Source organism: Pseudomonas sp. GW704-F2, from assembly GCF_059423025.1.
Map to the genome: position 1 here is coordinate 133,548 of NZ_JBWKXO010000008.1, position 55,934 is coordinate 189,481.

Genomic DNA, 55,934 nt, shown 5'->3' on the forward strand with positions numbered 1-55,934 from the left:
GGCGCGCAGGTGGCGCAACGCTACGGCGCACGCGGTGCCCGTGAGGAAGCCCAACTGGGTTTCCCCTCGGTGTTGCAACGCGGCCTGCCGCAACTGCACAAAAGCCGCCAGCAACAGGCCGGTGAACAGAACGCGCGCCTGGATGCGTTGCTCGCGATCATGACCGCCCTGGCCGACACCTGCGTGCTCTACCGCGCCGGCACCGCGGGCCTGCACGCCATGCAACACGGCGCCCAAGCGGTGCTCGACGCAGGCGGCAGCGCGACCCTGGCCGGTCGCCGCCATTTGCACGAACTCGACCAACAGCTGTTGGCCCTGAATGCCTCCCCCGGCGGCGCCGCCGACCTGTTGGCCGCCTGCCTGTTTATCGACCGCCTCGATGGAGCGTTTTGATGGAAACCTTATCCTTTGAATTTCCCGCCGGGCAGCCGCCCAAAGGTCGCGCGCTGGTGGGGTGTGTCGGTTCGGGCGACCTCGAAGTGCTGCTGGAACCGGGCACGCCCGGCATCCTGAGCATTCAGGTACAGACCTCGGTGAATGGCGCCGAACAGCGCTGGCAGCACCTGTTCGAGCGGATCTTCCAGGAGCACACGCCGCCCGCGTTGAACATTGATATCCACGACTTCGGTGCCACGCCCGGCGTGGTGCGCCTGCGCCTGGAACAAGGCTTCGAGGAGATCGGCCATGACTGACTTGCTCAGCAAACACAGCTTCGTCGAACTGGGCGCACGGCAGCGGGCCAAGGCCTTGTTGGACGCAGGTTCTTACCGCGAACTGATCGACCCGTTCGAACGGGTCATGTCGCCCTGGCTCAGCCGTCAGGGCGTGGTGCCCCAGGCCGACGACGGCGTGGTGATCGCCAAAGGCAACATCGCCGGCAAGCCGGTGGTGATCGCCGCGATCGAAGGCAACTTCCAGGGCGGCAGCCTCGGTGAGGTCGGCGGCGCAAAAATCGCCGGCGCCCTTGAACTGGCGGCCGAAGACAACCGCAACGGCATCCCGACCCGCGCCGTGCTGCTGCTGGAAACTGGTGGCGTGCGCCTGCAGGAAGCCAACCTGGGCCTGGCGGCGATTGCCGATATCCACGCCGCGATTGTCGATCTGCGCCAGTATCAGCCGGTGATCGGCGTGGTGGCGGGCAGCGTCGGTTGCTTTGGCGGGATGTCCATCGCCGCCGGGCTGTGCAGCTATCTGCTGGTGACCCGCGAAGCGCGCCTGGGCTTGAACGGTCCGCAGGTGATCGAGCAGGAAGCCGGCCTGGATGAATACGATTCCCGCGACCGGCCCTTTATCTGGAGCCTGACCGGTGGCGAACAACGCTTCAACAGCGGCTTGGCCGACCGTTACGTGGCGGACGATGTCGCGCAGATTCAGCAGACCGTCAGTGCATTATTGCAGCTCGGCTTGCCCGCTCAACAACGCAGTCGCCGTGCCGACTTCTATCTGGCGCGCCTGGCTGAACTGGACGCCGAACCGCAAATCGACCCGGCGACGGTTCGCGATCTGTATCAGGGAGAACACTCATGAGAGGCTTGCAGTGGTTCAACGCGTTGAGTGCCGGCGCCCAACCCGTGGAAGGGTTGCCGGACTCGCTGAAAGTCGCCGATGGCGTATTGGGTGAACACAAGGTGCGCTTTATCGCCGTGGTCCCCGACGCGCAAAACCGCTTCCCCCGCGCACGCAATGGCGAAGTCGGCCTGCTCGAAGGCTGGGGGTTGGCCAAAGTCGTGGATGAAGCCATTGCGAGCGGCGACCAGCGCCCGTTGATCGCCATCGTCGATGTGCCGAGCCAGGCCTATGGCCGTCGCGAAGAAGCCCTCGGCATCCATCAAGCCCTGGCCGCCGCGGTCGACAGCTACGCTCGGGCCCGTCTGGCCGGGCACCCGGTGATCGGGTTGTTGGTGGGCAAGGCCATGTCCGGCGCGTTCCTCGCGCACGGCTACCAGGCCAACCGCCTGATCGCCCTGCGCGACCCCGGCGTGATGGTTCACGCCATGGGCAAGGCCTCGGCGGCGCGGGTGACCCTGCGCAGCGTCGAAGAGCTCGAAGCTCTGGCCGCCAGTGTGCCGCCGATGGCCTATGACATCGACAGTTATGCCAGCCTCGGTTTGCTCTGGGAGACCTTGTCGGTCAGCCAGATTGAACAGCCGACGAAGGACGATGTGGCGCGGGTCAGTGACTGCCTGGTCAGTGCGATCAAGGATGTCGATGGCCGCGATTTGAGCGGTCGCCTGGGTGCGCCCCATCGCGCCGCCTCCAGCCATGTGCGCCAACTGCTGCGGGCGCAATGGTGAACGCCCACGACCTGCTCTGGGGCATGACCCCGGCGCATGTGCCTGCCGATGCGCCGGCCTGGGTGCTGGAGGCGCTCGGTGCCGGGCAGCCGGTGGTGGTCCGCCGCGCCATTGCGCAACCGGGGCAGGTGGCGGTCGGCGTGCGTGGGCGTTTGCGCGAGCAGCGTTTCGCCGCGCAGATGCCGCTGGCGCTGGTGCGGCGGCGCGTGACGCCGCAAGCCCTGCGCGAGGTGACATCGCCACGGGATTTGCCGGCATTGCAGGCGCTGGCTCAACTGCGGCCGCTGCTGGCGCAGAAGGATTGGGGCGTCAGCGGCAGTGCGGGTTTTGAATTGGCCACGGGCATCGAAGCGCTGCATGACGCCAGCGATCTGGATTTGATCCTGCACACCCCCGAGCCGCTGGGGCGACGCGACGCCGGGGACTTGCTAGCGATCCTGGACACGGTGGTCTGCGCCGTGGACCTGCAACTGCAAACCCCGTTTGGCGCCGTCGCCTTGCGCGAATGGGCCGGCTCGTCACGTCGCGTATTACTCAAAACCGCCAGCGGCGCGCACCTGGTCATCGATCCCTGGCAGGCGCTGATATGAGCAGCCTGCTGGTGTTTCCGGGGCAGGGCGCGCAACGCCCTGGCATGCTTCGGCATTTGCCCGCGTCGGTGCTGGACGAAGCCAGCGAGGCCTTGGCTGAAGACGTTCGCCCACTCGACTCTGCGCGGGCCTTGGTCAGTACCCGCGCTGTGCAGTTGTGCCTGTTGATTGCGGGTGTGGCCCATGCGCGCCTGTTGGCGCGCACGCCGGATTATGTGGCGGGTTTGTCCATCGGCGCTTACCCGGCGGCGGTGATTGCCGGTGCCCTGGACTTTGCCGACGCCGTCCGGCTGGTCAGCCTGCGTGGCGAACTGATGCAGCAGGCTTATCCACAGGGCTACGGCATGACCGCCCTGATCGGCCCGGATTTATCCACTGTCGAAACCCTGCTGGCCGACATCCATAGTCCCGAAACCCCGGTGTACCTGGCCAATATCAACGCCGACAACCAGACGGTGATCGCCGGCAGCGATGAAGCGATGCAGCGTGTCGCCCAGCGCGTCAAAGGCAACGGCATCGCCAAGCGCCTGGCCGTCAGCGTGCCGTCCCATTGCGCGCTGCTGGAGCGCCCGGCCCAGGTGCTGGCTGAAGCGTTCGTCACGCTCAATGCACCGCGCATCAGCTACTTGAGCAGTACCCGGGCGCGGCCGATCCGCGACCCTGCGCAATTGCGCGACGACCTGGCCTTCAACATGTGCCGCGTCGTCGACTGGCGCGGCACCGTGCAAAGCGCCTATGAGCGCGGCGTGCGCCTGCAGATCGAACTGCCCCCCGGCGCCGTTCTCACCGGCTTGTCACGCCGCGTGTTCGAACACGGCACGGTGATCGCCTGCGAAGGTGCGCGCCTGGACACCTTGCAGGCCCTGCTGGAAGAGGAGGAGCGCCGCCACCGATAAAGCACCACCCAAGGCTTTCGAAGCACAACAACAAAAAATCGATCGAGCACTTTGAGGACAACAACAATGATTATTTACGGTGTGGCATTGCTGGCGATCTGCACGCTCGCGGGCGTGATCATGGGCGACATGCTTGGCGTGTTGCTCGGCGTCAAATCCAACGTGGGCGGGGTGGGCATCGCGATGATCCTGCTGATCTGCGCACGGCTGTGGATGCACAAACGCGGCGGCATGACCAAGGATTGCGAAATGGGCGTCGGCTTCTGGGGCGCGATGTACATCCCTGTGGTGGTGGCGATGGCCGCGCAACAAAATGTGGTCACCGCTCTGCACGGCGGCCCGGTCGCGGTGCTCGCGGCGATTGGTTCGGTGGTGGTGTGTGGTTGCACCATCGCGTTGATCAGCCGCACGCACAAGGGCGAACCGCTGCCCGATGAAGAACCGCTGATCACACCGACACCTGTCGTGGGAGGCCGCTGATATGTGGGCTCTCATTGAAAAGGGTTTGGAGCATAACGGCCTGGTCACTGCCTTTGCGTTCGTGGGCGTGGTGATGTGGATTTCTGTGGTGCTGTCCAAGCGTCTGACGTTCGGGCGCGTTCACGGCTCGGCGATTGCCATCGTGATCGGCCTGGTGCTGGCCTGGGTCGGCGGCACCATGACCGGCGGGCAAAAAGGCCTGGCGGATATATCGCTGTTCTCCGGCATCGGCCTGATGGGCGGCGCGATGCTGCGCGACTTCGCCATCGTCGCCACGGCGTTTGAAGTGCAAGCCACCGAAGCGCGCAAGGCCGGGATGATCGGTGTGATTGCGCTGCTGCTGGGCACGATCCTGCCGTTTATCGTCGGTGCAAGCATGGCCTGGGTATTCGGTTATCGCGATGCGATCAGCATGACCACCATCGGCGCCGGCGCCGTGACCTACATCGTCGGCCCGGTGACCGGTGCGGCGATCGGCGCGACCTCGGATGTGATGGCGCTGTCGATTGCCACTGGCTTGATCAAGGCGATTCTGGTGATGGTCGGCACGCCGGTTGCGGCGCGTTGGATGGGCCTGGATAACCCGCGTTCGGCGATGGTGTTCGGTGGGCTGGCCGGTACGGTGAGTGGCGTGACGGCGGGGCTGGCGGCGACGGATCGGCGCCTGGTGCCGTATGGCGCGCTGACCGCGACGTTCCACACCGGGCTTGGCTGTTTGCTCGGGCCTTCGTTGCTGTACTTCATTGTGCGAGGGTTGGTGGGCTGACTTTGGGGTGTTGCGGTGATTGGGCTGGCGCTATCGGGGGCAAGCCCCCTCCCACATTTGGAGTGCGTTTCAATGTGGGAGGGGGCTTGCCCCCGATAACGGTCTGTCAGGCTGTCACCTGCCGATTGGCATACATCCGACACTCCGCCAACAACGCCAGCAAATTCGGATCACGCTCCTTGGCCTTCAAGAACACCACCCCGATATGCTGCTGCAACCGATACCGGGGTTGCAGCGGTATCAGCTTCACGCGGTTCTCATACACCGCCGCAATCCGCCCCGGCAGCAGCGCATAACCGACCCCCGAACTGACCATGCTCAGCAGGGTGAAGATGTCATTGACCTGCATCGCCACCTTCGGCTCGAACCCCGCTTGCTTGAACACACGGTTGCCGTCCTGGTGGGTGGCGAAGCCTTGGGTGAGGGTGATGAACGTGGCGTCGCGCACGTCGGCCAGGTCGATCTGCTGGTCGCGGTCGAAGGGCGAGTCGGCGGGCGTGGCGAGGAAGATGTCGTCGGAGAACAACGCGATCTGTTCGCAATCGGGGTCGTTGGCGCGTTCGTCGAGGGAGATCAGGATCGCGTCGACTTCCATGTTCTTGAGCTTATACAGCAGGTCGAAGTTGGAGCCGAGGATCAGGTCGATGTTGAGTTCGCTGCGGCGCAGTTTCAGGCCCATGATCAGTTGCGGCACGGTTTTCACCGTCAGCGAATACAGCGAGCCGAGCTTGAAGCGTTCGGCGGAGAAGCCGGCGGCTTCGCGGGTCAGGCGGATGCTGTCGACTGCGTCCTGCACCAGCTTTTGTGCGCGCTCTTCGAGCACGTAGGCGCTTTCCAGCGGGGTGAGGTTGCGGCCTTCATGCTTGAACAGCGGGCAGCGCAGGGCGTTTTCCAGGGAGTGGATGGCGCGGTGTACGCTGACGTTGCTGGTTTGCAGCTCGGCAGCGGCGCGGGCCAGGTTGCCGGTACGCATGAAGGCCAGGAAGATTTCCAGCTTTTTGAGGGTGAACTCTTCGTCGATCAACATGGCCGTGGCTCTTGTTCGAATGCTGCCGATTGTGCGCGCAAAACCGTGCGGCGTCGCCGGAACGTCATAAGGCCCTTGCACTCTTATGCGCAAGGCGGGACGCTTGTCAGCCAGCGGTCAACGGTTACGGGAGGTCAGTGACAGATGTACCACGGGGAACGATTCAACGCCTGGAGCCATTTGCTCGGTGCAGTCGCGGCGTGTGTGGGCGCGGTGTGGATGTTGGTGGTGGCGAGCCTGGACGGCAGCCCCTGGAAGATTGTCAGCGTGGCGATTTATGGGTTTACGTTGATGGTGCTGTACAGCGCGTCGACGGTGTATCACAGCGTGCAGGGGCGGCGAAAAGCGATCATGCAGAAGGTCGATCACTTTTCGATCTACCTGTTGATCGCCGGCAGTTACACGCCGTTTTGCCTGGTCAGTTTAAGAGGGCCGTGGGGCTGGACGTTGTTCGGGATCGTCTGGGGGCTGGCGGTGATCGGCATTCTGCAGGAGATCAAACCGCGTTCTGAAGCACGGGTTCTGTCGATCGTGATCTATGCGGTGATGGGCTGGATCGTGCTGGTGGCGGTCAAGCCGCTGATCGCCGCGCTGGGCACGGCGGGGTTTATCTGGCTGGCGGCGGGCGGGGTGTTGTACACCGTCGGCATTATCTTTTTTGCCCTGGAGGATCGCCTGCGGCATTCCCATGGGATCTGGCATCTGTTTGTGATCGGCGGCAGTTTGCTGCATTTCGTGGCGATCATGCATTACGTGCTCTAACGCACGACGCGGTCTAAAAAATGTGGAAGGGGGCTTGCCCCCGATGGCGATGTGTCAGTTGGCAAATATGCTGGCTGAACCACAGCCATCGGGGGCAAGCCCCCTCCCACATTGGTTCTTCAGAGAGGTTGAGGGCGCTGACTACAGGCGTTCGAGCAGCTCCCGGGCACGTTCACCGAAGATCTGCAGCAGGTTGGCCAACATGTGCGGCGGCGGTTCGTCGGCGCGGGTCAGGGCGTACAGGGTGATCGGCAGCGGCGGTGTGAGCGTGCGGATGCAGGTGGTCGCCGTCGACGCGCCGAGGGCGGTGAAGGGGTCGATGACGGTCAGGCCGGCGCCGGATTCGACCATCGCGCGAGCCAGGGAGTAGGTCTGCACCGAGAGGCTCACCCGTGGTGGCGGGTCGACTTTTTCCAGGTAACTGTCGAGCTTTGCCGCCAACGGGTCGGCGCTGGACAGGCCAATCAACGGCGCTCCCGCCAGCTCCGCCAACGGCAGCGGCTGGCGGGTTTGCGCGTCGCTCCAATAGCCCTTGGACGCCAGCGCGACCAAGGCTCCGTTGGCCAGCACTTGGGTGGTGAGCCCCGGGTGGCCGGCGAAGTTGAGGGTCAGCGCCAGGTCGATTTCGCGCATCAACAGCTTCTGCACCAACTCGCGGCTATGGTCGCTGGACAGTTCGCAGGCGATGTCCGGGTAAGCGCGCTTCCACTGCAGAATCGCCGGTGGCAGCAACGACAGCGCCAGCGCCGGGATCGCACCGATCCGCACACTCTGCGCCGGCGACCGGCGCAGACTCTTGGCCAGGCGCCTTACGCCTTGCAGGCTTTCGCTGACTTTCTCGACTTCGCGTTCCAGTGCCAGGGCTTCCGGCGTGGGCTGCAATTTGCCGCGCACGCGCAGAAACAGCGGGAAGCCCAGTTGCAACTCGGCGTGCTGCAACACTTTGCTCACCGCCGGTTGCGAGACGTGCAGCAATTGCGCGGCGGCGCTGATGGAGCCGGTCTGGCGGATGGCCTGGAAGATTTCGATATGACGCAAGCGCATGGCGAGTCCATAACCTTTGCTTATAGGTGACCCATCTTTATTCATTGTCGCGGGCCTGTCACCTGCCCCTACGCTTGAGCCGTCTTATTCAACGGCGAGGAGCGGGGATGGCCAGGCAGGTTTGTATCATCGGGGGTGGGGTCATCGGCCTGGCAAGCGCCTACGCGCTGGTGCGCGCCGGGCATGACGTGACGCTGATCGACGCGCGCGACACCCTGGGCAGCGAAACCAGTTTCGCCAACGGTGGGCAGTTGTCGTATCGCTACGTTGCGCCGCTGGCCGATGCCGGCGTGCCGCTGCAAGCGCTTGGCTGGCTGCTGCGCGGTGATTCGCCATTGAAGCTGCGCCCGCGCCTCGACCCGCAGCAATGGCGCTGGATGGCGGCGTTCCTCGGCGCCTGCCGTGGCTCGGTGAACCGGCGCAATGCCGCCCACTTGCTGCGCCTGGCGAGCCTGAGCCAGGCCACCTTGCAGCAGTGGCGCGAGGATGATCGCCTGGACGGCTTCGACTGGCGGCGCAACGGCAAGCTGGTGACGTTTCGCAACGCCGACACCTTCGAGCATGCGCGCCGCAAGGTCACGGATATCCTGCAACAGCAGGTGCTGTCGGCGGCCGATTGCACTCGCCTGGAGCCGGCGCTGGCGAGCGGTGGTTTTGTCGGTGGGATCTACACGCCGAACGAGGAAGTGGCCGATTGTCACGCCTTCTGCCAACGCCTGGCGGCGCGCCTGCAAGCGTCGGGGCATTGCCGCTTCTTGCTGGGGCGCAAGGTCACCGGGATCCGTCACAGCGCCGGTGCGGTGCAGGCCATAGAGTTGGGCGAGGAGGTAATGCCGGTCGAGCAACTGGTCCTCGCCGCCGGGCATCGCAGCGCTGAATTGGGGTTGCCGGGGCTGGCGCTGCCGCTGTATCCGCTCAAGGGCTACAGCCTGAGCGTGCCGATTGGCGCGCAGCATCGGGCGCCGAATGTGAGCATCACCGACTACGACCGCAAGATCGTGTACGCCCGGATCGGCGAGCAATTGCGGGTGGCGGCGATGGTCGATATCGTCGGTTTCGACGCCGGCCTCGAGCCCAAGCGGCTCGCGTTGATCAGGCGCCAGGCGGTCGAGACATTCCCCTTGGCCGGCGACTACGCCCAGGCGGTCGAATGGGCCGGCATGCGTCCCGCCACGCCGACCGGGGTGCCGCTGATTGGCGCCAGCGCCTATCGCAACCTGTGGCTGAACCTGGGCCATGGCGCGCTCGGTTTTACCCTGGCCTGCGGCAGCGGCCAACTGCTGGCCGAACTGATCGGCCAGCACCTGCCATCGATTGATATGCAGGGCCTGGCGCCCCGCGCCGCTTGAATCGTCACACACCAACGGAGAATAACAATGAGAAAAATCCTGTTGACCGGTTGCACCCTGGGGCTTTTGTTCGGCGCGCCGGTTCAGGCGAATGAACCGCCGGCAGAGGGCACGTTGAGTAAGATCGCCAGCACCAAGTCCATTACCTTGGGTTATCGCGATGCGTCGGTGCCGTTTTCCTACGTGGGCGACCAGAGCGGTAAGCCCATGGGCTATTCGGTGGACCTGGCCAACAAGATTGTCGAGCGCATCCAGCAGAAAACCGGGGTGGCCAACCTTAGCGTGAAGTACAACCTGGTGACTTCCCAGACCCGTATCCCGCTGGTGCAGAACGGCACCGTCGACCTGGAGTGCGGTTCTACCGGGGTGACCGCCGAGCGGCAGAAGCAGGTGGCGTTTTCCTACGGCTTCATCTACGTGAAGGGGCAACTGCTGACGGCGAAAGACAGCGGCATCCAAGGCTTCGCCGACCTCAAGGGCAAGAACGTGGTGACGACCGCCGGCACCACCAACGAACGTTTTCTCAAAAGTTACAACGCCGAGCACAACGGCAACCTGTCGGTGATCAGCGCCAAGGACCATGGCGAAGCCTTCAAGATGCTCGAGACCGGCCGCGCAGCCGCGTTCTATATGGACGATGCGTTGCTCTACGGCGAGCGCGCCAAGGCCAGGGACCCGCATCGCTGGGTGGTGGTGGGCGAGGAGCAGTCGCGGGAAATCTACAGCTGCATGGTGCGCAAGGACGATCCGCAGTTTCTCGCGGTGGTCAACGACACCTTGGGCGATCTGTACCGCACCGGTGAGATCAACGGGATTTACCGGCGCTGGTTTGAACAGCCGATCCCACCGAAGGGCCTGAACCTGGAGTTTCCGATGACCGCCGAGTTGAAGGCGATCTTCGCCACGCCGGTCAGCGACCCGGTGGAATAAACCCGCTCCTCGGGCCGGTCAGAAGTCGCCCCACAGTTGTTGGGCGACGGCCAGCGCGACGACCGGCGCGGTTTCGGTGCGCAACACGCGCGGGCCGAGGCGGGCGGCGTGGAAGCCGGCGTCTTGGGCGGTGTCGACTTCAGGGTCGGTCAAGCCGCCTTCGGGCCCGATCAGGAACGCCAGGCTCGATGGCTTGGCATGGCTGACCATCGGCTCGGCCACCGGGTGCAGCACCAGCTTCAGGTCCGCCTCGGTCTGCTTCAGCCAATCGGCCAGTAGCAGCGGTGGATGAATCACCGGCACCGTCGAGCGCCCGCATTGCTCGCAGGCGCTGATCGCCACCTGGCGCCAGTGCAGCAGGCGTTTGTCGGCGCGTTCGTCCTTGAGGCGCACTTCGCAGCGTTCGCTGAAAATCGGCGTGATGGCGTTGACGCCCAGTTCGGTGGCTTTCTGAATCGCCCAATCCATCCGCTCGCCGCGGGACAGGCCCTGGCCGAGGTGAATGTGCAGCGGCGATTCGGCCTGCCCGGCGAATTGCTCGGTCAGTTGCACGCTGACGTGTTTTTTACCGACCTCCAGCAACGTGCCGCGAAACTCCTGGCCGGAACCGTCGAACAATTGCACGGCATCGCCTTCGCCCATGCGCAGCACGCGGCTGATGTAGTGCGCCTGGGCTTCAGGCAATTCGTGATCGCCGAGGCTCAGCGGGGTGTCGGTGAAAAAGCGGGACAGTCTCATGTCTGTTCTCTGGAAAAAAATACAAAGCTTGAAGGGCAAATCAACCTGGATCGCGAAAGCCTGGGTGGAAGTCTTTGGGCACGGCAACGCTCACCTTGCTGTTGGTGGCGATATCGATCCCTTCGCTGGCCACTTCCGCCAAAAAGTCGATCTGCTCCGGCGTAATCACATACGGCGGCAGGAAGTACACCACGCTGCCCAACGGCCGCAGCAGCGCGCCGCGCGCCAGGGCGTGCTCGAACACCTTCAGGCCACGGCGTTCCTGCCAGGGGTAGGCGGTCTTGGTGGCTTTGTCCTGGACCATCTCGATGGCCAGCACCATGCCGGTCTGGCGCACTTCTGACACATGGGGGTGGTCCGCCAGGTGCGCGGTGGCCGTGGCCATGCGCTGGGCCAGGGCCTTGTTGTTTTCGATGACGTTGTCTTCTTCGAAAATATCCAGGGTCGCCAGGGCCGCTGCGCACGCCAGCGGGTTGCCGGTGTAGCTGTGGGAATGCAGGAAGGCGCGCAGGGTCGGGTAGTCGTCGTAGAAGGCGCTGTAGACATCTTCGGTGGTGACCACCGCCGCCAGCGGCAGGTAGCCGCCGGTGAGGGCCTTGGACAGGCACAGGAAGTCCGGGCGGATGCCGGCCTGTTCGCAGGCGAACATGCTGCCGGTGCGGCCGAAGCCCACGGCGATTTCGTCGTGGATCAGGTGTACGCCGTAGCGGTCGCAGGCTTCGCGCAGCAGCTTGAGGTATACCGGGTGGTACATACGCATGCCGCCGGCGCCCTGGATCAGCGGTTCGACGATTACGGCGGCGACTGTGTCGTGGTTGTCCGCCAGGGTCTGTTCCATGGCCAGGAACATGTTGCGCGAGTGTTCTTCCCAGCTCATGCCCTCGGGGCGCAGGTAGCAGTCCGGGCTTGGCACCTTGATCGTGTCGAGCAGCAGCGCTTTGTAGGTTTCGGTGAACAGCGGCACGTCGCCCACCGACATCGCGGCGATGGTTTCGCCGTGGTAGCTGTTGGTCAGGGTGACGAAGCGTTTTTTGTTCGGCAGGCCGCGGTTGAGCCAGTAGTGAAAGCTCATCTTCAACGCGACTTCGATGCACGACGAACCGTTATCGGCGTAGAAGCACCGGGTCAGGCCTGCGGGCGTCATCGCCACCAGGCGCTCGGACAGTTCGATCACCGGCTGGTGGCTGAAACCGGCGAGGATCACGTGTTCCAGCTGGTCGACCTGGTCTTTGATGCGTTGGTTGATACGCGGGTTGGCGTGGCCGAACACGTTGACCCACCAGGAGCTGACGGCGTCGAGGTAGCGCTTGCCTTCGAAGTCTTCCAGCCACACGCCTTCACCGCGCTTGATCGGGATCAGCGGCAGTTGCTGGTGGTCTTTCATCTGGGTGCAGGGATGCCACAGCACCGCAAGGTCGCGTTGCATCCACTGGTTGTTCAAGCCCATCGTCTATCTCCTCGAAGCGGTCCTGCGCCCGGCGCAGGCGAAACAATCGCGCAAGCCTATGCAATGGAGGCCCGTGTCACAAGCCATTGTGGGGCAATTCGCAGTAAACACAGGACGGTCTGTCACGTTTCTTAGGAATAGTCTTAATCCCTCGTTAACGTATTGTGCCTAGGCTTATGATCATATTTCTCGATATTTCAAAGCAAAAAATTGCGCTTTAATTCGATAGGTAAATCGTTAGTCTTGAGCACAGTTCTTACGGGATTAAGTACATGCAGCTACGTAACTCACCAGCCCGCTACGGCTGGGTCAGCATGGTATTGCACTGGGGCGTGGCCCTGGTGGTGTTTGGTCTGTTCGCCCTGGGCTTGTGGATGGTCGGTCTCGACTACTACAGCGCATGGCGCAAAGACGCGCCGGATCTGCACAAAAGCATAGGCATCACGCTGTTCGCCATCATGCTGGTGCGTATCGTCTGGCGCCTGATCAGCCCGCCGCCACCGGCGCTGGCCAGCTACAGCCGGCTGACGCGGATCGGTGCTGCATTTGGCCATGGGTTCCTTTATGTCGGCTTGTTTGCCGTGATGATCGCCGGTTACCTGATTTCCACCGCGGACGGTGTGGGTATCCCGGTGTTTGGCCTGTTTGAGATTCCTGCCTTGGTTTCCGGCTTGCCGGACCAGGCAGACACCGCAGGCGTGGTGCATCTGTACCTCGCCTGGGTGCTGGTGGTTTTCGCCGGCCTGCACGGCGTGGCCGCGTTGAAACACCACTTTATCGATCGTGATGCGACCCTCACGCGAATGCTGGGGCGCAAAGCCTGATGTTCAACCTCGACTCACAAGGAATAGAAAGCATGTTGAAAAAGACACTCGCTGCTCTGGCAATCGGTTCTGCTCTGCTGTCCGCAGGCCAGGTGATGGCCGCTGACTATGTTGTCGACAAAGAAGGCCAGCACGCCTTCGTCGACTTCAAGATCAGCCACTTGGGCTACAGCTTCATCACCGGTACGTTCAAGGACCTGGACGGCAAGTTCAGCTTCGATGCCGCCAAGCCTGAAGACAGCAAGATTGAGTTCAACGTCCGCACCGCCAGCGTGTTCACCAACCACGCTGAACGTGACAAGCACATCTCCAGCAAAGACTTCCTGGACGTTGGCAAGTTTGCCGATGCCAAGTTCGTCTCCACCAGTGTTAAAACCACCGGTAAGAATGCTGCGGGCCAAGTCACTGCCGACGTGACCGGCGACCTGACCCTGCACGGCGTGACCAAGCCGATCGTCGTCAAGGCCACCTTCCTGGGTGAAGGCAAGGATCCATGGGGCGGCTACCGTGCCGGTTTTGAAGGCACCACCAGCTTCAATCGCCAAGACTTCGGCAAGCAGATGGACCTGGGCCCAGCGTCCAACAATGTTGAGCTGTACGTGACGTTCGAAGGTGTGAAAGCGAAGTAACGCTTCACTTGTTGGAGCGAGCTTGCTCGCGAAAAACGTAGAGACACCGCGTTTTTTCAGGCTGCCAGCGTTATCGTTGACGACCTTCGCGAGCAAGCTCGCTCCTACAGGCAAAAAAACCCGTATCTCGCGATACGGGTTTTTTTTTTATGCTTCGCGGTTGCGGGTCAGCAGCGCTGGTTTTTCACCACGAGGACGGCCTGGCAACTGATCCAGTTGCTCCGGTGTCGGGAAGCGGTCGGCTTTCGACTCCTTGTGGATGATCTTCGGCGCTGGGCCGCCGCGCGGGTTCTGCACCGCTGGCTCGGACAAGCGTGGCTGGTCGTCACGGGCCGGGCGGCGGTTGTTGCTGCGCGAGTCTTCGCGACGCGCTTGGCCATCACGCGGTGCGCCGTTACGCGGGCCGCTGCGCTTGGCCGGTGGCGTACCGGTGGTGCCGCCGCTGCTGTTGCGCGGGCCGTTCTGACGCGCGCCCTGTGGCTGGCCGCCACGCGGTGCGCCAGTGCCAGCGCCCGGAGCCGGAGCGCCTGGACGACGGCCACGGCCCTGGGCCGGTTTGGCCTGGGGCACGTAGTCGACGCGGTTACCGAAGTTATCCACATCGTCGTCGAGGAACTCGTCCGGCGCGCGGTCGGCGCTGGCGCGTGGCGGCTGGCTTGGCTGGCTCGGCTGACGCTGTTCGCGGGCCGGGGTGCCTTCGCGGGGCTTCTGCTCGCGGGCCGGGCGTTCGCCACGGCCGTTGGTCGGCGCTTTTTCCTTGCCGCCCTTGTCCTTGCCCTTGTCGCGACGACCGCCACCACCACCGCCGCCGTTCGGGCCATCGCCCTTCGGACCGCGTGGGTTGCGTGGGTTACGCACGTCCGGACGCTCGCGCACCTCAGGCTTCTCGGCCTCAACGGTGCTGGCATCGAAGCCCATCAGGTCGCCGTCGGCGATTTTCTGCTTGGTCATGCGCTCGATGCTTTTCAGCAGTTTTTCTTCGTCCGGCGCAACCAGGGAGATGGCTTCGCCCGAACGACCGGCACGGCCGGTACGGCCGATACGGTGTACATAGTCTTCGTCGACGTTAGGCAGCTCGAAGTTGACCACGTGCGGCAGTTGGTCGATATCCAGGCCGCGTGCGGCGATATCGGTGGCCACCAGGATGCGTACTTCACCGGCCTTGAAGTCGGCCAGCGCTTTGGTGCGCGCGTTCTGGCTCTTGTTGCCGTGGATGGCGACGGCGGTGAGGCCGTGCTTGTCCAGGTACTCGGCCAGGCGGTTGGCGCCGTGCTTGGTGCGGGTGAACACCAGCACCTGTTCCCACGCGCCGTGGGTGATCAGGTGCGCCAGCAACGAACGCTTGTGGCTGGCGGCCAGGCGGAACACGCGTTGTTCGATACGCTCGACCGTGGTGTTCGGCGGCGTGACCTCGATGCGCTCCGGGTTGTGCAGCAACTTGCCGGCCAGGGCGGTGATGTCGTTGGAGAACGTTGCCGAGAACAGCAGGTTCTGACGTTTGGCCGGCAGGCGGGCGAGGACCTTTTTCACGTCATGGACAAAGCCCATGTCGAGCATGCGGTCGGCTTCGTCGAGCACGAGGATTTCCACGTGGGACAAATCGACGCTGCCTTGGCCGCACAGGTCGAGCAGGCGACCCGGGCAGGCGACGAGGACGTCAACGCCACGGGACATGGCCTGAACCTGTGGGTTCATGCCGACGCCGCCGAAGATGCAGGCGCTGACGAACTTCAGGTCGCGGGCATACAGCTTGAAGCTGTCATGCACTTGGGCGGCGAGTTCGCGGGTAGGGGTCAGGACCAGTACGCGCGGTTGGCGCGGGCCATGACGCTGGGACTTGTCCGGGTGACCATTGGGGAACAACCGCTCCAGAATCGGGAGGGCGAAGCCGCCGGTTTTACCAGTACCTGTCTGAGCCGCAACCATCAGGTCGCGACCTTGCAACACGGCGGGAATAGCCCGCTGTTGCACCGGAGTAGGCTCGGTATAGCCCGCTGCCTCGATGGCGCGGACTAAAGCCTCGGAGAGACCGAGGGAAGCAAAGGACATGAGTAATCCTGTTTTAGTTAGGGCTTGGCCCAAAGGGATAATCTTGCCGGGCGTGAATGGCGCTTAGGGGAGCGCAACCCCGTCCGGTCCTGCTGCGTCTGGCGGACACTCCAATGGCTCGCGCGGGCCGCAAAGCTGCGCAGTAGCTGGGTTGGGTGTCTTTTTCAAGACCTCAGCGGCCGGGCGTAAGCCTGGCGGGAAGGCCCGAGTATAACAGAGCAATCACCGCGCGCTGCTTTCCTGCTGCTCAACGGTGTGTTCGTGCAGTGTAATCGGCGCCGCTGCGCTTTGAATACCACCATATTTGGCGCTCAAGGCGGCGTAGGCCGGCTCTTGCTTGAAACGCTTGAGTTCGGCGGCAAAGCGCTGCACTAGGAGGTCCATGCCCGCGCCACGGCGCACGGCGAGGAACTGCTGCTGGCGGCGGATCACGGCGGGCGCCTGGCTGACCTGGCCTTCCAGGCCCAAGGCCGCGATCACATGCTGGCCGACCCGGCGGTCAGTCACCAGCAGATCGATGCGGCCAAGCAGCAATTTGCCGAAGTTCGCTTCATGACTCGGCGCCGGCTCGCGTTGGAACACGCTGGACTCACTGAATTCGGCGCCGTACAGGTAACCCGGCGAGGTGCCCACGGTCAGCCCGCGCAACTCGTCGAGGGTCTGGACCGGGTGGGGCCGCTCATTGGCGTAGAACAGCACGAACTCCACTTCCGACAGCGGTTCGCTGGGGTACAGCAGCAGGGCATCGCGCTCATGGCTGTGGAAAATGTCCAGCGCGCCGTCGGCGTGGCCTTGTTCGAGCATCGCCAGGCAGCGTTTCCACGGCAGGAATTGCCACTGCACATCGACGCCCAGGCGCTGGAACACGATCACCGTGGTTTCATAGTCCAGCCCGCGCATCGTGCCGTTGTCGTCATACACGTAAGGCGCCCACGGTTCGGTGACGATGCGCAATTTCTCGCCGTGAGCGGCCAGGCTCAGGCAAGTAAAAAGAGTCGCAGTCAACAGCTTCAGAAGGGCGGACATGGCCTGAGGTTACGATGCTCCTGAATGAAAGAGAAGCTCTGGCACGCGCATCTGCAAGGATCGTTATTTGACGGGCGAGGTTATCAAATGTTCGTAGATCGCGCTGCGCCGCTCGCCCAGAATCAGCCTGACCACCGGGTTGGCGAACCAGTGCTCCAGTTGGTGGGCGTCGAGCGGACGTTGCTGGCGCTCTTCCTGATTCTGCCGCGCCTTGTCCCACCACACCGGGCCACACGCCTGGTCGAACTCGTTCTCGTGCTCGTAGCAACCGTAGAGAACTTCGCGGATGAACTGCTGCTGGTGCTTGGGCAAGAGCAGGGTGATCAGTTTGTACATCAGGCGCTGCAAGCGCGGCGGGCGCGGCAGGTGCGAGGAAACCTGACGCGTGTCGGCCAGGGCCTGCGCGCTGGTGGGGGCGGCCGCATGCTTGGCGATCCACGCCTTGACCTTGGCGCGGAACAGCTGCTTGCGGCTCCAGTAATGGTGGATCAGGTCCGGGCACTCGCGCACATTCACGGTGCGGTAGGCGGCGATCGACAGGCAGAACTCTTCCAGGGTGTAGGCGCCCTGGGCGTGGGGGAACAGTTCATCCATCAACTCGATGGAGTGATCGAGGATGTGCGCGTCCTGTTGCGTCAGGCCGATGACGCCGGAGTTGAGGGTCATCATGTCATCGTCGGCCACGCCCATGTCCAGCAGGCGCTGGTGCAGGGCGCTATAGAGGATGCTTTCGTGATTGTCGCCGTACTTGGTGTAGAAGGCGTTGCACAGCAGAGTGCCGGGTTGCACGCGCTCGAACAGGGCTGTGGGCGAATGGTGGAAGAAGGTGTCGGTGTCGATCAGCAGGGCTGTCGACGACTCTTCCAGCACCTGGCGCAGCACCACGTGTTTGGTGCGGAAGTGATAGCCGTGGGGCTCGCTCCAGCGTTTGCGGGTGGCGTCGTCCAGCGGGCGCACGCGTACCGGCAGCAGGCGATAGGGTTCGGGGTTGTCGCTGAATACCTGGATGTCCACGACGGCGTCCGGGGTGTCCTGCAGAAAAGCCAAGGCGCTGGCGATACTGAAGACGGCTTCCTGATGATAGGTTTCGGCACCGAAAACCAGATACACCAGTTGCGGGCGGGAAGTCGTGGGCACTGTATTCATGGACTGCTGGGTTCCGTGGGCATGTAAAACGACAAAGGCCCTCGTAGAAACGAGGGCCTTGGCACAGCCGGGCAAACTTCAGCGTGGCAGCTTGAGGTTGTTCCAGATGGCAAGGCTAGGTTCAGCCTGGTTCAGGGTATAGAAATGCAGCCCTGGCGCACCACCTTGCAACAATTGTTCACACATCTTACTGATAACCTGTTCGCCAAATGCCTGGATGCTTTTGACGTCGTCGCCATAGGCTTCCAGTTGCTTACGCACCCAGCGTGGGATCTCAGCACCGCAGGCGTCGGAGAAGCGCGCCAGCTTGCTGTAGTTGGTGATCGGCATGATGCCCGGCACGATCGGGATGTTCACACCCATGGCCCGTACACGCTCGACGAAGTAGAAGTAGCTGTCGGCGTTGAAGAAGTACTGGGTGATCGCACTGTCGGCGCCGGCGTTGGCCTTGCGCACGAAATTCTGCAGATCGTCTTCGAAGTTGCGCGCCTGTGGGTGCATCTCCGGGTAAGCCGCCACTTCGATGTGGAAGTGATCGCCGCTTTCTTCGCGGATGAAGCTCACCAGGTCGTTGGCGTAGCGCAGCTCACCGCTGGCCATGCCCATGCCGGATGGCAGGTCACCGCGCAGGGCGACGATGCGCTTGATGCCGGCGCCTTTGTATTGGGTCAGCAGGGCGCGCAGGTCGGCCTTGCTGTCGCCCACGCACGACAAGTGCGGCGCGGCGGGAATTTTGACTTCGCTTTCCAGCTGCAACACGGTGTTGATCGTGCGGTCACGGGTCGAGCCGCCAGCGCCGTAGGTGCAGGAGAAGAAGTCGGGGTGGTAGCTGGCCAACTGCTTGGCAGTCGCCATCAGTTTTTCATGCCCAGCATCGGTCTTGGTCGGAAAGAACTCGAAGCTGTAGCGACGGTCTTGGGACATGGTAATACCCTTGGAAACTCAGAAGCCGACTGTGCAACCCACCTGCACTGTAGGAGCGAGCTTGCTCGCGAAGAACGTCAACGATAACGCGTCAAACAGGCTGTACGCGGTGCCCTTGGGTTTTTCGCGAGCAAGCTCGCTCCTACAGGTTAGAGCAGGTGGAGCTGGTTACTTAGTAGCGGTAAGCGTGCGGCTTGAACGGACCTTCGACGGTCACGCCGATGTAGTCGGCCTGGGTCTTGGTCAGTTGAGTCACCACGCCGCCGAAGCCGCGGACCATTTCCAGGGCCACTTCTTCGTCGAGTTTCTTCGGCAGCACTTCCACGGTCAGACGCTCGGCTTTCTGGGCCGGCGACAGGTCGGCGTACTTCTGGCCGAACAGGAAGATCTGCGCCAGTACCTGGTTGGCGAACGAGCCGTCCATGATGCGGCTTGGGTGGCCAGTGGCGTTACCCAGGTTTACCAGGCGGCCTTCGGCCAGCAGGATCAGGTAGTCGTCGTTCTGCGGGTCGAAATCGCCCGAGCCGGTACGGTGAACCTTGTGTACCTGTGGCTTCACTTCTTCCCATGCCCAGTTCTTGCGCATGAAAGCGGTGTCGATTTCATTGTCGAAGTGACCGATGTTGCACACCACGGCGCGCTTCTTCAGGGCCTTGAGCATGTTGGCATCGCAGACATTCACGTTACCGGTGGTGGTGACGATCAGGTCGATCTTGCCCAGCAGGGCCTTGTCGATGCTCGCTTCGCTGCCATCGTTGATGCCATCGATGAACGGCGAAACCACTTCGAAACCGTCCATGCAGGCTTGCATGGCGCAGATCGGGTCGACTTCGGAGACCTTGACGATCATGCCTTCCTGGCGCAGGGACTGGGACGAACCCTTGCCCACGTCACCGTAGCCGATCACCAGGGCTTGCTTGCCCGACAGCAGGTGGTCGGTGCCGCGCTTGATCGCATCGTTCAGGCTGTGACGGCAGCCGTACTTGTTGTCGTTCTTGCTCTTGGTCACCGAGTCGTTGACGTTGATGGCCGGGATTTTCAGCTCGCCCTTGGCCAGCATGTCCAGCAGGCGGTGTACGCCGGTGGTGGTTTCTTCGGTCACGCCGTGGACGCGGTCGAGGATCTGCGGGTACTTCTTGTGCAGCAGCTCGGTCAGGTCGCCGCCGTCGTCGAGGACCATGTTGGCATCCCAAGGCGCGCCATCTTTCAGGATGGTTTGCTCCAGGCACCATTCGTACTCTGCTTCGGTCTCGCCTTTCCAGGCGAATACCGGGATACCGGCAGCAGCGATGGCGGCGGCGGCCTGGTCTTGTGTCGAGAAGATGTTGCAGGACGACCAACGCACTTCGGCACCCAGGGCAACCAGGGTTTCGATCAGCACGGCAGTCTGGATGGTCATGTGGATGCAGCCGAGAATCTTCGCGCCCTTGAGCGGTTGCTCAGCGGCGTACTTGCGACGCAGGCCCATCAGCGCAGGCATTTCGGATTCGGCGATAAAGGTTTCGCGACGGCCCCAGGCAGCGAGGGACATGTCGGCGACTTTGTAGTCGTTGAAATCTGCAGGCGTAATTACAGCGCTCATGAAGAGCCTCCATTCGTAGTGTGCGAATGGGCGCCGTTGTGCGTTTAGTATCAGGCCAGGACAACCAGGCCGGACAACGCCCCATCCGAGCCTGACAGGTCTAACCTGCTGCAGCGCCCCTCGGACAGGTGGCGGGAGAACGGTATCAACTGAAGATGACCGTTTTGAAGCGGGTGCGATTATAGCTGTGTACGCGGCACTTCCCAAGCCTTTCTGTCGGCGATATGAAGATCCCGCATGGGGGCGATAGGCAATGGCGCATAGAGCTTGCGCCCAGGCTCTGCCATGATATTGCCCATCATTCGGCAAGACGCTTTGGAGTGACCATGAACTTCCACACCCGCAAATGGGTAAAACCTGAAGACCTCAACCCCAACGGCACCCTGTTCGGTGGCAGCCTGCTGCGTTGGATCGACGAGGAAGCAGCCATCTACGCGATTGTCCAATTGGGCAACCAGCGCGTGGTGACCAAGTACATTTCTGAAATCAACTTCGTCAGCGCCTCGCGCCAGGGCGACATCATCGAGCTGGGCATCACCGCCACCGATTTCGGCCGCACCTCCATCACCCTGACCTGTGAAGTGCGCAACAAGATCACCCGCAAAAGCATCCTCACCGTGGAAAAAATGGTCTTCGTCAACCTCGGCGAAGACGGTTTGCCCGCGCCTCACGGCCGGACCGAGATCAAATACGTGAAAGACCAGTTCAAGGAAGACAGCCCTCCTGCGTAACCGCACAGCGGTTTGATTGCTTTACCAAATCATTCCGCGTGGATCTTTCCCAGGCTTTCTCACGACTCAGGACTACGTTCTGTATCGAGAGCCTATGTATGAAAGTGTCGTCCAATCCGGCTGCGCAGATGCAGCCGCTTTCGCTCCAGTCATCGCAAGCCCCCCTCAGCCAAGACGTGAAAACCACGTTGGTTGAGGCCGCAGGACCGCGCAAACTGAGTCTTTCCCGCAATATTGACGGCCAGGTGGAGGTGGTGTTGTCGCCGCCACCGCCCAGCCATCTGGTGCTCAGCGGCGGAGGTGCCAAAGGCATTGCCTATCCGGGAATGGTGCAGGCGCTGGAGGACAGTGGGAAGCTGCAAGGTATCCAGGTTATTTCCGGCTCATCCGCCGGCGCGATTTCTGCCTCGTTGCTCGCCAGCGGCATGAACGCCGAGGTCTTCGGCAAGCTATCGAACCGCATCGACCTGCCGAGCCTGTTGAACAGCGACGACCCGTTGACGGCCTGGCTGCAAGAGGCCAGTGCTCGCCTGGGCAAACTCACCCGGCGCTTGCCAGGCCCGGCGGGCAATATCTCTCAATTGTTGCTGACCATGATGCCGCGCCTGCAAACCGAGGCGCGTCCCTTGGAGCAATTGCTGCGCAATGAGTCGCGCCAATCGGTCCTTGCCCATATCGCCGCTACGCCAAGGGCCACCCGGCCTGGTGAAGTCATGAAAATCGCCGACCGGCTCAGCGCCGGCGAGGCTCCGACGTTTCGCGATCTTGAGGTGTTGAACCGACATATCCCGGCGATCAAACCGCTCAATATCACCGGCACAGGGATGTTCGACGGCCGCCCGCAACTGGTGACGTTCAACGCCAGCCTGACCCCGGACATGGACATCGCCCGCGCCGCGCACATCTCGGCGTCGTTGCCGGTGCTTTTCAAGCGCCCTGGCGAGCAGGGGCATGCCTTCCAGGAAACCGCCGAAGCCACTGCATTCCAGGACGGCGGCCTGCTGCTCAACACGCCGGCCCCCGGGGTGATCGAGCCCTCGTTTGCAGAAAGCCCGTTGAGCCAGCACGAGTCTCTGATCGTCAAGTTTGAAGCCGAAGACGCAGCGATGCCGAAAAAAGGCGGCGGTTTTTTCAGCAGCCTCGTCGACAAGCTGACGGGAACGCCCCATGCGTCCGCCGAGGCCTATCAAAATGAGCGGCTCAAGGCGTTTGCCGAGCAGACCGTGGTCCTGCCGCTGAAGACGGATAAGGGGGACTTTCGCGGCACGCTCAACGGCACCGTGAATTTCACCATGAGCGCGCAAGACAAGCAGCATCTACAGGCACAGGCGCGCAAAACCGTGGCGGCGCACTTGGAACAACGCGACACGGTGCGCGAGCATCACACGTTTGCCTCGTTGGATGACGCGGTGCTGGCAATGGACGATGCGATGCTGGCCAGTGCGCAGGCAACCTTGCAGAAAGACCCGGCCGCCGCCGCGGTGTTGATGTTCAGACAGAACGCACAACAAGCGCTGCAAACCCTGGACAGTGCCATTGCCAAGGTGAACCAGGCCCACGACACCCTGATCTTCACACCTGAGCTGTCTGCCGCGCTGCGTAACCTGGATGCGCTCGCCAGCCGGCCTGAGCACGTCGAGTGGCTGGGGCGTCGATTGAATGCCGCGGGGCAGCGCAATTTTCAGCAGTTGTTGCAGGTGGCGGCCAAGCAGGCTTCGGGCGCCTCGCCGATGTCCAGCGTCATGGCCAGTGCGGTCGTCGAAATGAAACGGCGCGACATCGCGGTAAAGGCCGAAAATTTCACCCGCGAGGTCATCTACCCATCGCTGTACCGGCCGGGCCAGACCGACGCCAATGTCGACCTGCTGCAACGCGCTGCGGCGGATTTGGCCAAGGCGACCACCCCCGCGGCGTTCAACCGGGTGCTCGACGAGATCATTCGGCACTACGGCGCGCGCAACAAGCCCTGGTCAAAACCGTTCAGCTCGACCACGGTGGAGATGGCCAAGGCCTGGCGCATACCGGTTTAGTTGCCAGGCCACTGAACAGCCATCGCTCCAGCCTGTCGTAGCTACAGGCACCCCTTGGACTCTGGAGCATCATGGCCACGCACGACGACGGCAAGACCCCCAACCTGTCGAAGGAAGAGCAGCACGACGTCGACAAGAACCAGCCACCCCGCGCGGCGGTGCTGCATGAAATCATCCGCACCCAGGGCGATCAGGAACTGGAGCGCACGGTGGCGGCATTGTGGTGGTCGGCGCTGGCGGCCGGCCTGACCATGGGCCTGTCATTGATGGGCATGGGCCTGCTCAACTCGCGCCTGCCGGACGGTGAAGGGTTCAAAGTCATCGCCAGTTTCGGTTACTGCGCGGGCTTTTTGGCGGTGATTCTCGCGCGTCAGCAGTTGTTCACCGAAAACACCCTGACCGCAGTGCTGCCGGTGATGAGCAAACCGACCCTGGCCAATGCCGGGCGCTTGCTGCGGCTGTGGACGGTGGTGCTGGTGGGCAACCTGTGCGGCACCTTGCTGGTGGCTTATGTGATGCTGCACCTGCCGATCTTCGATACCAAGACCGACCAGGCCTTCCTTGAGATCGGACGCAAAGTCATGGAAAACGCCCCCGGCCAGATGTTCGCCAAGGGCATCGTTTCCGGCTGGATGATCGCCACCATGGTGTGGATGATTCCGTCGATGGAAAGCGCCAAGCTCTGGATCATCATCCTGATCACCTACTTGATGGCGCTGGGGGATTTCACCCACATCGTGGTCGGCTCGGCGGAAGTGTCTTACCTGGTATTTGCCGGTGAACTGCCGTGGAAGGATTTCTGGCTGATATTCGCCGGGCCGACCCTGGCCGGCAATATCATTGGCGGCAGCTGTATCTTTGCGCTGATCAGTCATGCGCAGATCCGCAGCGAAAGCAGCTTGCCGGGTAAGGTTGCAGCGGACCCGAGGCATCCGCAGCGGATCAATAAGGATCAGTGAGCGGCAGAATCAACGCGCTGCCGACACAACCCATGGCGGTTGGGGGTGTGCGTTTTGATGAGCTACGCTTGAGTGCTTTGGGCCATGCGGTTGGGCGCAGAGCCTGTGGCTGGATGCGGATCTGCATGTTTGTGATAAAGCGTTGATCGCCTTGATAAAACCAAAAAAGGAATGAGTGATGACTGTCGCTTTCTGGTGTGTATTGATTGCAATCTTTCTGCCGTACCTGTGTACCGGTGTGGCCAAATTCAGTGGCGGCAAGTTCGGGCCACGGCAGAACCATGACCCGCGTGCCTTCCTCGATACCCTGGAAGGCTTCGCCAAACGCGCCCATAACGCGCAGCTCAACAGCTTTGAAGTGACCCCGGCGTTTGCTGCCGCAGTGATCATCGCGCACCTGGCCGGCACCGCCGAACTGGTCACGATCAATGTCCTCGCGGTGCTGTTTATCACCAGCCGCCTGCTGTACATCATCTGCTACCTGGCGGACTGGGCCATCCTGCGCTCGCTGGTGTGGGCGGTGGGCATGGCGTTGATTGCGAGTTTCTTCTTCGTCTCGATCTAACGCTTGCCGCAGTGTGGGGGCTGGCTTGCCCCACACTGTCGGTCAGCGTCCGTCAGGTGCCGGCCGGGGCATCCGGTACCTGGGGTAATGCGGCGCCCTTTGGCCACAACATCCAGATCTGCCCCTGCTGCTTCATATTCCCTGCCAGTTCGCCTGCGGCCGCCCCTGTGCCCCAGAACAAGTCTGCGCGCACTTCGCCGGTGATTGCGCCGCCAGTATCCTGCGCGGCGACGGGGCGCACGATCGGCGCACCGTCCGGGCGTGTGGTCGACAGCCACAACAGGCTGCCCAGCGGAATCACCTTGCGATCCACCGCCACGCTGTAGCCGGCGGTCAGCGGCACGTTCAGCGAGCCGCGAGGGCCTTCGTTGCTGTCGGGGCGGGCGCTGAAGAACACGTAGCTGGGGTTGCTCGCCAGCAGTTCCGGAATGCGCTGCGGATGCGCCTTGGCCCAGGCGCCGATAGCACCCATGGTCACGTCTTCTTTCTTCAGCTCGCCTTGCTCCACCAGCCAGCGGCCGATGGGGCGGTAGGGGTAGCCGTTCTGGTCGCCATAGCCGATGCGCAATTGGCGCCCGCCTGCCAGTTGAATCCGCCCCGAACCCTGGATCTGCAGGAACTGCAGGTCCATCGGGTCAGTCAGCCATGCGATCGGCTTGGCGGTGGAGCCTTGGCCGTTGATCGTGCTGGCGTCGTCATACGGCTTGAGCACACGACCTTCCAGGCGGCCGCGCAGGCGCTTGCCCTTGAGTTCCGGGTAGATGCTTTCGAGGTTGACGATGATCAGGTCGTCCGGCACGCCATACACCGGCACGTGGGCGGTGGGGGTTTCGGTCAGGCTGCCGGGGTAGACGGGTTCGTAGTAGCCGGTGATCAGGCCGTTCGGTGTGTTGTCGGCCGAGCGCAGGCCGAATACGTCCAGGCGTTCCTTGAGAAAACCGCGAACCGCCGCGGCATCGCCTGGCACCGCCGTTGCCGCCGCGCAGGTCGTGCCCCACACCGGGTCAGCCTTGAGGCGTTGGCAGGCGCTGCGCCAGGACTCAAACCCGGCCAGCAGTTCGCTGTCGGACACCGCCGGCAGGGCTTCCCACGGTGCGTTCACATAGGTGGCCACCGCATGGGGTTTGATTGTTTCATCTTTGTGCGTGTCCTTGCCCGCATCGCAGCCGGCCAGCACCGCGATCATCGGTAGAGCCCACGCCAGACGGCGGCTCCAGGGTTTCAAAGCGATATTCATACAAGCAATTCCTGAAGCGATTGCCCGTGCGTCGACGCGTTTGGGCAACCCTTATCGTTAATAGGGCTATTGGTCTTTGCGGGTGGGGCGAGGATACTGGCCGCCGTTTCCCGTGACCTCGAAGCCACCATGACTTTTAAAAAACTGACTGTTGTACTGCTGGCCTGCCTGGCGCTGTCCGCCTGTGGCGGCGTTGATCCGAATTCGCCCCTGGGCCAGCGCAAAGCGATCTTCAAGCAAATGCTCAAGACCGGCGAAGACCTGGGTGGCATGTTGCGTGGGCGCATCCCGTTCGACGGCGCGAAGTTCGCCGAAGGCGCGGTCAAGCTCGATGCGTTGTCCCATGAGCCATGGAAGCATTTTCCGAGCGTGCGTGAGGAAGACCACACCAGCGCCAAGGACGACGTCTGGCAAAAACAGGCGCAATTCCAGCAAATGGCCCGTGACCTCGAAGCGGCCACCGGTGAATTGGTGATCGCAAGCCAGGTGCAGCCTTACAAGGCCAGTAACCTTTCGCCTGCAGTGCAGAAAGTCGAAGATGCCTGCAGCGCCTGTCATAAGCAGTTCCGGGACCACTGACCGGTTTACTGGTCGAGTTCTTCCACCGCATCCTGCAGTGCTTTGCGCGACTCGGCCAGTTTGTCCTTGCGTTTGTTGATCTTGTCCGCGTCGCCTTTTTTCATCGCCTTGTCGAGGTCGGCCTGACGGCGGCTGACGTCATGCTTGGCGTCGAGCACTTTGTTTTCGCGTTCCTTTTTCAAGGTCGCGTCGTTGCAGTTGGCCGTGACTTCACTCAGGGCTTTCTCCAGGCCGGCCTGTTGCGCGCTGTCACCATGGGCCTTGGCCTGTTCGATCTGGGTGCTGATGGCCTGGCGCTTGGCGGCGCAGCCGGTCAGCGGGGTTGCTTCTTCGGCTGCCAGCAGCGGCGTCGCCATGAAGCATGCGACGGTCAGCAGGGCAAAAGGGGCTAAAAATTTCATATGGAGCTCCAAAGTCGCAATCTGATGGCCGGGTCGGGTTCAAAACCCGTCTATTCCGGCCACGCGTAGTGTCTCAGCCAAAGCCTGTATCTGCGGGTCGCGAAAAAAAGCGCTGAGTTGCGCCGCGCGGCCCGGGCCGATGCCATCCAGGGCCAGCCAGGCTTGGGTGTCCTTGGCAACCAGCGCCTGCCAGTCGCCTTCCAGGTTATTGCGTGCCGCAGGCGGTACACCCAGGGCTTTGAGCCATTGAGCGAAAGGCCGTTGCCGCGCGCTTTGGATACTGTCGAGCACCCGCGCACGGCTGCGATCGCCGAAGCCCTCAATGTTAGCAAGCTCTGCCGCATCGAGGGTCAACCAATCGAGGAAGCCTGCGATTAGACCGGCCTGGATCAATACGTTCCACGTCTCCCGGCCCATATGCGGCAGGCCCAGGCCCTGGTTGCCGCTCAACCAGGTCAGGCGCGACAGCAACTGTTCTTCGCAGCCAGGGTCCAGTTGCCAGCAACTCAGGGCGTGAAAGTCCCGGGCGTTGGGGACTTGGATGTCCACTCGGGTCTCGTTGCGCAGGACCACCTCGTCCAGTCGCGGGATGACCTGGCCGGCGAGGCTGATGGCGACCTGGTCGCCGGGGCGGATATCCAGGGTTTTCCAGCGTTGCAGGGAGCCGGTGCTGACGCGGCTGATCTGCCGGTCGTCCAGGCGCACCGGTTCGAGTTCCAGGATAGGGGTGATGCGCCCGGTGCGGCCGATGTTGAACTGCACCTTGCGTACCAGCGCGAGGGCTTTGGCGGCGGGGTATTTCCAGGCGACTGCCCAGTAAGGCGCACTGACCTGCCAGCGCTTGGCGGGTGCGCGCGTGGCCTGGTGCAGCACGACGCCATCACTGGCAAATGGCAGTGGATGATTGTACCAGTAGGTGCGCCAGCGGGCGGCGCCGGCGATGTCCTGGATGGGCCGGCTGTAGCGTTGGCTGTCGATGAAGCCCCAGCCTGCCAGGGTGGCCAGGCGCTCGGTGAAGTCCGCCGGGCCATCGGGCCAGGCCCAGACAAACAGACCGATCCCGGCGGCCTCGGCGTCGCTCAACTGTCGACGGTTCATCAAACCGGCCACCTTGCTGCGCGCATTGAGCCCGCCCAGGCTTGATTGCACATGGTCGTCGAGACGCCAATAGAGCTCACCTTGCAGCACCAGGTCGATGGGCTCCGGCAGTTGCTGGACGATACCGGGGATTTTTTTCGCGCAGGCCGACCAGTCCTGGCCGAGCAGGCCGTCGCCCCGGCTGATCACTTGGTGCAGGCGCCCCTGGCGGTACACCAGGCTCACGGCGACACCATCGACCTTGGGCTGGACCCACACATCTTGGCGAACCTGGAGCCATTCGCCGACGGCGTGTTCGTCGAGCAATTTGTCCAGGCCCGTATGGGCCACCGGGTGCGGCGAGGTGCCCCGTGAGCTGGCCAGAGGCTTGTCGGCCAGCGCCGCCGGTTGCGGGAAACACCGCTGCCAGTGAGCCAGGCACTGGCGGGCCTGGTCGTAGAGTTCGTCGCTGATGGGCGAATGGCCGAGCCGGTGGTAACTGTCGTCCCAAAGGCTGATTTGCCGAGCCAGCGGGCCGATTTGTGCCCGTGCGTCATCGGGGCACTCTTCAGCCCTGGCCAACCCGGTTAGAACACTGAGTAAAAGAACGATCAGCAAGCGCATCGGGAGCATCCTTGCTCGGTAAGGGACGTTCAGCCTAAGGGATCTTCGCGCCCACAAAAAAGCCCCGACAGAGCGGGGCTTTTTACCGGGTGTTTCTGCTTACTTGAACAGACCACCCAGGGCTTTCACGGCATCGTTGTTTTCTGCCTTGGCCTGCTGCTTTTGCTGCTTGGCATCGACGTTGGCCTGGGACTCGGCGAGTTTGTTACAGCCTTTGTTGACCTGCTCCAGCGCAGCTTCGAAGGCCTTCACTTTCAACGCGTCGTTCTTGGCATTGGCCGCGTCGATCTTGGTTTGCAGGTCTTTGGCATGCTGCTGGCAGTCGCCGGAGTTGCCGCCACCGAGCTGGGAGCTCAGTGCGCCACTCAGTGCGCTCAGGTCGGCGGCGTTCACCGGCAGGGCAAACAGGCTGAGCAGCAGGGCGGCAGGGGCGAGCGTGGAAATTTGCATGAAAACCTCAATGTCCGATTGCCTGCGCGCTGATGAGTCCCGGGCCGGCGCAGTGCAATATCCAGAATAAGGTGGAGGGCCCGAGAGGGCGCGGATTCTAGTGGGCCACTATTTAGCCTGCAAGGTTTGGATCCAAAAAATGTGAACACCGAGGCGAATCTCCCGACAATAAAAAGCCCCGCCGGGCGAACCCGGCAGGGCTTTGGGTAGCGCAAGCGATTACAAGCCGGCAGCGATACGCAGGTCGTTGGCGCGGTCGGTTTTTTCCCAGGTGAAGGTGGTGAAGGTGTCGTCGCCGACCGTCTTCTGCGCCGGGGTACGGCCGAAGTGGCCGTAGGCCGCGGTTTCCTGGTACATCGGGTGCAGCAGGTCGAGCATGGTGGTGATCGCGTAAGGGCGCAGGTCGAAGATCTCGCGCACCAGTTTGACGATCTTGTCATCGCTGATCTTGCCGGTGCCGAAGGTGTTCAGCGAGATCGACGTAGGCTGGGCCACGCCGATGGCGTAGGACACCTGAATCTCGCAACGCTCGGCCAGGCCAGCGGCGACGATGTTCTTGGCCACGTAGCGGCCGGCGTAGGCCGCCGAACGGTCAACCTTGGATGGGTCTTTGCCGGAGAACGCGCCACCGCCGTGACGGGCCATGCCGCCATAGCTGTCGACGATGATCTTGCGCCCGGTCAGGCCGCAGTCGCCCACCGGGCCACCGATGATGAACTTGCCGGTCGGGTTGATGTGGAACTGGGTGTCCTTGTTCAGCAGTTCAGCTGGCAGCACGTGCTTGACGATCAGCTCCATCACGCCTTCGCGCAAGTCGGCGTAGGAAACGTCCGGGTTGTGCTGGGTCGACAGCACGACAGCATCGATACCGACCACTTTGCCGCCTTCATAACGGCACGTCACCTGGGACTTGGCGTCCGGACGCAGCCACGGCAGCAGGCCGGATTTGCGGGCTTCGGCCTGGCGCTGCACCAGTTGGTGCGAGAAGGTGATCGGCGCTGGCATCAGCACGTCGGTTTCGTTGCTGGCGTAGCCGAACATCAGGCCCTGGTCGCCGGCGCCCTGGTCTTCTGGCTTGGCGCGGTCGACACCCTGGTTGATGTCCGGGGACTGCTTGCCGATGATGTTCATCACGCCGCAGGTCGCGCCGTCGAAGCCGACGTTGGAGCTGTTATAGCCGATGTTGGTGATCACCTCGCGGACGATATGCTCCAGGTCGACCCAGGCCGTGGTGGTGACTTCGCCGGCGATGATCGCCACGCCCGTTTTCACCAGAGTCTCGCACGCCACACGGGCGAACTTGTCTTCAGCAATGATGGCGTCCAGCACCGCATCAGAAATCTGGTCGGCGATTTTGTCCGGATGCCCTTCAGACACGGACTCGGAGGTGAAAAGGGAGTATTCGCTCATCTCGATGTTTTCCTGATATTTACCGATGGTGAGTGTCGCCAGCCGGTCGCTGAAAATGGCGGACCTGGATCTGGAAACCATTACGTAAACCTACATAGAGGCTTTCCCCGGGAACGAGTCCCGCAGCGGTGGCCCAACGGGCCAGATCGTCCTGTTCAAAACCCAACCAGAGATCACCGCAGGCCTCCCTGGCCCAATTCTGGTTGTGGCTGCATAAATCTGTAACCAGCAGGCTACCGCCGGGTTGCAGCAAATTCGCCATCTGCTTGAGGGCGTCGGCGGGGGCGGCGAAATGGTGCAGGACCATGTTCAGCACCACGCAATCGGCCCGCAGGCTGGTGTCATTCAGGGCATCGGCCAACTGCAGGCTGACGTTGCCCAAGGCCTCGCGCTCGCACAGCTGGCGTGCCAGTTCGAGCATCGCCGGGCTGTTCTCCAGCGCCGTGACCTGTTGAAAGCGGCGCGCCAGTTCCGGCAAAAAGCCGCCATCGCCAGGCCCGACTTCCAGGGCCGTCGCTTTATGACTGAAGCTCAGCTTGTCCAACAACGCCAGTACACTTTCGCGATATTGCGGCAAGCCGGCGATCAGGTCTTGCTGAGCGCGAAACTTCTCGGCGACCCGTGAGAAAAAGTCCTGGCTGGCCGCCGCACGCTGCCCGTGAACCTGGCCGATGCGTGATTGCACGTCGCCGGGCAGGCTCAAGTTGTCCACTTCTTCCAGCAGCGCGCTGTGCAGCTTGCCGCCGAGCAACTCGGTGTGGGGCAGGGCGCGGCGGTAAAAAATCGCATTGCCTTCGCGGCGAGTGGCCACCAGGTCGGCCTGGGCCAGGACCTTCAAGTGATGGCTCATGCCCGATTGGCCGATGGCGAAGATCTGCGCCAGTTCCAGCACGCCGAAGGAATCGTTGGCCAGCACCCGCAAGACGTTCAGGCGCAACGGATCGCCAGCGGCCTTGCATAAGGCAGCCAGTTCATCGCCATCGTCGGGACGCAGGGAGGGCACGGGTAGGTTCATAAGGCCAGCAGTCTAGTGACGGGTGGAAATCATCGCAAGGCCAATATCAAAAAGTTTTGATATTGGTCGATAAGTGGCGGTTATAAGCGAGCGCTATTCCCGTTAGACGAAGCGGCGGCAGGGTTCTGCAGGCGATTGCCGCGCAAACCACAGGAAAAACGCCCTCAAGTGACTATCTGTCATTGCCCGCAGGCGGTGGCTGAGGGAAAATGCCGGTCCTTTTTTCCGTTTCTTTTATTCAACCCTCAGGAGAACAGCGATGCCCAGCCGTCGTGAGCGTGCCAACGCCATTCGTGCCCTCAGCATGGATGCCGTGCAAAAAGCCAACAGCGGCCATCCCGGTGCCCCGATGGGCATGGCGGATATCGCCGAGGTACTCTGGCGTGACTACCTGAAACACAACCCGACCAACCCGTCTTTCGCCGACCGTGACCGCTTCGTGCTGTCCAACGGCCACGGCTCGATGCTGATCTACTCGCTGCTGCACCTGACCGGCTACGATCTGACCATCGACGATCTGAAAAACTTCCGCCAGTTGCACAGCCGTACCCCGGGTCACCCGGAATTCGGCTACACCCCAGGCGTCGAGACCACCACCGGTCCCCTGGGCCAAGGCCTGGCCAACGCCGTCGGTTTCGCTCTGGCTGAAAAAGTCCTGGGCGCGCAGTTCAACCGCCCCGGCCACCACATCGTCGACCACCACACCTACGTATTCCTGGGTGATGGCTGCATGATGGAAGGCATTTCCCATGAAGTCGCTTCCCTGGCCGGTACCTTGGGCCTGGGCAAGCTGATTGCCTTCTACGACGACAACGGCATCTCCATCGACGGCGAAGTCGAAGGCTGGTTCACCGACGACACCCCTAAGCGTTTCGAAGCCTATAACTGGCAGGTGATCCGCAACGTCGACGGCCACGACCCGGAAGAAATCAAGACCGCCATCGACACCGCCCGCAAGAGCGAGCAGCCGACCCTGATCTGCTGCAAGACCACCATCGGTTTCGGCTCGCCGAACAAGCAAGGCAAAGAAGACTGCCACGGCGCCCCGCTGGGTGACGCGGAAATCGCCCTGACCCGTGAAGCGCTGAAGTGGAACTACGGCCCGTTCGAAATCCCGGCCGACATCTACGCCGAATGGGATGCCAAGGAACAAGGCCTGGCCACCGAAGCCGAGTGGGACCAGCGTTTCGCCGCCTACTCCGCCGAATTCCCGGAGCTTGCCAATGAGCTGGTACGCCGCCTCGCCGGTGACCTGCCTGCCGACTTCGCGGAAAAAGCCTCGGCCTACATCGCCGAAGTCGCGGCCAAGGGCGAGACCATCGCCAGCCGTAAAGCCAGCCAGAACACCTTGAACGCCTTTGGCCCGCTGCTGCCTGAGTTCCTCGGCGGTTCGGCCGACCTGGCCGGTTCCAACCTGACCCTGTGGAAAGGTTGCAAAGGTGTCTCCGCCGAAGACGCCAGCGGTAACTACATGTACTACGGCGTGCGCGAATTCGGCATGAGCGCGATCATGAACGGCGTGTCCCTGCATGGCGGTCTGGTGCCTTACGGCGCGACCTTCCTGATGTTCATGGAATACGCGCGCAACGCAGTGCGTATGGCCGCGCTGATGAAGAAACGCGTGATCCACGTGTACACCCATGACTCCATCGGCCTGGGCGAAGACGGCCCGACCCACCAGCCGGTCGAGCAATTGACCAGCCTGCGCACCACGCCGAACCTGGATTGCTGGCGCCCAGCCGACGCGGTCGAATCCGCCGTGGCCTGGAAACACGCGATCGAGCGCAAGGACGGCCCTTCGGCGCTGATCTTCTCCCGTCAGAACCTGCAACATCAGGTTCGCACTGACGCGCAGATCGCTGACATCAGCCGTGGTGGCTACGTGCTCAAGGACTGCATCGGCGAGCCGGAGCTGATCCTGATCTCCACCGGTTCCGAAGTCGGCCTGACCGTTCAGGCCTACGACAAGCTGACTGCCCAGGGCCGCAACGTGCGCGTGGTGTCCATGCCTTGCACCAGCGTGTTCGAAGCCCAGGACGCCGACTACAAGCAATCGGTGTTGCCGCTGCAGGTCAGCGCGCGTATCGCCATCGAAGCGGCTCACGCCGACTACTGGTACAAGTACGTGGGCCTGGAAGGCCGCGTGATCGGCATGACCACCTACGGTGAGTCGGCGCCGGCGCCAGCCTTGTTCGAAGAGTTCGGTTTCACCCTGGAAAACATCCTGGGTCAGGCTGAAGAGCTGCTGGAAGACTAAAAGCGCGAACGCGGTGGCCAACTGGCTGCTGCACACAGATGTGCGGTGGCGACTGCCCATCGCACCCACTGTAGGAGCGAGCTTGCTCGCGAAGAACGAGAGAGCGCCGCGTCAAACCAGAGACGCTGCGTTATCGTTGACGATCTTCGCGAGCAAGCTCGCTCCTACATTGGTTAGATGGTTTGTGTCGCCCACACTGCGAGAACCCCATGCCCCAACCGCGTCCCTACAAAGTTGCACTCAACGGCTACGGCCGTATTGGTCGTTGCGTCTTGCGTGCTCTGTTCGAGCGAGGGGCGGCGGCCGGGTTTGAGATTGTCGCGATCAACGATTTGGCCGACATGGCCAGCATCGAATACCTGACACGCTTTGACTCCACCCACGGCCGGTTCCCCGGCGAAGTGCGGGTGGAAGGCGATTGTCTGCATATCAAGGGCGACTGCGTGAAAGTGCTGCGCAGTGCCACCCCCGAGGGCATCGACTGGGCGGCGCTGGGCGTCGACCTGGTGTTGGAATGCTCCGGTGCCTATAACACCCGTGCCGACGGCCAGCGTTTTCTCGATGCCGGCGCGCCGCGTGTGCTGTTTTCCCAGCCGATGGCCAGTGAGGCGGATGTCGACGCCACCATCGTCTACGGCATCAACCAGGATTGCCTGACCGGCGCTGAGCGGCTGGTGTCCAACGCTTCCTGCACCACCAACTGCAGCGTGCCGTTGTTACGCCTGCTGGACCAGGCGATCGGCGTGGACTACGTGTCGATCACCACCATCCACTCGGCGATGAACGACCAGCCGGTGATCGACGCGTATCACCATGAAGACCTGCGCCGCACGCGTTCGGCGTTTCAGTCGGTGATTCCGGTGTCCACCGGTCTGGCGCGTGGCATCGAACGGCTGTTGCCGGAACTTGCCGGGCGAATTCAGGCCAAAGCCGTGCGGGTGCCGACGGTGAACGTTTCATGCCTGGACATCACCATGCAAACCGTCAGCGACACCGATGCGGTGGAGGTCAACCGGATTCTGCGCGACGCCGCCACCAGCGGCCCGCTCAAAGGTTTGCTGGCCTACACTGAGTTGCCCCACGCCAGTTGTGATTTCAACCATGACCCGCATTCGGCGATTGTCGATGCCAGCCAGACCCGCGTTTCCGGCCCGAGGCTGGTGAATATCCTGGCCTGGTTCGACAACGAATGGGGGTTTGCCAACCGAATGCTGGACGTCGCAGAACACTATCTGCAAACAGCCTCTCCAAAACTTTAGCCTCAGGAATTGCCACCCATGACCGTGTTGAAGATGACCGACCTCGATCTGCAAGGTAAACGCGTACTGATTCGCGAAGACCTCAACGTCCCAGTCAAGGACGGTGTTGTCACCAGCGATGCGCGAATCCTGGCCTCGCTGCCGACCATCAAGCTGGCCCTGGAAAAAGGTGCGGCCGTGATGGTCTGCTCCCACCTGGGTCGTCCGACCGAAGGTGAGTTCTCGGCCGAAAACAGCCTCAAGCCTGTGGTCGATTACCTGAGCAAGGCCCTGGGCCGCGACGTGCCGCTGGTGGCTGACTACCTCGGCGGCGTCGACGTGAAAGCCGGCGACGTCGTGCTGTTCGAAAACGTGCGCTTCAACAAGGGCGAGAAAAAGAACAGTGACGAACTGGCCCAGCAATACGCCGCCCTGTGCGACGTGTTCGTGATGGACGCCTTCGGCACCGCCCACCGCGCCGAAGGTTCGACCCACGGCGTGGCCAAGTTCGCCAAGGTCGCTGCCGCCGGCCCGTTGCTGGCTGCCGAGCTGGACGCGCTGGGCAAGGCCCTGAAGGCGCCGGCCCAACCAATGGCGGCCATCGTGGCCGGTTCCAAAGTCTCTACCAAGCTGGACGTGCTCAACAGCCTGAGTCAGGTCTGCAACCAGTTGATCGTCGGCGGCGGCATTGCCAACACCTTCCTGGCCGCAGCCGGTCACCCGGTGGGCAAGTCGCTGTACGAGCCGGACCTGCTGGACACCGCTCGCGCCATCGCGGCCAAGGTCAGCGTGCCGCTGCCGGTGGACGTGGTCGTGGCCAAGGAATTTGCCGAAAGCGCTGAAGCCACCGTCAAACTCATCGATGACGTGGCCGCTGACGACATGATCCTGGACATCGGCCCGCAAACCGCAGCCAACTTCGCGCAATTGCTGAAAGCCTCCCGGACCATCCTGTGGAACGGCCCGGTCGGTGTGTTCGAGTTCGACCAGTTCGGCAACGGCACCAAAGTGCTGGCCAAGGCCATTGCCGAAAGCTCGGCATTCTCCATCGCTGGCGGCGGCGACACTCTGGCGGCCATCGATAAATATGGCGTTGCCGACCAGATCTCCTACATTTCCACCGGTGGCGGCGCGTTCCTCGAGTTCGTCGAAGGCAAGGTCCTGCCGGCGGTTGAAGTCCTGGAAAGCCGAGCCAAAGGCTGAGGCAGATCAGGAAAAGGAGCCTTCCCATGATCAAGTCGTTGGCACTGGTGATCGCAGCGGGCCTGTTGGCCGGCTGCGGCAGCACGCCGAGCGCGGCGCCGGCACCTGGAAAGGCGCTGCCGGCGCAGAAAAAAAGCTGCTACCAAGCCGATTGGCAAGCCGAGACCATGCCGGTGATCAACAAGCGCATGGGCAACGAACGGCTGGAGAAATACGACTCTGCGCCCAACGGTCAGGAACAGGGTTGCCCTTGAAGGGTCTGATCAACTAACCGACTGCAACGCAGGCCCAAGGCCTGCGTGCGAGGATTGGCAATGAAAGGCGTTTTCGCCCTGGTAGCACTGGCGTTATTGGCCGGTTGCAGCAGCATGAACATGTTCAACAAGGCAGAGCCTGCCGACAAATGGACGACCTGGACCTGCGACAGCAAGGCCGAGGTCAACTGGCGCTTTGCCAACCCGGCCCGCACCGAAGTGGATGTCCGCCTCGGCGGCTCGACCCAGGTTTACCGCCTCAAGCAGGACGTGGCGGCATCGGGTGTGCTCTACAGCAACGATCAGTTGGCGTTTCACACAAAAGGTGAGGAAGGCCTGGTTTACTGGGTGGCCACCGACGATCTGATCGGGCGTGGCTGCAAGGCCCAGTAAAAGAACACGGTCTCAACATTAATGAGATCCCAATGTGGGAGGGGCGGTGCGACGATTCGACTTGCCTCCGATAGCGTTGGGTCAGCCACCCGCGATGTCGACAGGTAAATCGCCGTCGCGGGCAAGCCCCCTCCCACATTGATACGGTTTCAAAGTGATGTCGGCGTTGAGTCCGGCTCACAAAAAACGATTCAGCAGGCCAGGTATGCAAAGCCTGACCGGCAATAACTTGAATAGCAGCCGCCGCTACGGCAGGCTTGCACGATTAACGACCCTCGACCGGGAGAGACAACACAATGGCACTTATCAGCATGCGTCAAATGCTGGACCACGCAGCCGAGTTCGGCTACGGCGTCCCAGCCTTTAACGTCAACAACCTTGAGCAGATGCGCGCCATCATGGAAGCCGCTGACAAGACCGACTCCCCAGTGATCGTCCAGGCTTCGGCCGGTGCGCGTAAATACGCCGGCGCCCCGTTCCTGCGTCACCTGATCCTCGCCGCGATCGAAGAATTCCCGCACATCCCGGTGTGCATGCACCAGGATCACGGCACCAGCCCGGACGTGTGCCAGCGTTCCATCCAACTGGGCTTCAGCTCGGTGATGATGGACGGCTCCCTCGGCGAAGACGGCAAGACCCCGACCGACTACGAGTACAACGTGCGCGTCACCCAACAAACCGTGGCCATGGCTCACGCCTGCGGCGTCTCGGTTGAAGGCGAGCTGGGCTGCCTGGGTTCCCTGGAAACCGGCATGGCTGGCGAAGAAGACGGCATCGGCGCCGAAGGCGTGCTGGATCACAGCCAGATGCTGACCGACCCGGAAGAAGCCGCCGACTTCGTCAAGAAGACCCAGGTCGACGCCCTGGCCATCGCCATCGGCACCAGCCACGGCGCCTACAAGTTCACCAAGCCGCCTACCGGCGACGTGCTGGCCATCGACCGCATCAAGGAAATCCACAAGCGCATCCCCAACACCCACCTGGTGATGCACGGTTCTTCCTCGGTGCCGCAAGAGTGGCTGGCGATCATCAACCAGTACGGCGGCGACATCAAAGAAACCTACGGCGTACCGGTTGAAGAAATCGTCGAAGGCATCAAGTACGGCGTGCGCAAGGTCAACATCGACACCGACCTGCGCCTGGCATCCACCGGCGCGATGCGTCGCCTGATGGCCACCAACCCGAGCGAATTCGACCCACGTAAATTCTTCGGTGCCACCGTGACCGCGATGCGCGATGTGTGTATCGCACGTTATGAAGCGTTTGGTACTGCGGGCAATGCTTCGAAGATCAAGCCGATCTCCCTGGAAGCGATGTACCAGCGTTACCTGAAAGGTGAGTTGAACGCTAAGGTGAACTAAGCCTCAAGCGTTTAAAAAGAAGCCCGCAGCGATGCGGGCTTTTTTTGCGGCTGGAATTTGATCAGCTTGCAGGCGTGTAGGACCAGCACCGAGTCCTAAGGCTACACAGGGGAACGGCGTTTACCAGGGCGTGCTCATTGTGCTGATCAGACAATCCCTGCTCGTAATGAGGCCAATCCGTTCACTCGTGATCAATATCCAACTTCGCAAACGTCACCTTCGCCCCTTCCTTGCTATCCCCGCTATTGTCCTGCACATATGCCCCCGCCTTGAAATACAGCGGCTTGCTGCCCCAGGCCGCGCCAATGCGCTCATTCCACTGCCCGTCGGCTGCTACGACACTGAGCAACCCGGCTTTGTTGAGGTTGATCACGTAGGTAAAACTCTTCTCTAGCGGCACATTGGAGGCGACGATGATCACCCGGCTTTCATCGTCGTCCGGGCGCATGCGGACCTTGGCGACGATGTTGCCGGTCTGGGTTTTTTCCTTGAACTGGTATTCCACCTTGATCAAGGGTTTCTGGCTGTCGTAGGCGTGGATCTGGCCGATGACGATTTTCCCGGAGGAGGGCACCTGGTTGACGGCCAGCGTGGCGCGCAGATAATTGTCGGCTTCGGGGTAGGTCCAGTTGCGCAGACGCCCGTCGGCGTAGGTTTCGCGCAGTTCGCTGCGGGGGTAAATGGCGTTCTCGGTACGTGTGCCGGTGACGGGTGTCCAGAATTGCACGTTGCTGCCTTCGGCCTGGAAATATTGGTCATTGAAGCCACTCATCAGCTTCGGGGTGTTGATGGTCGCGGGGGGCGAGCCGACCGGAATGCTCAGGTTCCAGGTGGAAAGATCAATCATGGCGTAGGCCTTTTTACAGATAGGTATAGGCTTTGGCCCTTGGGCCAGACAGCATCTTTATAGGCGGTAGTCCGCCGCTTGTTAATGAATGCCTGGCAAATTATTGACGCCAAGGGAATGTCAAAAAGCCATGTTCCCCATGAACCGTGGGCTGCAGGGGTTGACCGTTAGTCGGCTTAGCAGTCTTTGGTGCGATGATGGCCCCCGCTTCACTTCTGATTTTTGGGAACCAAGGCTAGAGTGAGACCTCAGTGCTTGCCCGGGTTTTCTCTCAGAACTGACCGGTGCGGTACCTTAAGGAAGAGACGTAGCATGGAATGCGCTCCACACCAAGGCGATGGCGGTTCGGTTCTTCTGGTGGTCGATGACTACCCGGAAAATCTGATTAGCATGCGCGCCCTTTTGCAAGGTGATGACTGGCAGGTGGTGACCGCCGGTTCCGGCCTGGAGGCTCTGGAACTGTTGCTCCAGCACGAGGTAGACCTGGTGCTGCTCGACGTGATGATGCCCGGCATGGACGGTTTTGAAGTCGCCCGCCTGATGCGCGGCAGCCAGCGCACGCGCATGACGCCGATCATCTTTCTCAGCGCGAATGCGCAATCGCCGGCCGCCGTGCTGGAAGGTTATGCCAGCGGCGCCATCGATTACCTGTTTAAACCCTTCGACCCGCATATCCTCAAGCCCAAGGTCCAGGCGTTGCTGGAGCAGCAGCGCACCCGTCGGGCGTTGCAGCGCCTGAGCCATGACCTGGAGTCCGCCCGCGCCTTCAATGCCTCGGTGCTGGACAACGCCGCCGAAGGCATCCTTGTGGTGAGTGATGCGGGCGTGATCGAGTACGCCAACCCGGCGATTTCGCGCCTGCTCAATGCCACGCACGATGAACTCAAGGGCAAGGATTTTTTGAGTTTCCTGCAAAAACCCCATGTGCCTGCCTGGCTGGAATCGCAGATGTACGCCGGTTTCCGTCAAGGCCAAACCTGGCGTTTGCATGATGCGATCTTGCGTACCGGCCGCGGTCAGCAGGTGCCGGTGGCGCTCTCTTGTGCGCCGTTGCCCGCCGAGCAGAAGGCCATGGTGGTGACCGTGTTGGACATGTCCGAGGTCTGCCACCTGCATCAGCAACTGGAGTTCCAGGCGGTGACCGACCCGCTGACCGGGTTGTTGAACCGTCGTGGCTTTTACCAGGCCGTGGAAAACTCCCTGCTGCGCAGCGATCGCACCGAGCAGTCGCTGGTCTTGTTGTACCTGGACCTCGACGGCTTCAAACGGGTCAACGACTCGCTGGGGCATGACGCGGGTGATCGGGTGCTGCGCTGGGTTTCGGAACAGTTGCAGAGCTGCCTGCGTTCCTACGACATTCTCGGACGCATGGGTGGGGATGAATTCACGGCGTTGTTGGAACTGGAGTTCCCCGAACAGGCGGCGAAGATTGCGGAAAAACTGATCGAGCGGGTGTCTGTTTGCCAACAGGTGGATGGCTTGGAGGTAATGCTCGGGGTCAGCATCGGCATCGCGACTTTTCCGGATTGCGGCTCGGACTTGGGCGGCCTGTTGCGTGCGGCTGACATCGCCATGTATGAGGCCAAGCGTGCGGGGCGTCAGCAATATCGCTATTACGATCAGGAAATGAACGGTCGTGCCCGCTCGCGGCTGATGCTCGAGGACAGCGTGCGCAACGCCATTCAGAACAAGGATTTCACCCTGGTGTACCAGCCCCAGGTGTCTCTGGAGGACGGCCATCTGCGCGGCGTCGAGGCGTTGTTGCGCTGGCAGCACCCGAGTGTCGGCGATGTACCGCCGGGGCTGTTTTTGCCGCTGCTGGAAGAGGCGCGGCTGATCAGCCAGTTGAGTGCCTGGATCTACCACCAGGTCGCCGCTCAGCGTCAGGTGTGGCAAGCCATGTTCGAGGATGAACTGGTGTTGAGCGTGAGCCTGAGCAGCAGCCAGTTCAACATGCCCAACCTGGCGAGCCAACTGCAGCAAGTACTCGACCGACATGGGTTGCAGGGGCGCCAGTTGGAGGTGGAAATCGGCGAGGACAGCCTGATGCATAACCTCGAAGCGTCCGCCAAGCAGTTCAAGTTACTGCGCGCGGTCGGGGTACGCATCGCCCTGGATGATTTTGGTTCCGGCCACTGTTCCCTGGCCCATCTGCGCGACCTGCCATTCGACACGCTCAAGCTGGACCGCCAATTGGTCGCGGGCCTGCCGGGCTCCGCGCGGGATGCGGCGATGGCCCGCAGCATTATCGAGTTGTGCGGGCATTTCGGTGTGCTGGTAGTCGCCGAGGGCGTAGAGACGCTGGAGCAAGCCCAGTGGCTCAAGGCCAATGGTTGCCCGTTTGTCCAGGGGCCATGGGCGGCCCCACCGTTGATGGCCGGGGCGGTGGTCGACTGGTTGCGCGCCCGTTCCTGCTGAATTCGCTACACTGGCGCCCATTCGAACCCTGTTGCAGACCTCAATGACCGCGCTGAAATACCTCCAGGCCTATCCCGCTGCCCTTCAGGAGCAAGTGCGCCAACTGATCGCCAAGGACCAGTTGGGCGCCTACCTGGAGCAGCGTTACCCCGAACGTCACGCCGTGCAGAGCGACAAGGCCCTGTATGCCTACGCGCTGGCCTTGAAACAGGAGCACCTGCGCAACGCGCCGGCTATCGACAAAGTGCTGTTCGATAACCGCCTCGACCTGACCCACCGTGCCCTCGGCCTGCACACCACGATTTCGCGGGTGCAGGGCGGCAATCTGAAGTCCAAGAAAGAAATCCGGATCGCCGCGCTGTTCAAGGAGGCCGCCCCGGAATTTCTGCGCATGATCGTGGTACACGAACTGGCGCACTTCAAGGAATTGGACCACAACAAAGCGTTCTACAAACTCTGTGAGTACATGATGCCGGGCTACCATCAGGTGGAATTCGACCTGCGCGTGTACCTCACGTATCGCGACCTGCAGGGAAAACCCTGACTTTCCAAGGCGGTTGACCATGGATGTGAGCAAGACCAAGAGCAGCTTCTACCGCCGCCTGTACGTGGCGTATCTGATCGACAGCCAGCAGGCCAGCAGCGTGCCGGCGCTGACCGAGGTGACGGGCATGCCCCGGCGCACCGCGCAGGACACGATTGCGGCATTGGCGGATCTGGATATCGTCTGCGAGTTCGAGCAGGAAGACGGCGCGCGCAATCATGCGGGGGGCTATCGGATTCGCGACTGGGGCGCGATCGATCGGCGGTGGATCGAGGCGAATCTGGCGTCGATCAAACAGGTCTTGGCTTATCCCTGAGGCTTGGCGGTCAGCTGGGCTGACGCTATCGCGAGCAAGCCCGCTCGCGATGGGGCCATCAGGCGCGCCGCATGCCGATGTGCGGAATGTCGTCCTCAAGGTATTCCTCACCCGCCACCAAAAAACCATACCGCGCGTAATACCCCTGCAAATGCGCCTGGGCTGAGAGAAAGATCGGCGTCTCTGGCCAGATATCGTCAATCTGCTTGAGGGTTTCCTCCATCAGCAGATGCCCCAGCCCGGTGCCGCGTGCCATCGGTGCCACGATCACCCGGCCGATCACCACATCCCCGGCCTGGGTCTCCGGGTCCAGCAGGCGCAGGTAGGCCACCAGGTCGTCGCCTTTCCAGGCCATCAGATGGTGGGTATCGCCTTGCAGGTCCTGCCCGTCGATGTCCTGGTAGACGCACTTTTGCTCGACAACGAAGACCTCGCTGCGCAGGCGCAGAATGGCGTACAGCTGTTCCTTGCCCAGGTCGTTGTGATGTTTGCAGACCCATTCGACTGTCATGGTGTGGTTCTCTTGGAAGTGTCTGTCCCGGATAGTAAGCGCGGCGGGCACTTCTGTCTAAATCGACTGTTTTGATCAGTGACATCAATCTGCCATCATTGTATGCATTCAGCGGCGGGTTCTTTGTGTAATCTGAGCTACTGTTACATCCTCAGGCACCGCCTGAGCCAGGGCCACCGCCTGCCTGCCAAGGACTTTAAGCATGCCGCGATTCTCTCGTGCCGTTGCTTTGATTGGAATGTTGTTGCTGGCCCAGCCGGCGTTCGCACAGCGTCTGCGCCTGGTGGCAGATGCCTGGCCACCCTTTACCGATGCCACCTTGATCAATGGTGGGCTGGCTACCGATATTGTCAGCACAGCCTTGGCCCGCGCCGGTTATGCCAGTGATTTCGAGCAGGTGCCCTGGGCTCGCGCGTTGATGGGGGTCGGCGATGGGCGCTACGACGTGGTGGTCAACGCCTGGTATGACGAGGCCCGCACGCGCCTGGGGCAGTTTTCCGCTGAATACCTGATCAACCGCCTGGTTTTTATCAAGCGTCGCGACGATCCCATCGAGTTCCAGAACCTTGAGCAACTGCACAACTATCCCATCGCCGTGGTGCGGGGGTATGCGTATTCTGCGGCGTTCGACCAGGACACGCAGTTACAGAAAGTCCCGGTACACAACTTCGCCATGGCGGTGCGGATGCTCGTTGCGCGCCGGGTACGCCTGACGGTGGAGGACGAATTCGTTGCCCGTTATTACCTGGCGCAGGAGTCGGCGCGGGTGCGCAATGCGGTGGAGTTTTTGCCGCAGCCGTTGAGTGAAAACAGCCTGCATATTCTGGTCAGCCTGAAGAACCCCGAGCATGAGCAGATCGTTGCCGGTTTTGACCGCGAGATTGCCAAGATGAAGGCCGACGGCAGTTATGCGCGGTTGATGAAGCAGCACGGCATGTAGTGGCCTACGCTGCGCTGGTGTCTTTGATCAGGTGGGCCGCCAGGGTGCGCAACGGCCCCAACTGCCGGCAAATCAACGCCAGTTGCGTCTGCACCAGACGTTGCCCCTCATCGATCTCATCCGGCATCTGTTCCAGCTCCGCAGCCAAGGCTTCCTCGGCATCGCTCTGAATCGAGATCGGCTGTTTATTGGCCAGCCCCGTGGCGATTTCGTCGATGCTCGCCGCCAGGGTTTTCCCCGCGCCGTCGATCAAGTGTTCGCGCACGTCGGCCGGCAGTTGGGTTTCGCGGTGCGCGCCGAGCCCCGACAGGTAGCTGAGCAAGGTGTGGGACAGCACCAGGAAGCGGAAGCCCACGTCGGCCTCCTTACGGAACTGCCCCGGCTCCATCAGCATATTCGCCAGGGTAGTGGACAGCGCCGCGTCGGCGTTGTGCGCGTTGCGTCGGGCCAGGCGGTAAGCCAGGTCGTCGCTTTTGCCGGCGGCGTATTGCTGCATGATTTGGCGCAGGTAGATGCTGTTGCAGGTCAGGGTATTGGCCAGCACTTTGTTCAGGCGCCGACCTTGCCAGTCCGGCAGGAACAGGAACACGGTCAGGCCGGCAATCACGCTGCCGATCAAGGTGTCGAACAGGCGTGGCAGGAACAGCCCGTAGCCATCGCCCACCTGGTTGAAGCAGAACAGCACCATCAGGGTGATCGCCGCGGTGGCCAGGGTGTAGCGGGTGGTGCGGTTGATAAAGAACACCAGGCCTGCCGCGATGGCGAACATCGACTGCACCAGGGCGCTGGGGAACAGGTCGAACAGTGCCCAGGCCACGGTGAGCCCGATGGCCGTGCCGATGATCCGCTGGCCGAGCTTGCGCCGGGTGGCGCCGTAGTTGGGCTGGCAGACGAACAGGGTGGTGAGGATGATCCAGTAGCCCTGGGAAGCGTGGATCGCATGCAGGGTGCCATAGCCGATGGTCAACGCCAGGGCCAGGCGCAAGGCGTGGCGGAACAGCAGCGAAGTCGGCGTGAGCTGGGTGCGCAGGCGCGTCCACATTTCCTTGAGGTTGCGTGGGGCACGGTCAAGCAGGTTGCTGTCGCTGGCGTCGGCCAGGGCGTCCGGGTTGCTCGCGTCGCCCAGCAGGCGGTCGAGGGTCGACAGGTTGGCCGCCAGCGCACGCAAGGAACGCAGCAGGCCGCGCCAGGCCGGGTTGCTCTGGATGCGCAGGTGTTCCATGGAGGCGTTCAGGTCGCCCAAGGCTTCGGCGAAGCTGGCGTCATAGATGAACGGCTGGCGCAGTTGGATCGATTCGGCCAGGGCCTCGCAGGCCTTGCCTTGCTGGCGCAGCAGGCGCTGGCAGCGGAACAGCACATCGCTGTGGAAGAAGGCCTCGGCCAGGGCGTTGTAGGGATAGTGGGACGAGCTGGCGCGTTCGTGGATGTCCTGGGCCAGGAAATACAGCTTGAGGTAACGACTGACCTTGGAGCCCGGCCGGCCGTTGCCGACGCGGTGCAGGATGATTTCCTTCGCCGCATTCAGCGCGGCCACCACCCGGCCGTTTTGCTGGGCCAGCTCCAGGCGGCGCGCCTCCACGTTCAACTGGCGGATCGGCTCGAACAGCGACGATTTGAGCTTGAGGTAACGCCCCAACTCGCGAAACAACCGCGCCAGGCTCTGCTGCACCGGCTGGTTGGAAAACAGCACCTGCCACAGCACCGACAGCGCACCGTACCAGGCGGCGCCGGCCACCAGCAGCAGCGGTTCGTGCCAGAAATCCGTGACGGCACCACCGCGCTGGTCCACGCCGATCATGGTGTAGACCGACAGGATCAAGGTGGCCGACGCAATCGCGCCATAACGCTCACCGAGGGCGCCGAGCATGGTCAGGCCGAAACTCGCCAGGGCCAGGGCGACCGCGAAGGCCCAGGGGTAGGGGAACAACAGCTCCACCGACAGCGCGGCAATGCTGAAACACACCAGCGTCACCGCCAGGGCGTTGAGGCGGCCTTGCCAACTGTCGTCGGTCTCGGCCAGGGCACTGGCGATAATCCCCAGGAACAGCGGGATCAGCAGTGTCATTTCATCCTGATACCAGCACAGCGTCATGCTGCCGGTGAGGGCGATGAATACCCGAACGCTGTAACTGAATTTATCCAGTGCCCATAGGCGCCGCATGGACTGCTTGAACGAGGTCGATGACATGAAGGCTGGAGTCTTCCGGGACGATGCCGCTAAATTGAGCTATCAAGGACGCTGCGGCAAGGGTGGTGATCACATCACTGCACAAAATTTCTCCCGGGCACACTGAAAATCAAAATGTGGGAGGGGGCTTGCCCCCGATGGCAGTGGACCAGTCAACTCATCAGGTGACTGACACACCGCCATCGGGGGCAAGCCCCCTCCCACATTTTTACCGCGTTGTGTCAGGCATACTGCGCAGCGGCGTAGCCGGAAGCCCAGGCCCACTGAAAGTTGAAGCCGCCGAGGTGGCCGGTCACATCCAGCACTTCGCCGATGAAGTACAAGCCCGGGCTTTTCAGCGATTCCATGGTCTTGGACGACACTTCCCGCGTATCCACGCCGCCCAGCGTCACTTCGGCGGTGCGATAACCTTCGGTGCCTGCCGGTACCAATTGCCAGCTCGCCAGTTTTTGCGCGATGTCGGCCAGTTCGGCGTGGGTGTACTGCTTCATCGGCTTGGACACGAACCAGGTTTCTGCCAGCAGGTTGGCCATCTTCTTGGTGAAGATTTCACCCAGCAGGGTTTTCAGCTCGCTGTTGGGGCGCTCGGCTTGTTGCTGTTGCAGCCAGGCGTGGGCGTCGTGGTCGGGCAGCAGGTTGATCTCGACCGTGTCGCCGGACTCCCAATAGGAGGAAATCTGCAGAATCGCCGGCCCGCTCAGGCCGCGATGGGTAAACAGGAGGTTCTCGCGAAAGCTCTGGCCGTTGCAGCTGACCAGGCAATCGACCGACGTGCCGGATAACTCGCCGCACAGCTCCTTGAGCTGGTCGGTGATGGTGAACGGCACCAGCCCGGCGCGGGTCGGCAGCAGTTCGTGGCCGAATTGCCTGGCCACCTGGTAACCGAAGCCGGTCGCGCCGAGGGTCGGGATCGACAGGCCGCCGGTGGCGATCACCAGGGATTCGCAGCGCAACTCGCCCAGGGTGGTCTGCAACTGGTAGCCGCTGTCGAGCTTGGCGATGGTTTCGATCGAGGTGTCCAGGTGCAGGCTCACGCCGGTCTGGATGCACTCGTCGAGCAGCATGCCGAGGATGTCGCTGGATTTGTTATCGCAGAACAACTGGCCGAGCTTCTTCTCGTGGTACGGCACGCCGTGCTTGGCCACCAGGCCGATGAAGTCCCATTGGGTGTAGCGGGCCAGGGCGGACTTGCAGAAGTGCGCGTTGTGCGAGAGGAAGTTCGCCGGTTCGGTGTACATATTGGTGAAGTTGCAGCGACCGCCGCCGGACATCAGGATCTTCTTGCCGGCCTTGTTCGCGTGGTCGATCAGCATCACCTTGCGCCCACGTCCGGCGGCGGTCAGAGCACACATCAAGCCTGCGGCGCCGGCGCCAATGATCACAACTTCGGTCGAGCGCAAAACGGTGTCCTCATACATGTTCTGATTTGAAATACAGTCAAATGTGGGAGGGGGCTTGCCCCCTCCCACAGGGGATCTCTATTGTTCGAAAGATCGTTTACAGGATCCGCACGCGCAACGAACGGCCCTTGATCTTGCCGTCATTCAAACGCTGCAGCGCCTGCTTGGCGACGCTGCGTTCCACGGCCACAAACGCCTGGAAATCGAAGATCGCGATCTTGCCGACCTGGGCCCCCGGAATGCCGGCTTCACCAGTCAGCGCGCCGAGGATATCGCCCGGACGGACCTTGTCTTTACGGCCGGCGGCGATGCACAGGGTGCTCATCTGCGGCAGCAGCGGGCCACCGCTCTGTGGCTTGAGGTTGTCCAGTTGGTCCCAGTTCAGCGGCGACTTCTGCAGTTGCTCGATGGCCTGGGCGCGGTGCGCTTCGGACGGCGCCACCAGGCTGATGGCGATCCCGGTCTCACCGGCACGGCCGGTGCGGCCGACGCGGTGGATGTGGATTTCCGAGTCGCGGGCCAGTTCGACGTTGATCACCATGTCCAGCGAATCGATGTCCAGGCCGCGGGCGGCGACGTCGGTGGCGACCAGTACCGAGGTGCTGCGGTTGGCGAACATCGCCAGCACCTGGTCGCGGTCACGCTGTTCCAGGTCGCCATGCAGGCCGACGGCGGAGATGCCTTTGGAGGTCAGGTGGTCGACGGTTTCCTGCACTTGCTGCTTGGTGAAGCAGAACGCCACGCACGAGGCCGGACGGAAATGCGCGAGGACTTTGGTGACGGCCTCCATGCGTTCTTCCGGCGAGATCTCGTAGAAACGCTGCTCGATCTGGTCGTCGGAGTGGAACGCTTCGGCCTTGACTTGCTGCGGCGCGCGCATGAATTTCGAGGCCAGCTGCTTGATGCTCACCGGGTAGGTGGCCGAGAACAGCAGGGTCTGGCGGCGGGCCGGGGTCTTGCTGATGATGTCTTCGATGGCGTCGTAGAAACCCATGTCGAGCATGCGGTCGGCTTCGTCGAGGATCAGCGTGTTCAAGCCGTCGAGCACCAGCGAACCCTTGCGCAGGTGTTGCTGGATGCGGCCCGGGGTGCCGACGATGACGTGGGCGCCATGTTCCAGGGAGGCGATCTGCGGGCCGAGGGACACGCCGCCGCACAGGGTCAGCACCTTGATGTTGTCTTCGGCGCGGGCCAGGCGACGGATTTCCTTGGCCACCTGGTCGGCCAGCTCGCGGGTCGGGCACATCACCAGGGCCTGGCAGCCGAAGTAGCGCGGGTTGATCGGGTTCAGCAGGCCGATGCCGAACGCAGCCGTCTTGCCGCTGCCGGTCTTGGCCTGGGCAATCAGGTCCAGCCCCTTGAGGATCACCGGCAAGCTCTGCGCCTGGATCTGCGTCATCTCGGCATAACCCAGCGAGTCGAGGTTAGCCAGCATGGCGGCGGAGAGCGGCAACGTATTAAAAGCGGTGGCGATGGTGGTCACGGGACTGGCTCTGCAAAAACAAAATGTCGCGCAGTGTAGCAGTCCCGTGGGATTTTCCCTGCAAGTTCTCGACGAGACGCCTGCTAGTGTTCGATGTCGTGTTCGCGGCTGCCGATGCGTTTGCCGTCTTTTGGCGACAGTTGCAGGAAGATCGCCGCCGCCAGCATTGCCATGATGCCCACGGTGAGGAAGGTCAGCTGGAAGGCGCCGAGTACCGTGCTCACGCCGTCATTGCCCGATTCGGCGGTGAACCCGCCGAGCAGCGCACCGGCGCAGGCCACGCCGAGGCTCAGGGACAGTTGTGCCACCACCGACAGCAAGCTGTTGCCGCTGCTGGCCTGGGCATCGTCGAGGTCGATCAGGGTAACGGTGTTCATCGCGGTGAACTGCAAGGAGTTGATCGCCCCGAGTATCGCCAGCATGCCCAGCAGCAGCGGGTAGGGCGTCTGTTCGCTGACCAGGCCCATGCTCGCCAGCATCAGGCCCAAGGCCAGGGTGTTACCGGTCAGCACCACGCGGTAGCCCAGGCGTTCGATCAACGGCCGTGCAACCGACTTGGCCAGCATCGCCGCCGCCGCCAGGGGCAGCATGCTCATCCCGGCCTGGGACGGTGAATAGCCCAAGGCCACCTGCAACAGCAACGGCACCAGAAACGGCAAGGCGCCGCTGCCCAGGCGTGCGAACAGGTTGCCCAGGATGCCCACCGCAAAGGTACGGGTCTTGAACAGCCCCGGCGCAAACAGCGGGTTATCGATATGCCCGGCGCGCAGCCAATAGGCCGCCAGGCAGGCCAGCCCGCCGAACAGCAGCAACATCACCCGCAGGTGCGGCAGGTGCAATTCGCCCAGGCCTTCCATGGCGATGGTGATCAACACCATCGCCGCGCCGAACAGCAGGAAGCCGATGCCGTCGAACCGCGTGCGCTCGCTGCCGCGCAGGTCGGGGATCAGTTTCCACACGGCGTAGCAGCCGATCATGCCCACCGGCAGGTTGATCAGGAAGATCCAGTGCCAGGTCAGGTATTGCACCATCCAGCCGCCCATGGTCGGGCCGAGCAACGGACCGAGCAGGCCGGGGATGGTGATGAAGCCCATGATCCGCACCAGCTCGGAGCGCGGATAAGCGCGCAGCACCACCAGCCGGCCGACCGGCAGCATCAGCGCACCGCCCAGGCCCTGGACCACCCGCGCGCCGACGAGCATGGTCAGGCTGCTGGACAGCGCGCACAGCAGCGAGCCGATGCTGAACAGCATGATCGCGCCAAAGAAGATTTTCTTGGTGCCGAAGCGGTCGGCGATCCAGCCCGACGCCGGGATCAGCAAGGCGACGGTGAGCATGTAGGCGATCACCACCCCTTGCATGCGCAGCGGGTTTTCCGCGAGGTCCCGGGCCATCGCCGGCAGTGCCGTGTTGAGAATCGTCCCATCCAGCGATTGCATGAAGAAGGCAATCGCGACCACCCAGGGGAGCCAGCGGGCGGTCTTGGCATCGAGAGGGGCGCGATTTGGCATGGGATCCCTTTTGTTAGGAGGCTATGTGTCGGCGATTATGCGCCATTCGTCGCTCCTTTTCCCACTGAAGGTTCGTCTACATCCGACAACATCGCGTGCTCGCCCACCAGGAAGTCCAGCAGCGCGCGATGTACCGCCCGCGCCGCTTCGCGGGACTCCAGGTCGAGCAGATGCCCGGTATGTTCGGCGACGGCAAAGCTGCTGCGGCCTACGTAGTGCTGGAACAGTCGGGCCTCGGCGGCCGGGGTGTATTCGTCCAGCGTGCCGTTGAGGAAATGCACCGGTGTTTCGATCCGGCTGAGCTGTGGCAGGTAGTTGCCATCGCCCAGCGCCAGCACCTGATGGATATGAAAGCGCGCCTGGCGGTATTCGGTGGTGGCCATGTTCGACAGGTGCCGATGGTTATTGCGCTTGAGTCGCGGCGACAGGTATTTGCCCACGGTGTCGTTGAGCAAGTGGCCGACGGCGGATTTGTCGTCGGCTTCGATCAGCGCGCGCACCCGCTCCACATAGTCGAGCATCGCCTGGTTGAGGTTCGGCGCCAGCGCCATCACCACCGAGCTTTCGATGGAGGGCGGGTTGTGTGCCAGGGTCAGCAGCGTGGAGATGCCGCCCCACGAGGCCGACACCAGGTGGTTGACCTGGAAGCGCTCCACCAGCGCCCGCAGGATTTGCACTTCGTCGTCCTTGGTCACCAGGTCCAGGTCGGTGTTGTGCTCGCGTGAATAGCCGGAGAACGGTAAATCGAACAGCAGCACATTGAAATGCTCGGCCAGGCATTTACTGGTGCGGGCGAAGGAGCGCGTGGTGGATAGCGCGCCATTGACCATCAGCACGGTTTTCTTTTGCGGATGGTGACCTAGTTGCTCAACATGAACGTTGTAGTGCTTGAACAGCTTTTCTATGACAAAACTTCCATGGTTCATGTCAATGCTCCAGCTTGCCTTTTCCCGGGCGAGGTCATGCATCACGTGCGGGCACGTGGGTTAGGTGGCGGGGTGCCACTAACCGTTATAACGGGGTTTTTTACAGGCGACAACCGGCCTTGGGCGGGCGGTGAGAGAGGTCTGATTTAGCTGTAGGACATGTCGAAACAAGATGTCTGAAATCAACACAAAACAATGTGGGAGGGGGCCCCCTCCCACAAGCAGACTACTGTCGGTCAGAGGGTCAGGGTCAGGCGCTTGACCAATGCCCCCGGCAACAGATTGGACGCGGTGTTGCGCTGGCTGTAGGTACTGGCCGACAGCAACAGTTCGCGCTCTGCGGTCAGCGCTTCGAGTTGTGAGCCGAGCAGGCTGTAGACGCTGTCATCGAAGCGCATGGTGCTGACCGGCGCCTTGATCTCGCCGTCTTCCACCCAGAACGTGGCGAACCGCGTCATGCCGGTCAGGCGCGCTGCCGGCAGGTCGGAATAGTTCAGGTACCACAGGTTGCTGATGTACAGCCCGGTGCCCAATTGCTTGAGGATATCGGCCTGGGCCAGGCTGCCCGCCGCCATCTGCAACGCGCTGGGGGATTCGTCGCTGCTGGCTCCGTTGGTGCTGAGGCCGTATTCGGCGGCGCTGCGCGAATTGACCAGTTGGCCGGCGCCCTGGCCGGCGTTGATCAGCGTGACGTCACTGCACGGGTAGCCTTCGCTGGAGAACGCCGGGCTCAGCGAGCCGCTGATGTGCTCATCCACCGTCACCAGCGTGCTCAACGCCTGCTCGCCGGCATACAGCCGCTGTAGCGAGCTGCTTTTGCTGGCGATGGCCTGGGCGGAAAAACCGCCCCAGGTGATGATGCTGATGATTTCTTCCAGGGCTGCCGGCGCCAGGTAGGCGCGGTACTCGCCGGGCGCCAGCTTGTGCAGTGGCCGTCCGAGGAATTCCAGCTGTTCGCGAGCCTGCTGGAAGCGGCGGGCGAACTCGGCGCTGTTCCATTCATTGCCGGCGTAACTGGCTTTGACCGCTTCGCCGTTGGCGTGGAACAGGCTGAAGTCGAAGTTGAAACTATTGGCCTGATGCCAGCCGAACGCGCCGTCCGAACTGGCGAAGCCACGGCTGATCGGGCCAGCGGCGTAGAAACCGACCAGATCGACGCCGTGTGCCGCCTGGCTGATGTCTCCCAGCACCTGGCCCAGCTCGGGCAGCGGCCGGGCCTGTTCGTTTTGGCTCTGCCACGCGTTGTGGTTCAGCAACAGGTACGGATCGTGCGGCAGCAACGGCAAGGTTTCGCGCAGCTGTTGCAGGCCAGCGGCGAGGCGCTGGCGGTCCAGCTCCGGCTCGCCGCCGAGGGTGATGCCGAGGTCGGCATGACGGCCGTCGTTGATCAGTTTGAGGGTCAGGCTGGCCTGTTGCACCTGCCCGGCCTGACGCACCTTGGCATGGTTGAAACGCACGAATTCGGACGATTCCGCGGCGTAGCCCAGGTGAAATTGTTCTTTGTCGGTGAGGGCCTGCTTGAGCCACTCCACCAATGCCTTGAAGTTGTTCATCAGGCGTCTCCCCCAAATACGTCGACATGGCTGAATACACAGGCGGGCGAGGCATGGCCGACGCGGATCACCTGGTTGGGCTCGCCTTTGCCGCAGTTCGGCGTGCCCAACACCTGGAAGGTGCTGGCGTCGCCCACGGCGCTGAGCTTGCGCCAGAACTGCGCGGAAATGGCGCGGTAGTTGGGGTTTTTCACCACGCCTTTGAGTTCGCCGTTTTCGATCAACTGGCCCCATTCGCAACCGAACTGGAATTTATTGCGCGCGTCGTCAATGGACCACGAACGGTTGGTCGACATCAGGATGCCGTGTTCGATGCCGCCGATCAGTTGCGCCAGGTTCTGGTCGCCGGCCTCGATGTTCAGGTTGGCCATGCGGTCGATCGGCGGGCGGTTCCAACTGCTGGCGCGGCTGTTGGCGACGCCGCTCATGCCTGCGCGAAATTGCGACAACGCCCCGCCCAGCGGCTTGAGCAGCAGCCCCTCGCGGATCAGGAATTGCTTGCTGGCCGGGGTGCCGTCGTCGTCGTGGCCGTAGCTGGCCAGTTGTTCGGGGATGTCCGGGTCGAAGGTCACGTTGAGCAGCTTGGAGCCGTATTGCAGGTGGCCGAAGTCGCTGGCCTTCACAAAACTGGTGCCGGCGTAATTGCGCTCGTCACCGAGGATGCGGTCGAGTTCCAGCGGATGGCCGATCGATTCGTGGATCTGCAGGATCATCTGGTCGGGCATCAACAGCAGGTCGCGCGGGCCCTGCGGCGTGTTCGGCGCCAGCAGCAGTTGCAGGGCTTCGTCGGCGATGCGCGGCGCGGCGCCGACCAGGCCGAAGCGCTCGATCACATCAAACCCGCCTTGCTGGCCGAAGTTACTGCCGCCGAGGGTGCGCGACTGGCTGTCGTTGCCGTCGTAGGCCGTGACGTTGACGCCAGGGAACACAAAACGCTGGGCCTGGCGCAGTTCCGCGCCGGCGCTGTTGAGGTAGATCTGTTCGACGTGGCTCAGGCCGAGGCTGACTTCCCAGTTCACCAGGCGCTCGTCCCGGGGCACGGCCGCGGATTCAGCGCCGAGCAATTGGTAGCAGTCGCTCAAGGAGGGGAAGGCTTGCTCAAGGTGGGGCGACAGGTAATCGGCGACGTCGCTGGACACGTGTTGCTCGCGCAGGTCGAGCAGGGCGTGGGGTTTTATCAGGCGTGCTTGCTGTTCGGCACGCTCGAGCGCGGCTTGCAGGCCGGGCAGGGAAATATCGTGGGTCGCGGCGTAGGTTTCGACACCGTTGACGCGCACGGTGAGCATGGCGCCTTCGTCGTGGTTCAGGTGCGGCGGTGCGGCGACGTTCTTGCGCACCGACAGGTAGTGGCCGGATTCGCGCACGTAACGCAGGGAGAAAAACTCGGCGGTGGTGCGCAGGGCACTGAAATGCTTTTTGAGTGTGGCGTGGTGTTCGAACATGGGGCCTTCCTTGTGGGCGGCTCAGCGCGGGCAGACGAACAGAGTAGGCCTGGGCTGGGGAGCGGATCAAGGAGAGTGTAGGCGTAAGGTTTGCGGTGTTGGGTCGGGCCCTATCGGGGGCAAGCCCCCTCCCACATTTTGAATGTATTCACAAATCGAAGTGTGGGAGGGGGCTTGCCCCCGATAGGGCGACACGGTCTTCCAGTTACTGCGCAGTAGGCCCCACTTCACGCATCGGCTTGCCCCGCACTGGCGCATCGCCTGCCACGTAGTAGTCCGCGGTGCTGCGCGGCAGTGGCTTGCGGCCACGGATCTTGTCGGCGATTTTCTCGGCGATCATGATCGTCGGCGCGTTCAGGTTGCCGGTGGTGATGATCGGCATGATCGACGCATCGACCACCCGCAGGCCCTGCATGCCATGCACGCGGCCTTCGCCATCCACCACGGCCATCTCGTCGCTGCCCATCTTGCACGAGCAGGACGGGTGGAACGCGGTCTCGGCGTGTTCGCGGATGAACTGGTCGAGTTGCTCGTCGGTCTGCACCTCGATGCCCGGGCTGATTTCGCGGCCACGGAACGGGTCGAGCGCCGGCTGCTGCATGATTTCGCGGGTCAGGCGGATGCCATCGCGAAATTCCTGCCAGTCCTGCTCGGTGGCCATGTAGTTGAAGAGGATGCTCGGGTAGTCCCGTGGGTTCTTCGACTTCAATTGCACGCGGCCACGGCTCGGCGAACGCATGGAGCCCATGTGCGCCTGGAAACCATGCTCTTTCACGCCGTTGCTGCCGTTGTAGTTAATCGCCACCGGCAGGAAGTGGTACTGGATGTTCGGCCAATCGAAGTCTTCCCGGGTACGGATAAAACCGCCCGCTTCGAACTGGTTGCTGGCGCCGATGCCGGTGCCGTTGAACAGCCACTCGGCACCGATGGCCGGTTGGTTGTACCAGAGCAGCGACGGGTACAACGACACCGGTTGGGTGCAGGCGTATTGCAGGTACAGCTCAAGGTGGTCCTGCAGGTTTTCGCCGACGCCGGGCAGGTCGTGGACCACCGGGATGTCGAGGCTTTCGAGCAGTTTGGCCGGGCCGACGCCGGAGCGTTGCAGCAGTTGCGGCGAGGCGATGGCGCCGCTGCACACCAGCACTTCTTTACGCGCACGGGCTTCGACGCGTTCTTCGGCGGCGCCGATCAGGTAACGCACGCCGACCGCACGCTTGCCTTCGAACAGCACTTTGTCGGTCAGGGCATGGGTGACGATGGTCAGGGTGGAACGCTTTTTAGCCGTGTCCAGGTAACCGCGCGCGGTGCTGGCGCGCCGGCCGTTTGGCGTGACGGTACGGTCCATCGGGCCGAAGCCTTCCTGCTGGTAGCCGTTCAAGTCTTCGGTACGCGGGTAACCGGCCTGTACGCCGGCTTCGACCATGGCGTGGAACAGCGGGTTGTTGCCGGCCTTGGGCGTGGTCACGCTGACCGGGCCGTCGCCGCCGTGGTAGTCGTTGGGGCCGATGTCGCGGGTTTCGGCTTTACGGAAATACGGCAGGCAGTCGAGGTAGGTCCAGTCTTCCAGG

Annotated in this window: 53 protein-coding genes and 1 riboswitch (2 of these 54 cut by a window edge); of the genes, 28 read left to right on the forward strand and 25 right to left on the reverse strand. The window is 62.4% G+C overall.

Going from position 1 to position 55,934, the window contains the following annotated elements:
- The 8 genes from AC07W0_RS09470 to madM form a co-directional block, all read left to right on the forward strand.
- Positions 1-393, forward strand: the 3' end of a protein-coding gene (locus tag AC07W0_RS09470) for a triphosphoribosyl-dephospho-CoA synthase (RefSeq protein ID WP_102617733.1). It extends 456 nt beyond the left edge of the window; 393 of the gene's 849 nt are visible here — the last part of the coding sequence; the start codon falls outside the window, past its left edge; its stop codon occupies positions 391-393.
- Complete coding sequence (locus tag AC07W0_RS09475; protein WP_046381769.1) at positions 393-692, forward strand: malonate decarboxylase subunit delta; 300 nt, start codon at positions 393-395, stop codon at positions 690-692. The genes AC07W0_RS09470 and AC07W0_RS09475 overlap by 1 nt, the downstream gene beginning before the upstream one ends.
- A complete protein-coding gene (locus AC07W0_RS09480) occupies positions 685-1,527 on the forward strand; it encodes a biotin-independent malonate decarboxylase subunit beta (protein WP_102617732.1) in 843 nt (280 codons plus the stop codon). Before AC07W0_RS09475 ends, AC07W0_RS09480 begins: the two co-directional genes overlap by 8 nt.
- Positions 1,524-2,294, forward strand: coding sequence for a biotin-independent malonate decarboxylase subunit gamma (gene mdcE / locus AC07W0_RS09485; RefSeq protein ID WP_017844985.1), 771 nt, complete (start codon positions 1,524-1,526; stop codon positions 2,292-2,294). Before AC07W0_RS09480 ends, mdcE begins: the two co-directional genes overlap by 4 nt.
- Positions 2,288-2,884: a malonate decarboxylase holo-ACP synthase gene (locus tag AC07W0_RS09490; RefSeq protein WP_102617731.1), complete on the forward strand. Its 597-nt coding sequence runs from the start codon at positions 2,288-2,290 to the stop codon at positions 2,882-2,884. The genes mdcE and AC07W0_RS09490 overlap by 7 nt, the downstream gene beginning before the upstream one ends.
- A complete protein-coding gene (gene mdcH / locus AC07W0_RS09495) occupies positions 2,881-3,780 on the forward strand; it encodes a malonate decarboxylase subunit epsilon (RefSeq protein WP_102617730.1) in 900 nt (299 codons plus the stop codon). The genes AC07W0_RS09490 and mdcH overlap by 4 nt, the downstream gene beginning before the upstream one ends.
- A gap of 66 nt (positions 3,781-3,846) precedes the next feature.
- Complete coding sequence (gene madL / locus AC07W0_RS09500) at positions 3,847-4,260, forward strand: malonate transporter subunit MadL (protein WP_017844982.1); 414 nt, start codon at positions 3,847-3,849, stop codon at positions 4,258-4,260.
- A gap of 1 nt (position 4,261) precedes the next feature.
- Positions 4,262-5,026, forward strand: coding sequence for a malonate transporter subunit MadM (madM, locus tag AC07W0_RS09505; protein ID WP_017844981.1), 765 nt, complete (start codon positions 4,262-4,264; stop codon positions 5,024-5,026).
- 106 nt (positions 5,027-5,132) lie between these two features.
- Here madM and AC07W0_RS09510 read toward each other — a convergent pair whose 3' ends face one another.
- Complete coding sequence (locus AC07W0_RS09510) at positions 5,133-6,053, reverse strand: LysR family transcriptional regulator (RefSeq protein ID WP_017844980.1); 921 nt, start codon at positions 6,051-6,053, stop codon at positions 5,133-5,135.
- Positions 6,054-6,197: 144 nt separating this feature from the next.
- On the opposite strand from AC07W0_RS09510, the gene trhA reads away from it, so the two are divergent.
- A complete protein-coding gene (trhA, locus tag AC07W0_RS09515) occupies positions 6,198-6,815 on the forward strand; it encodes a PAQR family membrane homeostasis protein TrhA (protein ID WP_017844979.1) in 618 nt (205 codons plus the stop codon).
- A gap of 141 nt (positions 6,816-6,956) precedes the next feature.
- Here the strand turns inward: trhA and AC07W0_RS09520 are convergent, their stop codons facing one another.
- Positions 6,957-7,859 carry a LysR family transcriptional regulator gene (locus AC07W0_RS09520; RefSeq protein ID WP_017844978.1) on the reverse strand — a complete coding sequence of 301 codons (903 nt, stop codon included), beginning with the start codon at positions 7,857-7,859 and terminating at the stop codon, positions 6,957-6,959.
- Positions 7,860-7,966: 107 nt separating this feature from the next.
- Here AC07W0_RS09520 and AC07W0_RS09525 point away from each other — a divergent pair, with 107 nt between their 5' ends.
- Positions 7,967-9,208, forward strand: a complete 1,242-nt coding sequence (locus AC07W0_RS09525; protein ID WP_017844977.1) for a D-amino acid dehydrogenase — start codon at positions 7,967-7,969, stop codon at positions 9,206-9,208.
- Between the two features lie 27 nt (positions 9,209-9,235).
- Positions 9,236-10,138, forward strand: coding sequence for a transporter substrate-binding domain-containing protein (locus AC07W0_RS09530; RefSeq protein ID WP_102617729.1), 903 nt, complete (start codon positions 9,236-9,238; stop codon positions 10,136-10,138).
- Positions 10,139-10,156: 18 nt separating this feature from the next.
- Here the strand turns inward: AC07W0_RS09530 and AC07W0_RS09535 are convergent, their stop codons facing one another.
- Positions 10,157-10,876: a 16S rRNA (uracil(1498)-N(3))-methyltransferase gene (locus AC07W0_RS09535; protein WP_017844975.1), complete on the reverse strand. Its 720-nt coding sequence runs from the start codon at positions 10,874-10,876 to the stop codon at positions 10,157-10,159.
- A 40-nt stretch (positions 10,877-10,916) separates the two neighbouring features.
- Complete coding sequence (locus AC07W0_RS09540; protein WP_057003944.1) at positions 10,917-12,323, reverse strand: adenosylmethionine--8-amino-7-oxononanoate transaminase; 1,407 nt, start codon at positions 12,321-12,323, stop codon at positions 10,917-10,919.
- A 272-nt stretch (positions 12,324-12,595) separates the two neighbouring features.
- Here AC07W0_RS09540 and AC07W0_RS09545 point away from each other — a divergent pair, with 272 nt between their 5' ends.
- Complete coding sequence (locus AC07W0_RS09545; protein ID WP_017844973.1) at positions 12,596-13,147, forward strand: cytochrome b; 552 nt, start codon at positions 12,596-12,598, stop codon at positions 13,145-13,147.
- Between the two features lie 32 nt (positions 13,148-13,179).
- Positions 13,180-13,776, forward strand: coding sequence for a YceI family protein (locus AC07W0_RS09550; RefSeq protein WP_017844972.1), 597 nt, complete (start codon positions 13,180-13,182; stop codon positions 13,774-13,776).
- A 147-nt stretch (positions 13,777-13,923) separates the two neighbouring features.
- On the opposite strand, the gene rhlE2 is transcribed toward AC07W0_RS09550, so the two are convergent.
- The 5 genes from rhlE2 to ahcY all read right to left on the reverse strand — a co-directional run bounded on the left by rhlE2 (position 13,924) and on the right by ahcY (position 20,503).
- Positions 13,924-15,825 (reverse strand): RNA helicase RhlE2, encoded by a 1,902-nt coding sequence (gene rhlE2, locus AC07W0_RS09555; protein WP_046381778.1) that lies wholly within the window; start codon positions 15,823-15,825, stop codon positions 13,924-13,926.
- 222 nt (positions 15,826-16,047) lie between these two features.
- Positions 16,048-16,851, reverse strand: a complete 804-nt coding sequence (locus tag AC07W0_RS09560; RefSeq protein ID WP_017844970.1) for a substrate-binding periplasmic protein — start codon at positions 16,849-16,851, stop codon at positions 16,048-16,050.
- Positions 16,852-16,914: 63 nt separating this feature from the next.
- Positions 16,915-17,997: a hypothetical protein gene (locus AC07W0_RS09565; protein WP_102617728.1), complete on the reverse strand. Its 1,083-nt coding sequence runs from the start codon at positions 17,995-17,997 to the stop codon at positions 16,915-16,917.
- A 78-nt stretch (positions 17,998-18,075) separates the two neighbouring features.
- Positions 18,076-18,921: a methylenetetrahydrofolate reductase [NAD(P)H] gene (gene metF, locus AC07W0_RS09570; RefSeq protein ID WP_102617727.1), complete on the reverse strand. Its 846-nt coding sequence runs from the start codon at positions 18,919-18,921 to the stop codon at positions 18,076-18,078.
- Between the two features lie 172 nt (positions 18,922-19,093).
- Entirely contained in the window at positions 19,094-20,503 is a 1,410-nt protein-coding gene (ahcY, locus tag AC07W0_RS09575) for an adenosylhomocysteinase (RefSeq protein WP_017844968.1), read from the reverse strand.
- Positions 20,504-20,524: 21 nt separating this feature from the next.
- Positions 20,525-20,631: riboswitch (S-adenosyl-L-homocysteine riboswitch) on the reverse strand.
- Positions 20,632-20,829: 198 nt separating this feature from the next.
- Between ahcY and AC07W0_RS09580 the strand changes: the two genes are divergently transcribed.
- The 4 genes from AC07W0_RS09580 (at position 20,830) to AC07W0_RS09595 (ending at position 24,788) form a co-directional block, all read left to right on the forward strand.
- Positions 20,830-21,234, forward strand: a complete 405-nt coding sequence (locus AC07W0_RS09580; protein ID WP_017844967.1) for an acyl-CoA thioesterase — start codon at positions 20,830-20,832, stop codon at positions 21,232-21,234.
- Positions 21,235-21,332: 98 nt separating this feature from the next.
- Positions 21,333-23,264 (forward strand): patatin-like phospholipase family protein, encoded by a 1,932-nt coding sequence (locus AC07W0_RS09585; RefSeq protein WP_102617726.1) that lies wholly within the window; start codon positions 21,333-21,335, stop codon positions 23,262-23,264.
- A 71-nt stretch (positions 23,265-23,335) separates the two neighbouring features.
- Positions 23,336-24,223, forward strand: coding sequence for a formate/nitrite transporter family protein (locus AC07W0_RS09590; RefSeq protein ID WP_017844965.1), 888 nt, complete (start codon positions 23,336-23,338; stop codon positions 24,221-24,223).
- A gap of 178 nt (positions 24,224-24,401) precedes the next feature.
- Positions 24,402-24,788, forward strand: a complete 387-nt coding sequence (locus tag AC07W0_RS09595; protein ID WP_046381781.1) for an MAPEG family protein — start codon at positions 24,402-24,404, stop codon at positions 24,786-24,788.
- Between the two features lie 52 nt (positions 24,789-24,840).
- On the opposite strand, the gene mltA is transcribed toward AC07W0_RS09595, so the two are convergent.
- On the reverse strand, positions 24,841-26,025 hold the full coding sequence (gene mltA, locus AC07W0_RS09600) for a murein transglycosylase A (protein ID WP_046487957.1): 1,185 nt from the start codon (positions 26,023-26,025) through the stop codon (positions 24,841-24,843).
- Between the two features lie 129 nt (positions 26,026-26,154).
- Here mltA and AC07W0_RS09605 point away from each other — a divergent pair, with 129 nt between their 5' ends.
- Entirely contained in the window at positions 26,155-26,604 is a 450-nt protein-coding gene (locus AC07W0_RS09605) for a c-type cytochrome (protein WP_017844962.1), read from the forward strand.
- 5 nt (positions 26,605-26,609) lie between these two features.
- Here AC07W0_RS09605 and AC07W0_RS09610 read toward each other — a convergent pair whose 3' ends face one another.
- From AC07W0_RS09610 to AC07W0_RS09630, 5 genes are all read right to left on the reverse strand, one after another.
- A complete protein-coding gene (locus tag AC07W0_RS09610) occupies positions 26,610-27,005 on the reverse strand; it encodes a DUF1090 domain-containing protein (protein WP_017844961.1) in 396 nt (131 codons plus the stop codon).
- Positions 27,006-27,044: 39 nt separating this feature from the next.
- On the reverse strand, positions 27,045-28,706 hold the full coding sequence (gene ligB / locus AC07W0_RS09615; protein ID WP_102617725.1) for an NAD-dependent DNA ligase LigB: 1,662 nt from the start codon (positions 28,704-28,706) through the stop codon (positions 27,045-27,047).
- Positions 28,707-28,805: 99 nt separating this feature from the next.
- Positions 28,806-29,156: a DUF1090 family protein gene (locus AC07W0_RS09620; protein WP_017844959.1), complete on the reverse strand. Its 351-nt coding sequence runs from the start codon at positions 29,154-29,156 to the stop codon at positions 28,806-28,808.
- A 219-nt stretch (positions 29,157-29,375) separates the two neighbouring features.
- On the reverse strand, positions 29,376-30,566 hold the full coding sequence (metK, locus tag AC07W0_RS09625) for a methionine adenosyltransferase (protein ID WP_017844958.1): 1,191 nt from the start codon (positions 30,564-30,566) through the stop codon (positions 29,376-29,378).
- A gap of 19 nt (positions 30,567-30,585) precedes the next feature.
- The gene (locus AC07W0_RS09630) at positions 30,586-31,581 is read right to left on the reverse strand and encodes an ArsR/SmtB family transcription factor (RefSeq protein ID WP_102617724.1); all 996 of its coding nucleotides are present in this window, start codon (positions 31,579-31,581) and stop codon (positions 30,586-30,588) included.
- 259 nt (positions 31,582-31,840) lie between these two features.
- Here AC07W0_RS09630 and tkt point away from each other — a divergent pair, with 259 nt between their 5' ends.
- The 6 genes from tkt to fba all read left to right on the forward strand — a co-directional run bounded on the left by tkt (position 31,841) and on the right by fba (position 38,287).
- Positions 31,841-33,838, forward strand: a complete 1,998-nt coding sequence (gene tkt / locus AC07W0_RS09635) for a transketolase (RefSeq protein ID WP_017844956.1) — start codon at positions 31,841-31,843, stop codon at positions 33,836-33,838.
- A gap of 209 nt (positions 33,839-34,047) precedes the next feature.
- Entirely contained in the window at positions 34,048-35,097 is a 1,050-nt protein-coding gene (gene epd / locus AC07W0_RS09640; RefSeq protein ID WP_017844955.1) for an erythrose-4-phosphate dehydrogenase, read from the forward strand.
- A gap of 18 nt (positions 35,098-35,115) precedes the next feature.
- Positions 35,116-36,279: a phosphoglycerate kinase gene (locus AC07W0_RS09645; RefSeq protein WP_102617722.1), complete on the forward strand. Its 1,164-nt coding sequence runs from the start codon at positions 35,116-35,118 to the stop codon at positions 36,277-36,279.
- A 26-nt stretch (positions 36,280-36,305) separates the two neighbouring features.
- Complete coding sequence (locus tag AC07W0_RS09650; RefSeq protein WP_017844953.1) at positions 36,306-36,533, forward strand: hypothetical protein; 228 nt, start codon at positions 36,306-36,308, stop codon at positions 36,531-36,533.
- A gap of 60 nt (positions 36,534-36,593) precedes the next feature.
- Positions 36,594-36,926, forward strand: coding sequence for an MliC family protein (locus AC07W0_RS09655; RefSeq protein WP_046381786.1), 333 nt, complete (start codon positions 36,594-36,596; stop codon positions 36,924-36,926).
- A 296-nt stretch (positions 36,927-37,222) separates the two neighbouring features.
- The gene (gene fba, locus AC07W0_RS09660; RefSeq protein WP_003177554.1) at positions 37,223-38,287 is read left to right on the forward strand and encodes a class II fructose-bisphosphate aldolase; all 1,065 of its coding nucleotides are present in this window, start codon (positions 37,223-37,225) and stop codon (positions 38,285-38,287) included.
- Positions 38,288-38,468: 181 nt separating this feature from the next.
- On the opposite strand, the gene AC07W0_RS09665 is transcribed toward fba, so the two are convergent.
- On the reverse strand, positions 38,469-39,134 hold the full coding sequence (locus AC07W0_RS09665; protein WP_102617721.1) for a polysaccharide lyase family 7 protein: 666 nt from the start codon (positions 39,132-39,134) through the stop codon (positions 38,469-38,471).
- Between the two features lie 312 nt (positions 39,135-39,446).
- Between AC07W0_RS09665 and AC07W0_RS09670 the strand changes: the two genes are divergently transcribed.
- The 3 genes from AC07W0_RS09670 to AC07W0_RS09680 are packed head-to-tail and all read left to right on the forward strand — an operon-like array spanning position 39,447 to position 42,412.
- On the forward strand, positions 39,447-41,552 hold the full coding sequence (locus AC07W0_RS09670; protein WP_017844950.1) for a putative bifunctional diguanylate cyclase/phosphodiesterase: 2,106 nt from the start codon (positions 39,447-39,449) through the stop codon (positions 41,550-41,552).
- Positions 41,553-41,595: 43 nt separating this feature from the next.
- Positions 41,596-42,096: a M48 metallopeptidase family protein gene (locus AC07W0_RS09675; protein WP_102617720.1), complete on the forward strand. Its 501-nt coding sequence runs from the start codon at positions 41,596-41,598 to the stop codon at positions 42,094-42,096.
- Positions 42,097-42,115: 19 nt separating this feature from the next.
- Positions 42,116-42,412 (forward strand): winged helix-turn-helix domain-containing protein, encoded by a 297-nt coding sequence (locus AC07W0_RS09680; protein WP_102617719.1) that lies wholly within the window; start codon positions 42,116-42,118, stop codon positions 42,410-42,412.
- A gap of 58 nt (positions 42,413-42,470) precedes the next feature.
- Here AC07W0_RS09680 and AC07W0_RS09685 read toward each other — a convergent pair whose 3' ends face one another.
- A complete protein-coding gene (locus AC07W0_RS09685) occupies positions 42,471-42,923 on the reverse strand; it encodes a GNAT family N-acetyltransferase (protein WP_017844948.1) in 453 nt (150 codons plus the stop codon).
- Positions 42,924-43,125: 202 nt separating this feature from the next.
- Here AC07W0_RS09685 and AC07W0_RS09690 point away from each other — a divergent pair, with 202 nt between their 5' ends.
- Positions 43,126-43,863 carry a substrate-binding periplasmic protein gene (locus tag AC07W0_RS09690; protein ID WP_046487940.1) on the forward strand — a complete coding sequence of 246 codons (738 nt, stop codon included), beginning with the start codon at positions 43,126-43,128 and terminating at the stop codon, positions 43,861-43,863.
- A gap of 4 nt (positions 43,864-43,867) precedes the next feature.
- Here the strand turns inward: AC07W0_RS09690 and yccS are convergent, their stop codons facing one another.
- The 8 genes from yccS to betA all read right to left on the reverse strand — a co-directional run.
- A complete protein-coding gene (gene yccS, locus AC07W0_RS09695) occupies positions 43,868-46,051 on the reverse strand; it encodes a YccS family putative transporter (protein ID WP_017844946.1) in 2,184 nt (727 codons plus the stop codon).
- Positions 46,052-46,272: 221 nt separating this feature from the next.
- The gene (locus AC07W0_RS09700; protein WP_046487938.1) at positions 46,273-47,451 is read right to left on the reverse strand and encodes a BaiN/RdsA family NAD(P)/FAD-dependent oxidoreductase; all 1,179 of its coding nucleotides are present in this window, start codon (positions 47,449-47,451) and stop codon (positions 46,273-46,275) included.
- A 97-nt stretch (positions 47,452-47,548) separates the two neighbouring features.
- Positions 47,549-48,886, reverse strand: coding sequence for an ATP-dependent RNA helicase DbpA (gene dbpA / locus AC07W0_RS09705; RefSeq protein WP_231590016.1), 1,338 nt, complete (start codon positions 48,884-48,886; stop codon positions 47,549-47,551).
- A 131-nt stretch (positions 48,887-49,017) separates the two neighbouring features.
- Positions 49,018-50,445, reverse strand: coding sequence for a multidrug transporter subunit MdtD (mdtD, locus tag AC07W0_RS09710; protein ID WP_102617718.1), 1,428 nt, complete (start codon positions 50,443-50,445; stop codon positions 49,018-49,020).
- Positions 50,446-50,480: 35 nt separating this feature from the next.
- Positions 50,481-51,371 (reverse strand): alpha/beta fold hydrolase, encoded by an 891-nt coding sequence (locus AC07W0_RS09715; protein WP_102617717.1) that lies wholly within the window; start codon positions 51,369-51,371, stop codon positions 50,481-50,483.
- Positions 51,372-51,607: 236 nt separating this feature from the next.
- The gene (locus tag AC07W0_RS09720) at positions 51,608-52,924 is read right to left on the reverse strand and encodes a TldD/PmbA family protein (protein ID WP_046381791.1); all 1,317 of its coding nucleotides are present in this window, start codon (positions 52,922-52,924) and stop codon (positions 51,608-51,610) included.
- Complete coding sequence (locus tag AC07W0_RS09725) at positions 52,924-54,366, reverse strand: TldD/PmbA family protein (RefSeq protein WP_046381792.1); 1,443 nt, start codon at positions 54,364-54,366, stop codon at positions 52,924-52,926. Before AC07W0_RS09725 ends, AC07W0_RS09720 begins: the two co-directional genes overlap by 1 nt.
- A 205-nt stretch (positions 54,367-54,571) precedes the next feature.
- On the reverse strand, positions 54,572-55,934 hold the 3' portion of the coding sequence (gene betA, locus AC07W0_RS09730; protein WP_046381793.1) for a choline dehydrogenase. It continues 341 nt past the right edge of the window; the window shows 1,363 of its 1,704 coding nt (coding positions 342-1,704); its start codon lies off the right edge, out of view; it ends in the stop codon at positions 54,572-54,574.

Bases quoted from the DNA above. Each gene is read 5' to 3' on its own strand.
- AC07W0_RS09590 (WP_017844965.1), top strand. From the start codon at position 23,336: ATGGCCACGCACGACGACGGCAAGACCCCCAACCTGTCGAAGGAAGAG.
- dbpA (WP_231590016.1), bottom strand. From the start codon at position 48,886: ATGCTGGCTAACCTCGACTCGCTGGGTTATGCCGAGATGACGCAGATC.
- AC07W0_RS09540 (WP_057003944.1), bottom strand. From the start codon at position 12,323: ATGGGCTTGAACAACCAGTGGATGCAACGCGACCTTGCGGTGCTGTGG.
- AC07W0_RS09585 (WP_102617726.1), top strand. From the start codon at position 21,333: ATGAAAGTGTCGTCCAATCCGGCTGCGCAGATGCAGCCGCTTTCGCTC.
- AC07W0_RS09520 (WP_017844978.1), bottom strand. From the start codon at position 7,859: ATGCGCTTGCGTCATATCGAAATCTTCCAGGCCATCCGCCAGACCGGC.
- AC07W0_RS09680 (WP_102617719.1), top strand. From the start codon at position 42,116: ATGGATGTGAGCAAGACCAAGAGCAGCTTCTACCGCCGCCTGTACGTG.
- madL (WP_017844982.1), top strand. From the start codon at position 3,847: ATGATTATTTACGGTGTGGCATTGCTGGCGATCTGCACGCTCGCGGGC.
- trhA (WP_017844979.1), top strand. From the start codon at position 6,198: ATGTACCACGGGGAACGATTCAACGCCTGGAGCCATTTGCTCGGTGCA.
- AC07W0_RS09720 (WP_046381791.1), bottom strand. From the start codon at position 52,924: ATGAACAACTTCAAGGCATTGGTGGAGTGGCTCAAGCAGGCCCTCACC.
- mdcE (WP_017844985.1), top strand. From the start codon at position 1,524: ATGAGAGGCTTGCAGTGGTTCAACGCGTTGAGTGCCGGCGCCCAACCC.
- AC07W0_RS09595 (WP_046381781.1), top strand. From the start codon at position 24,402: ATGACTGTCGCTTTCTGGTGTGTATTGATTGCAATCTTTCTGCCGTAC.
- epd (WP_017844955.1), top strand. From the start codon at position 34,048: ATGCCCCAACCGCGTCCCTACAAAGTTGCACTCAACGGCTACGGCCGT.
- AC07W0_RS09525 (WP_017844977.1), top strand. From the start codon at position 7,967: ATGGCCAGGCAGGTTTGTATCATCGGGGGTGGGGTCATCGGCCTGGCA.
- mdcH (WP_102617730.1), top strand. From the start codon at position 2,881: ATGAGCAGCCTGCTGGTGTTTCCGGGGCAGGGCGCGCAACGCCCTGGC.
- AC07W0_RS09620 (WP_017844959.1), bottom strand. From the start codon at position 29,156: ATGCAAATTTCCACGCTCGCCCCTGCCGCCCTGCTGCTCAGCCTGTTT.
- ahcY (WP_017844968.1), bottom strand. From the start codon at position 20,503: ATGAGCGCTGTAATTACGCCTGCAGATTTCAACGACTACAAAGTCGCC.
- AC07W0_RS09480 (WP_102617732.1), top strand. From the start codon at position 685: ATGACTGACTTGCTCAGCAAACACAGCTTCGTCGAACTGGGCGCACGG.
- AC07W0_RS09690 (WP_046487940.1), top strand. From the start codon at position 43,126: ATGCCGCGATTCTCTCGTGCCGTTGCTTTGATTGGAATGTTGTTGCTG.
- AC07W0_RS09530 (WP_102617729.1), top strand. From the start codon at position 9,236: ATGAGAAAAATCCTGTTGACCGGTTGCACCCTGGGGCTTTTGTTCGGC.
- AC07W0_RS09685 (WP_017844948.1), bottom strand. From the start codon at position 42,923: ATGACAGTCGAATGGGTCTGCAAACATCACAACGACCTGGGCAAGGAA.
- AC07W0_RS09610 (WP_017844961.1), bottom strand. From the start codon at position 27,005: ATGAAATTTTTAGCCCCTTTTGCCCTGCTGACCGTCGCATGCTTCATG.
- AC07W0_RS09560 (WP_017844970.1), bottom strand. From the start codon at position 16,851: ATGTCCGCCCTTCTGAAGCTGTTGACTGCGACTCTTTTTACTTGCCTG.
- AC07W0_RS09565 (WP_102617728.1), bottom strand. From the start codon at position 17,997: ATGAATACAGTGCCCACGACTTCCCGCCCGCAACTGGTGTATCTGGTT.
- fba (WP_003177554.1), top strand. From the start codon at position 37,223: ATGGCACTTATCAGCATGCGTCAAATGCTGGACCACGCAGCCGAGTTC.
- AC07W0_RS09715 (WP_102617717.1), bottom strand. From the start codon at position 51,371: ATGAACCATGGAAGTTTTGTCATAGAAAAGCTGTTCAAGCACTACAAC.
- madM (WP_017844981.1), top strand. From the start codon at position 4,262: ATGTGGGCTCTCATTGAAAAGGGTTTGGAGCATAACGGCCTGGTCACT.
- AC07W0_RS09535 (WP_017844975.1), bottom strand. From the start codon at position 10,876: ATGAGACTGTCCCGCTTTTTCACCGACACCCCGCTGAGCCTCGGCGAT.
- AC07W0_RS09650 (WP_017844953.1), top strand. From the start codon at position 36,306: ATGATCAAGTCGTTGGCACTGGTGATCGCAGCGGGCCTGTTGGCCGGC.
- mltA (WP_046487957.1), bottom strand. From the start codon at position 26,025: ATGAATATCGCTTTGAAACCCTGGAGCCGCCGTCTGGCGTGGGCTCTA.
- rhlE2 (WP_046381778.1), bottom strand. From the start codon at position 15,825: ATGTCCTTTGCTTCCCTCGGTCTCTCCGAGGCTTTAGTCCGCGCCATC.
- AC07W0_RS09475 (WP_046381769.1), top strand. From the start codon at position 393: ATGGAAACCTTATCCTTTGAATTTCCCGCCGGGCAGCCGCCCAAAGGT.
- AC07W0_RS09725 (WP_046381792.1), bottom strand. From the start codon at position 54,366: ATGTTCGAACACCACGCCACACTCAAAAAGCATTTCAGTGCCCTGCGC.
- AC07W0_RS09630 (WP_102617724.1), bottom strand. From the start codon at position 31,581: ATGAACCTACCCGTGCCCTCCCTGCGTCCCGACGATGGCGATGAACTG.
- metK (WP_017844958.1), bottom strand. From the start codon at position 30,566: ATGAGCGAATACTCCCTTTTCACCTCCGAGTCCGTGTCTGAAGGGCAT.
- AC07W0_RS09580 (WP_017844967.1), top strand. From the start codon at position 20,830: ATGAACTTCCACACCCGCAAATGGGTAAAACCTGAAGACCTCAACCCC.
- AC07W0_RS09510 (WP_017844980.1), bottom strand. From the start codon at position 6,053: ATGTTGATCGACGAAGAGTTCACCCTCAAAAAGCTGGAAATCTTCCTG.
- metF (WP_102617727.1), bottom strand. From the start codon at position 18,921: ATGTCCCAAGACCGTCGCTACAGCTTCGAGTTCTTTCCGACCAAGACC.
- yccS (WP_017844946.1), bottom strand. From the start codon at position 46,051: ATGTCATCGACCTCGTTCAAGCAGTCCATGCGGCGCCTATGGGCACTG.
- tkt (WP_017844956.1), top strand. From the start codon at position 31,841: ATGCCCAGCCGTCGTGAGCGTGCCAACGCCATTCGTGCCCTCAGCATG.
- AC07W0_RS09550 (WP_017844972.1), top strand. From the start codon at position 13,180: ATGTTGAAAAAGACACTCGCTGCTCTGGCAATCGGTTCTGCTCTGCTG.
- AC07W0_RS09545 (WP_017844973.1), top strand. From the start codon at position 12,596: ATGCAGCTACGTAACTCACCAGCCCGCTACGGCTGGGTCAGCATGGTA.
- AC07W0_RS09605 (WP_017844962.1), top strand. From the start codon at position 26,155: ATGACTTTTAAAAAACTGACTGTTGTACTGCTGGCCTGCCTGGCGCTG.
- AC07W0_RS09670 (WP_017844950.1), top strand. From the start codon at position 39,447: ATGGAATGCGCTCCACACCAAGGCGATGGCGGTTCGGTTCTTCTGGTG.
- AC07W0_RS09675 (WP_102617720.1), top strand. From the start codon at position 41,596: ATGACCGCGCTGAAATACCTCCAGGCCTATCCCGCTGCCCTTCAGGAG.
- AC07W0_RS09645 (WP_102617722.1), top strand. From the start codon at position 35,116: ATGACCGTGTTGAAGATGACCGACCTCGATCTGCAAGGTAAACGCGTA.
- ligB (WP_102617725.1), bottom strand. From the start codon at position 28,706: ATGCGCTTGCTGATCGTTCTTTTACTCAGTGTTCTAACCGGGTTGGCC.
- AC07W0_RS09655 (WP_046381786.1), top strand. From the start codon at position 36,594: ATGAAAGGCGTTTTCGCCCTGGTAGCACTGGCGTTATTGGCCGGTTGC.
- AC07W0_RS09490 (WP_102617731.1), top strand. From the start codon at position 2,288: ATGGTGAACGCCCACGACCTGCTCTGGGGCATGACCCCGGCGCATGTG.
- AC07W0_RS09665 (WP_102617721.1), bottom strand. From the start codon at position 39,134: ATGATTGATCTTTCCACCTGGAACCTGAGCATTCCGGTCGGCTCGCCC.
- mdtD (WP_102617718.1), bottom strand. From the start codon at position 50,445: ATGCCAAATCGCGCCCCTCTCGATGCCAAGACCGCCCGCTGGCTCCCC.